The sequence below is a fragment of the Jeotgalibacillus proteolyticus genome (genome assembly GCF_050107735.1).
Taxonomy (GTDB): domain Bacteria; phylum Bacillota; class Bacilli; order Bacillales; family Jeotgalibacillaceae; genus Jeotgalibacillus; species Jeotgalibacillus proteolyticus_A.
The window spans coordinates 1-57,671 of record NZ_JBNILO010000009.1 but is presented as its reverse complement, the minus strand read 5'-3'; the positions used below and the strand labels follow the sequence as shown (position 1 = coordinate 57,671).

At 43.0% G+C, this 57,671-nt stretch carries 58 protein-coding genes, 4 tRNA genes and 1 rRNA gene (1 of these 63 running past the window's edge); 21 read left to right on the top strand and 42 right to left on the bottom strand.

Going from position 1 to position 57,671, the window contains the following annotated elements:
* The 6 genes from ACQCT8_RS14020 to ACQCT8_RS13995 all read right to left on the bottom strand — a co-directional run.
* A protein-coding gene (locus tag ACQCT8_RS14020) for an STAS domain-containing protein (RefSeq protein WP_426872016.1) crosses the window boundary here: on the bottom strand, nt 1-519 show its 5' portion. The gene continues 276 nt to the left of window position 1, outside the view; only the first 519 of its 795 coding nucleotides appear in the window; it begins with the start codon at nt 517-519; its stop codon lies off the left edge, out of view.
* Complete coding sequence (locus ACQCT8_RS14015; RefSeq protein ID WP_426872015.1) at nt 482-1,141, bottom strand: cobalamin B12-binding domain-containing protein; 660 nt, start codon at nt 1,139-1,141, stop codon at nt 482-484. The genes ACQCT8_RS14020 and ACQCT8_RS14015 overlap by 38 nt, the downstream gene beginning before the upstream one ends.
* Complete coding sequence (locus ACQCT8_RS14010) at nt 1,134-1,505, bottom strand: hypothetical protein (protein ID WP_426872014.1); 372 nt, start codon at nt 1,503-1,505, stop codon at nt 1,134-1,136. Before ACQCT8_RS14010 ends, ACQCT8_RS14015 begins: the two co-directional genes overlap by 8 nt.
* A complete protein-coding gene (locus tag ACQCT8_RS14005; protein WP_426872013.1) occupies nt 1,502-1,807 on the bottom strand; it encodes an antibiotic biosynthesis monooxygenase family protein in 306 nt (101 codons plus the stop codon). Before ACQCT8_RS14005 ends, ACQCT8_RS14010 begins: the two co-directional genes overlap by 4 nt.
* Nucleotides 1,808-2,192: 385 nt before the next feature.
* Complete coding sequence (locus tag ACQCT8_RS14000; RefSeq protein WP_426872012.1) at nt 2,193-2,357, bottom strand: CxxH/CxxC protein; 165 nt, start codon at nt 2,355-2,357, stop codon at nt 2,193-2,195.
* Between the two features lie 677 nt (nt 2,358-3,034).
* A complete protein-coding gene (locus ACQCT8_RS13995) occupies nt 3,035-4,255 on the bottom strand; it encodes a S1C family serine protease (protein WP_426872011.1) in 1,221 nt (406 codons plus the stop codon).
* Between the two features lie 162 nt (nt 4,256-4,417).
* Between ACQCT8_RS13995 and ACQCT8_RS13990 the strand changes: the two genes are divergently transcribed.
* On the top strand, nt 4,418-4,879 hold the full coding sequence (locus tag ACQCT8_RS13990; RefSeq protein WP_426872010.1) for an N-acetyltransferase family protein: 462 nt from the start codon (nt 4,418-4,420) through the stop codon (nt 4,877-4,879).
* Nucleotides 4,880-4,967: 88 nt separating this feature from the next.
* On the top strand, nt 4,968-5,930 hold the full coding sequence (locus tag ACQCT8_RS13985; RefSeq protein WP_426872009.1) for a glutaminase: 963 nt from the start codon (nt 4,968-4,970) through the stop codon (nt 5,928-5,930).
* A gap of 47 nt (nt 5,931-5,977) precedes the next feature.
* Here the strand turns inward: ACQCT8_RS13985 and ACQCT8_RS13980 are convergent, their stop codons facing one another.
* The 11 genes from ACQCT8_RS13980 to ACQCT8_RS13930 form a co-directional block, all read right to left on the bottom strand.
* The gene (locus ACQCT8_RS13980; protein WP_426872008.1) at nt 5,978-6,568 is read right to left on the bottom strand and encodes a peroxiredoxin family protein; all 591 of its coding nucleotides are present in this window, start codon (nt 6,566-6,568) and stop codon (nt 5,978-5,980) included.
* Between the two features lie 150 nt (nt 6,569-6,718).
* Nucleotides 6,719-7,513, bottom strand: a complete 795-nt coding sequence (locus tag ACQCT8_RS13975; protein WP_426872007.1) for an MBL fold metallo-hydrolase — start codon at nt 7,511-7,513, stop codon at nt 6,719-6,721.
* Between the two features lie 6 nt (nt 7,514-7,519).
* Nucleotides 7,520-8,365 carry a two-component system regulatory protein YycI gene (locus ACQCT8_RS13970; RefSeq protein ID WP_426872006.1) on the bottom strand — a complete coding sequence of 282 codons (846 nt, stop codon included), beginning with the start codon at nt 8,363-8,365 and terminating at the stop codon, nt 7,520-7,522.
* Entirely contained in the window at nt 8,352-9,680 is a 1,329-nt protein-coding gene (locus ACQCT8_RS13965; RefSeq protein ID WP_426872005.1) for a YycH family regulatory protein, read from the bottom strand. The genes ACQCT8_RS13970 and ACQCT8_RS13965 overlap by 14 nt, the downstream gene beginning before the upstream one ends.
* Nucleotides 9,677-11,554 carry a cell wall metabolism sensor histidine kinase WalK gene (gene walK, locus ACQCT8_RS13960; RefSeq protein ID WP_426872004.1) on the bottom strand — a complete coding sequence of 626 codons (1,878 nt, stop codon included), beginning with the start codon at nt 11,552-11,554 and terminating at the stop codon, nt 9,677-9,679. The genes ACQCT8_RS13965 and walK overlap by 4 nt, the downstream gene beginning before the upstream one ends.
* Nucleotides 11,555-11,559: 5 nt before the next feature.
* The gene (yycF, locus tag ACQCT8_RS13955) at nt 11,560-12,270 is read right to left on the bottom strand and encodes a response regulator YycF (protein WP_426872003.1); all 711 of its coding nucleotides are present in this window, start codon (nt 12,268-12,270) and stop codon (nt 11,560-11,562) included.
* Between the two features lie 512 nt (nt 12,271-12,782).
* A complete protein-coding gene (locus ACQCT8_RS13950) occupies nt 12,783-14,237 on the bottom strand; it encodes a peptidoglycan DD-metalloendopeptidase family protein (protein ID WP_426872002.1) in 1,455 nt (484 codons plus the stop codon).
* Nucleotides 14,238-14,519: 282 nt separating this feature from the next.
* A tRNA-Phe gene (locus tag ACQCT8_RS13945) sits at nt 14,520-14,592 on the bottom strand.
* A gap of 21 nt (nt 14,593-14,613) precedes the next feature.
* Nucleotides 14,614-14,689: transfer RNA gene (locus ACQCT8_RS13940), tRNA-Asp, on the bottom strand.
* A gap of 7 nt (nt 14,690-14,696) precedes the next feature.
* Nucleotides 14,697-14,770: transfer RNA gene (locus ACQCT8_RS13935), tRNA-Met, on the bottom strand.
* Between the two features lie 36 nt (nt 14,771-14,806).
* A tRNA-Glu gene (locus ACQCT8_RS13930) sits at nt 14,807-14,881 on the bottom strand.
* Between the two features lie 228 nt (nt 14,882-15,109).
* Here ACQCT8_RS13930 and ACQCT8_RS13925 point away from each other — a divergent pair.
* The 3 genes from ACQCT8_RS13925 (at nt 15,110) to ACQCT8_RS13915 (ending at nt 18,152) form a co-directional block, all read left to right on the top strand.
* On the top strand, nt 15,110-16,150 hold the full coding sequence (locus tag ACQCT8_RS13925; RefSeq protein WP_426872001.1) for an ion channel: 1,041 nt from the start codon (nt 15,110-15,112) through the stop codon (nt 16,148-16,150).
* 188 nt (nt 16,151-16,338) lie between these two features.
* Entirely contained in the window at nt 16,339-17,169 is an 831-nt protein-coding gene (locus tag ACQCT8_RS13920; protein WP_426872231.1) for a YitT family protein, read from the top strand.
* 149 nt (nt 17,170-17,318) lie between these two features.
* Nucleotides 17,319-18,152 (top strand): STAS domain-containing protein, encoded by an 834-nt coding sequence (locus ACQCT8_RS13915; RefSeq protein WP_426872000.1) that lies wholly within the window; start codon nt 17,319-17,321, stop codon nt 18,150-18,152.
* Between the two features lie 61 nt (nt 18,153-18,213).
* On the opposite strand, the gene ACQCT8_RS13910 is transcribed toward ACQCT8_RS13915, so the two are convergent.
* From ACQCT8_RS13910 to ACQCT8_RS13845, 14 genes are all read right to left on the bottom strand, one after another.
* A complete protein-coding gene (locus tag ACQCT8_RS13910) occupies nt 18,214-19,506 on the bottom strand; it encodes an adenylosuccinate synthase (protein WP_426871999.1) in 1,293 nt (430 codons plus the stop codon).
* A gap of 171 nt (nt 19,507-19,677) precedes the next feature.
* Nucleotides 19,678-21,036 carry a replicative DNA helicase gene (gene dnaB / locus ACQCT8_RS13905; protein ID WP_278242559.1) on the bottom strand — a complete coding sequence of 453 codons (1,359 nt, stop codon included), beginning with the start codon at nt 21,034-21,036 and terminating at the stop codon, nt 19,678-19,680.
* A 117-nt stretch (nt 21,037-21,153) separates the two neighbouring features.
* Nucleotides 21,154-21,603, bottom strand: coding sequence for a 50S ribosomal protein L9 (gene rplI, locus ACQCT8_RS13900; RefSeq protein WP_426871998.1), 450 nt, complete (start codon nt 21,601-21,603; stop codon nt 21,154-21,156).
* Nucleotides 21,600-23,576 (bottom strand): DHH family phosphoesterase, encoded by a 1,977-nt coding sequence (locus ACQCT8_RS13895; protein WP_426871997.1) that lies wholly within the window; start codon nt 23,574-23,576, stop codon nt 21,600-21,602. Before ACQCT8_RS13895 ends, rplI begins: the two co-directional genes overlap by 4 nt.
* A 130-nt stretch (nt 23,577-23,706) precedes the next feature.
* Nucleotides 23,707-24,645 (bottom strand): YybS family protein, encoded by a 939-nt coding sequence (locus tag ACQCT8_RS13890; RefSeq protein ID WP_426871996.1) that lies wholly within the window; start codon nt 24,643-24,645, stop codon nt 23,707-23,709.
* A 178-nt stretch (nt 24,646-24,823) separates the two neighbouring features.
* Complete coding sequence (locus ACQCT8_RS13885; protein ID WP_426871995.1) at nt 24,824-26,818, bottom strand: methyl-accepting chemotaxis protein; 1,995 nt, start codon at nt 26,816-26,818, stop codon at nt 24,824-24,826.
* 182 nt (nt 26,819-27,000) lie between these two features.
* Nucleotides 27,001-27,237 carry a 30S ribosomal protein S18 gene (gene rpsR, locus ACQCT8_RS13880; RefSeq protein ID WP_041054323.1) on the bottom strand — a complete coding sequence of 79 codons (237 nt, stop codon included), beginning with the start codon at nt 27,235-27,237 and terminating at the stop codon, nt 27,001-27,003.
* A 42-nt stretch (nt 27,238-27,279) separates the two neighbouring features.
* Nucleotides 27,280-27,804, bottom strand: a complete 525-nt coding sequence (gene ssb, locus ACQCT8_RS13875) for a single-stranded DNA-binding protein (protein ID WP_278242554.1) — start codon at nt 27,802-27,804, stop codon at nt 27,280-27,282.
* Nucleotides 27,805-27,870: 66 nt separating this feature from the next.
* Nucleotides 27,871-28,164 carry a 30S ribosomal protein S6 gene (rpsF, locus tag ACQCT8_RS13870; protein ID WP_426871994.1) on the bottom strand — a complete coding sequence of 98 codons (294 nt, stop codon included), beginning with the start codon at nt 28,162-28,164 and terminating at the stop codon, nt 27,871-27,873.
* A 149-nt stretch (nt 28,165-28,313) separates the two neighbouring features.
* Nucleotides 28,314-28,952: a DUF1129 family protein gene (locus ACQCT8_RS13865; protein ID WP_426871993.1), complete on the bottom strand. Its 639-nt coding sequence runs from the start codon at nt 28,950-28,952 to the stop codon at nt 28,314-28,316.
* Nucleotides 28,921-29,295 carry a PadR family transcriptional regulator gene (locus ACQCT8_RS13860; protein ID WP_426871992.1) on the bottom strand — a complete coding sequence of 125 codons (375 nt, stop codon included), beginning with the start codon at nt 29,293-29,295 and terminating at the stop codon, nt 28,921-28,923. The genes ACQCT8_RS13865 and ACQCT8_RS13860 overlap by 32 nt, the downstream gene beginning before the upstream one ends.
* A gap of 166 nt (nt 29,296-29,461) precedes the next feature.
* Nucleotides 29,462-30,562 carry a redox-regulated ATPase YchF gene (gene ychF, locus ACQCT8_RS13855; RefSeq protein ID WP_278242550.1) on the bottom strand — a complete coding sequence of 367 codons (1,101 nt, stop codon included), beginning with the start codon at nt 30,560-30,562 and terminating at the stop codon, nt 29,462-29,464.
* Nucleotides 30,563-30,933: 371 nt separating this feature from the next.
* Nucleotides 30,934-31,131: a DUF951 domain-containing protein gene (locus tag ACQCT8_RS13850; RefSeq protein WP_278242549.1), complete on the bottom strand. Its 198-nt coding sequence runs from the start codon at nt 31,129-31,131 to the stop codon at nt 30,934-30,936.
* Between the two features lie 12 nt (nt 31,132-31,143).
* Nucleotides 31,144-32,046: a mechanosensitive ion channel family protein gene (locus tag ACQCT8_RS13845; protein WP_426871991.1), complete on the bottom strand. Its 903-nt coding sequence runs from the start codon at nt 32,044-32,046 to the stop codon at nt 31,144-31,146.
* A gap of 189 nt (nt 32,047-32,235) precedes the next feature.
* Between ACQCT8_RS13845 and yyaC the strand changes: the two genes are divergently transcribed.
* Nucleotides 32,236-32,805 carry a spore protease YyaC gene (gene yyaC / locus ACQCT8_RS13840; RefSeq protein ID WP_426871990.1) on the top strand — a complete coding sequence of 190 codons (570 nt, stop codon included), beginning with the start codon at nt 32,236-32,238 and terminating at the stop codon, nt 32,803-32,805.
* A gap of 7 nt (nt 32,806-32,812) precedes the next feature.
* Here the strand turns inward: yyaC and ACQCT8_RS13835 are convergent, their stop codons facing one another.
* From ACQCT8_RS13835 to rpmH, 11 genes are all read right to left on the bottom strand, one after another.
* Nucleotides 32,813-33,526 carry a DUF554 domain-containing protein gene (locus tag ACQCT8_RS13835; protein ID WP_426871989.1) on the bottom strand — a complete coding sequence of 238 codons (714 nt, stop codon included), beginning with the start codon at nt 33,524-33,526 and terminating at the stop codon, nt 32,813-32,815.
* 86 nt (nt 33,527-33,612) lie between these two features.
* Nucleotides 33,613-34,464, bottom strand: coding sequence for a ParB/RepB/Spo0J family partition protein (locus tag ACQCT8_RS13830; RefSeq protein ID WP_426871988.1), 852 nt, complete (start codon nt 34,462-34,464; stop codon nt 33,613-33,615).
* On the bottom strand, nt 34,457-35,218 hold the full coding sequence (locus ACQCT8_RS13825; protein WP_426871987.1) for a ParA family protein: 762 nt from the start codon (nt 35,216-35,218) through the stop codon (nt 34,457-34,459). The genes ACQCT8_RS13830 and ACQCT8_RS13825 overlap by 8 nt, the downstream gene beginning before the upstream one ends.
* Before the next feature lie 284 nt (nt 35,219-35,502).
* Nucleotides 35,503-36,357, bottom strand: a complete 855-nt coding sequence (noc, locus tag ACQCT8_RS13820) for a nucleoid occlusion protein (RefSeq protein WP_426871986.1) — start codon at nt 36,355-36,357, stop codon at nt 35,503-35,505.
* 79 nt (nt 36,358-36,436) lie between these two features.
* On the bottom strand, nt 36,437-37,150 hold the full coding sequence (rsmG, locus tag ACQCT8_RS13815) for a 16S rRNA (guanine(527)-N(7))-methyltransferase RsmG (RefSeq protein ID WP_426871985.1): 714 nt from the start codon (nt 37,148-37,150) through the stop codon (nt 36,437-36,439).
* A 17-nt stretch (nt 37,151-37,167) separates the two neighbouring features.
* Nucleotides 37,168-39,063, bottom strand: a complete 1,896-nt coding sequence (gene mnmG / locus ACQCT8_RS13810; protein WP_426871984.1) for a tRNA uridine-5-carboxymethylaminomethyl(34) synthesis enzyme MnmG — start codon at nt 39,061-39,063, stop codon at nt 37,168-37,170.
* 30 nt (nt 39,064-39,093) lie between these two features.
* Nucleotides 39,094-40,479 carry a tRNA uridine-5-carboxymethylaminomethyl(34) synthesis GTPase MnmE gene (gene mnmE, locus ACQCT8_RS13805; protein WP_426871983.1) on the bottom strand — a complete coding sequence of 462 codons (1,386 nt, stop codon included), beginning with the start codon at nt 40,477-40,479 and terminating at the stop codon, nt 39,094-39,096.
* 413 nt (nt 40,480-40,892) lie between these two features.
* Nucleotides 40,893-41,540: an RNA-binding cell elongation regulator Jag/EloR gene (jag, locus tag ACQCT8_RS13800; protein ID WP_426871982.1), complete on the bottom strand. Its 648-nt coding sequence runs from the start codon at nt 41,538-41,540 to the stop codon at nt 40,893-40,895.
* Nucleotides 41,541-41,557: 17 nt separating this feature from the next.
* Nucleotides 41,558-42,322, bottom strand: a complete 765-nt coding sequence (spoIIIJ, locus tag ACQCT8_RS13795; protein WP_426871981.1) for a YidC family membrane integrase SpoIIIJ — start codon at nt 42,320-42,322, stop codon at nt 41,558-41,560.
* Nucleotides 42,323-42,379: 57 nt separating this feature from the next.
* Nucleotides 42,380-42,739, bottom strand: a complete 360-nt coding sequence (gene rnpA, locus ACQCT8_RS13790; protein WP_426871980.1) for a ribonuclease P protein component — start codon at nt 42,737-42,739, stop codon at nt 42,380-42,382.
* 71 nt (nt 42,740-42,810) lie between these two features.
* Complete coding sequence (gene rpmH, locus ACQCT8_RS13785) at nt 42,811-42,945, bottom strand: 50S ribosomal protein L34 (RefSeq protein ID WP_084215458.1); 135 nt, start codon at nt 42,943-42,945, stop codon at nt 42,811-42,813.
* A gap of 703 nt (nt 42,946-43,648) precedes the next feature.
* On the opposite strand from rpmH, the gene dnaA reads away from it, so the two are divergent.
* The 15 genes from dnaA to ACQCT8_RS13710 form a co-directional block, all read left to right on the top strand.
* Nucleotides 43,649-44,995: a chromosomal replication initiator protein DnaA gene (gene dnaA, locus ACQCT8_RS13780; RefSeq protein WP_278242535.1), complete on the top strand. Its 1,347-nt coding sequence runs from the start codon at nt 43,649-43,651 to the stop codon at nt 44,993-44,995.
* A 199-nt stretch (nt 44,996-45,194) separates the two neighbouring features.
* Nucleotides 45,195-46,331 (top strand): DNA polymerase III subunit beta, encoded by a 1,137-nt coding sequence (dnaN, locus tag ACQCT8_RS13775; RefSeq protein ID WP_426871979.1) that lies wholly within the window; start codon nt 45,195-45,197, stop codon nt 46,329-46,331.
* A 181-nt stretch (nt 46,332-46,512) separates the two neighbouring features.
* Nucleotides 46,513-46,734, top strand: a complete 222-nt coding sequence (gene yaaA, locus ACQCT8_RS13770; protein ID WP_278242533.1) for a S4 domain-containing protein YaaA — start codon at nt 46,513-46,515, stop codon at nt 46,732-46,734.
* Nucleotides 46,735-46,748: 14 nt separating this feature from the next.
* Nucleotides 46,749-47,876: a DNA replication/repair protein RecF gene (gene recF / locus ACQCT8_RS13765; protein WP_426871978.1), complete on the top strand. Its 1,128-nt coding sequence runs from the start codon at nt 46,749-46,751 to the stop codon at nt 47,874-47,876.
* Between the two features lie 4 nt (nt 47,877-47,880).
* Nucleotides 47,881-48,132, top strand: coding sequence for an extracellular matrix regulator RemB (gene remB, locus ACQCT8_RS13760; RefSeq protein WP_426871977.1), 252 nt, complete (start codon nt 47,881-47,883; stop codon nt 48,130-48,132).
* Nucleotides 48,133-48,197: 65 nt separating this feature from the next.
* Entirely contained in the window at nt 48,198-50,120 is a 1,923-nt protein-coding gene (gene gyrB / locus ACQCT8_RS13755) for a DNA topoisomerase (ATP-hydrolyzing) subunit B (protein ID WP_426872229.1), read from the top strand.
* A gap of 193 nt (nt 50,121-50,313) precedes the next feature.
* The gene (gene gyrA / locus ACQCT8_RS13750) at nt 50,314-52,866 is read left to right on the top strand and encodes a DNA gyrase subunit A (RefSeq protein WP_426871976.1); all 2,553 of its coding nucleotides are present in this window, start codon (nt 50,314-50,316) and stop codon (nt 52,864-52,866) included.
* 94 nt (nt 52,867-52,960) lie between these two features.
* Nucleotides 52,961-54,055: an HD-GYP domain-containing protein gene (locus ACQCT8_RS13745; protein ID WP_426871975.1), complete on the top strand. Its 1,095-nt coding sequence runs from the start codon at nt 52,961-52,963 to the stop codon at nt 54,053-54,055.
* A 303-nt stretch (nt 54,056-54,358) separates the two neighbouring features.
* Nucleotides 54,359-54,886 (top strand): sigma-70 family RNA polymerase sigma factor, encoded by a 528-nt coding sequence (locus ACQCT8_RS13740; protein ID WP_426871974.1) that lies wholly within the window; start codon nt 54,359-54,361, stop codon nt 54,884-54,886.
* A complete protein-coding gene (locus tag ACQCT8_RS13735) occupies nt 54,873-55,172 on the top strand; it encodes a DUF5345 family protein (protein ID WP_426871973.1) in 300 nt (99 codons plus the stop codon). The genes ACQCT8_RS13740 and ACQCT8_RS13735 overlap by 14 nt, the downstream gene beginning before the upstream one ends.
* A complete protein-coding gene (locus ACQCT8_RS13730) occupies nt 55,165-55,395 on the top strand; it encodes a sigmaY antisigma factor component (protein ID WP_426871972.1) in 231 nt (76 codons plus the stop codon). Before ACQCT8_RS13735 ends, ACQCT8_RS13730 begins: the two co-directional genes overlap by 8 nt.
* Nucleotides 55,382-55,573 (top strand): PLD nuclease N-terminal domain-containing protein, encoded by a 192-nt coding sequence (locus ACQCT8_RS13725; RefSeq protein WP_426871971.1) that lies wholly within the window; start codon nt 55,382-55,384, stop codon nt 55,571-55,573. The genes ACQCT8_RS13730 and ACQCT8_RS13725 overlap by 14 nt, the downstream gene beginning before the upstream one ends.
* A 3-nt stretch (nt 55,574-55,576) precedes the next feature.
* Nucleotides 55,577-56,476, top strand: a complete 900-nt coding sequence (locus tag ACQCT8_RS13720) for an ABC transporter ATP-binding protein (RefSeq protein WP_426871970.1) — start codon at nt 55,577-55,579, stop codon at nt 56,474-56,476.
* Nucleotides 56,469-57,245, top strand: coding sequence for an ABC transporter permease (locus ACQCT8_RS13715; protein WP_426871969.1), 777 nt, complete (start codon nt 56,469-56,471; stop codon nt 57,243-57,245). The genes ACQCT8_RS13720 and ACQCT8_RS13715 overlap by 8 nt, the downstream gene beginning before the upstream one ends.
* 317 nt (nt 57,246-57,562) lie before the next feature.
* Nucleotides 57,563-57,671: ribosomal RNA gene (locus tag ACQCT8_RS13710) — 16S ribosomal RNA — on the top strand; the annotation flags it as partial.

Sequence of the window (57,671 nt, the reverse complement as noted above, 5' to 3'; positions counted from 1 at the left end):
AATCTTTTCCTCTGTGATATCGCCAAACAGCGGAATGAGCGACATTTTTTCAGTTAACGGAATAAAAGGCCCGGACAATTCATGAAGTCTTGCTAAAATCTGCTCCAGCTCTTCCCTCTGTTCGTAGAGCTCAAAGTCAGTGGAAGCGAGACGCTGCTGAAGCGCCGCCATTTTTTCCACCAGCAGCTGGTTGGACCCATCCTTTGGGATAAGCAGCATATTGGCATACAGATCATCGTCCCACACCATATGCACCTCGTACAGGGCAAGCGGTGTCTTACGGGATTTAAAGACCAGCTCCATTTGCAGCTCTCTTGTCTGATGATCACTGCTGTATTTCAACAGTTTTTCATAGCTTTCTTCATCGACAATACTTTTAATATTATCTTCCCGTAAATCAAAATGCTCCAGCGCCAGTGTAGAATAGTAGAGAATGTTTCCTTCTTTATCTAATTTTAAAAAAGGGAGCGGAAGCGGTTCGTTAAAATGCTGCATCTTGTTTGCTCGTAGTCTGTTCATTTTTTAGCCAATCTCTCATTTCAATCAAGTCTTTTAAAATCATCGTGTCCTCCGAGCAATACGGACGCAGGTCATATTGATCCGATAAACGTCCGCCTACGATAATGACGGGCGGCTTTGGCAGCTTGCCAAGCTCTGTAATGTATTCGTTCAACTTGGGCAGGTGATAGACAATGGAAACGGAAAGACCGATAACTTCCGGGTTCCAGGCCTCTGCAGACTTTACTACAAATTCCGCTGGCAGATCGGAGCCGAAATATTTTGTTTCCCAGCCGTTCTCCTTAAAGAGACTGTTCACCATTTTTAAGCCGATATAATGCTGTTCTCCTTCTAAACATAAGAACATCGCTCTTCGGCTGTGCTGCTTTTCTTTTCCGAGACGGGCGTGGGCTAGTCTCGATATGATAAAGTCACAGGTCACCGTGGCAAGATGTTCGTCTGCGACAGATATTTCATTGTTTTCCCATAAAAATCCCACATGCTGCATGGCAGGCGTAATAATTTCATGGTACGTATCAAGCAGTGACAGCTGTTTTTGCTGTTCAATCGCTTTCCATGCTTTTGCTGTGTTTCCTTCAAGTAAATAACCGGCAAGCTCTTTAGGAAAAGACAACTTAATCATCTCCTTTGCCAGAATGCCCGGTAAGCGCTGAAATCGCTTGATTTAAAAACGTTTTATAAACGGGCAAAGCCTCTTCTTCCACCTGGGAGGAAGCGCTCAGTACCTCTTTCATAATTTTAAAGTTATCAATTAAATGCTGTTCATTCATGCCGTGTTTAGATAAAATCCCATTCAGCCATACAGCATAATCTATGAAAAAAGCGGCCTGCTTTAATTCATAGGCGGAATGAAGCTGCCTGAAATGATGCACATTGTCTTCATAGCACTTTGTTTTGCCTTGTTCACCGTACCGGTCTATTAATGACGGATAACGTTCATAGATTCTCTCTGTAGCCTGTTCTGCCAATGGTTGAATGGCTCTCATCTTGCCACCACCTTATATTGTGTCACCTTCGGAACAATAGCGGTTAATTCCTCATCCGGATACTTTTTCTCCAGCTCATGAATTCTCTTAAAATCATCGCTTCTGACCCAATTTAAATAGTCTCTTTTTGTATCAAAAAAAAGCTGGACCGTAATCTCTCCTGCTCTTTTATCGTTCTGCAGAAGAAGGAAATCCTTAAAGCCAGGTGCACCATCCACCGATCGCGACCTGTTCTTGTATATTGTAATGACCTGATCTGCTTTTCCTTCCGGTACATCAAATGTTGAAAAAACGGTGTACATTAAACAGACCCCTTTCAAATTAGCATCCGTTTCATAATTTCCACTATCTTATAAGTATACTAGTCAAAACGCAATGAAAACAGCTTATCATGGGGATTATTTATAACATTTTTAACACTTTTTTCATTCCACGTTTTTGTTGTTACAAATAAAGGTAAATTACATAAAAATCTTTTTACTGTGGATAACTAATTTCTAAAAATTAATCCCCTTTCCGTTCTTCATATAAGCCCGTCATTATAGGTTTTTCCGGCATTTTTAAAATAAACCGTTTACTTTTTTCATTAAAGAGGTCTGTTGATAAAAAGTTATTCTTTTATTATAAACAGTTTATCCCCAAAAGTTATACACATATCCACAATTTCTATCCACATGTCGTATGGGATCAAATGTTCTCCACAAGATATGCCGCTTGGTTTCGACAATATTCACAGTTTGTGGACAACCTTTCTATGTTATCCACTGTGCGTAACTCCGGGAACGTCTCTTCTTCATCTACAAAAACATCCAGTGCCAGTTCGACATGTTCTTCACAGCAGTAAATTTTCATTTTAAAAAACTCCTTCATTTTTTTCTTCATTTAGTTTAGCACAAAGTTATTTTCTACATTCTTTTTTCACTTATTTGCTCATGGAAAAAGAGGCGGGGGCGAAAGTGTCTCAACCACTTAGACCGGTTCGCTGTGCTTCAGGCCGACGCTTTCCGCAGGGACGGCGCTGAGCCTTCTCAGGGCCTCGCCCTGTAAAGTCTCAGCTTGCCGTCATCTCCTGCAGGAGTCGCCACCTTCCGCTCCGCTCACCTACTAGTAATAATTATTACCTCGTTTTAATAATTTTAGAGTTTTGCTTTAACCTCTACAGAATTAGCTAAATACATGTGGAAATGAAAATAAAGCTAAAATAATTTCAATAGCGATCCGCATATAAAAATCAGTAGCGTACCAGAAATCATTAATGCAAACCAATTAGGTACCTTTTTCGTATGGTCTAGCATCCAATGCAAAGTAAATTTCTTCAGAATTGCTTAATAAGGAATCAATAAAAAAAGGCACCGCTCATCAAAAATGATGTGCAGTGCCTTTTTCTCTTCATTTAGTTTAGCACAAAGTCATTCTCTACATTCTTTTTTCACTTATTTGCTTATGAAAAAAGCAGGAATCTCAAGGATTCCTGCTCCCGACTTTTATTCGGCTTAGAAATAAGAGTCGTATTTATGTGAACTTACTACTTACAGCTGCGCATCATCTGTAAGCGTAAGAGTAAGATCCTGCATTTCTCCGTCTCGGTATACTTTTACCTGCATTTCATCTCCAACAGATTTCTCTGTATACAGATGCTGACGAAGTTCAATCGTGTTGGTGATTTTCTCGCCATCCATTTCCACGATAACGTCCCGGTCCTGCATTCCTGCTTCAGAGGCTGCAGAATTTGGAATGACCCGCTCAATGACAACGCCTGTTTTCACTTCTTCAGGCAAATTCAGTTCGTCCTGCTGATACACAGAAGGAACATTGGCTAAATCAATCAATGTCACACCCATTGTTGGACGCTGTACTTCACCAGAAGTTTCAAGATCTTCGATGACTGGTACAGCCATTTCAATAGGAATGGCAAGACCAATTCCTTCTACTGATGATTGTGCAATTTTCATGGAGTTGATCCCAATCACCTGTCCCTGTATGTTTACCAGGGCACCGCCGCTGTTTCCTGGATTAATAGCGGCATCGGTTTGAAGAACTTCCGCCTGCCAGTCCGGAGCACCGTCCTGATTTACATCCACAGGAATTGTACGCTCAAGGCCTGAGATAACGCCGGTGGTTACAGAGCCAGAAAATTGAAGGCCTAGCGGATTTCCGATTGCAATCACAGGTTCACCTGGTTTCAGTGAAGCCGAATCGCCAAATTCAGCGACGGTTTCAATCTGTGCACCTTCTACTTCAAGCACTGCAAGGTCGGTCCAGACATCTCCTCCCCGGACTTCAGCTGCAAGCTTTGTGCCGTCTGCGAGCGTCACTTCAACCTGCTCTGCTCCTTCAATCACGTGATAATTTGTAACGATAAAGGCACTGTCACCCTCTTTTTTATAAATAACCCCAGAACCTGTACCCGCTTCGTCAGAGTCTTCCCCTGTCTGGCCGAACATTCCTCCGCCGCCGGATTGAATATTCGTTACTCCGACAACCGCGTCTCCCGCTATGTCCACAGCATCCGTGACGTTGGAATTAACATCATAGGAAATCGACTCGGTTTGAGCAGATTCATTTGATTCTGTTGAATTCAGTATATTGCTGCTTGCAGATTCAGATCCATAATCCCCAATCATCGGAAGCGCCAGCACCACTAGAAGTGCACCGACAATTAAACCGGCAAGACTCGATAAAAAGTACCCTGCCTTGCTTCCCCGCTTTGATTTGGACCTCGTTTCCTGGTGATCATCATAATAGCCCATCTGCATCGCCCTTTCTTTATTCTCTTTTCTATATGGTCTACTATAAAACCTGAAAATGAAAATCAGATGAAAAACAGCTAAAAAATAAAAAAAATAATTAATTTCTTTATACCCGGCTTATGTTATCTTTAGCCTATCCAAAACAAAAAGGGGCCCATTGACATGAAGATCATCCAGACATTCGACAAGCTGCTGATCGCCCGTTTAAATGAAACCGTCCAGTCTCTGCACGCAGAAAGGCTGCCTGAGATCTTTAAAGAATACAGTTTTGATGAAGTGGCACTCGAACTCGATTGCATACTTTCAAAGGGGACGCATGAGATCTATGTGGCAGAAGAACATCAGGAGCCGATTGGCTACGTCTGGTTTGAAATCCGACGAGCTGAGGGAAATGCGTTTAAAAAACCATCCAGCTCTTTATATGTTCACCAATTAGCTGTCGTACATACAAAGCGGGGGGCCGGATATGGCAAAGGGTTAATGGAAAAAGTGGTCGAACGCGCCAAAGTCCACGGGATTCACACGATTGAGCTGGACTACTGGTGTGTAAATGAAGAGGCAAAAAGATTTTATGAACATCAGGGCTTTTCTATTCAACGGGAGGTTGTCCGGAAAGAGATCTGATTGGTTTAGAAACGCCTTCTTTGACAAACCGTCTGAAAAAGAGCCATGATAGGATGAGAACTATTCATATGAAAAGGGGGGCTGACCCATGCGAATGGAAGAAGTGTATGAGCAATTGCAGCTATGGGTTGAGGAAAACCGTTCCCACACCATGCTCGGAGCTACAGCAAAATACATCCCTGCATTAGCGGAGCAGGATCCGGATCAGCTAGGGATCTGCATTATGGATTATGATGGAGACACCTATCTTGCAGGTGAAACGGATGTAACCTTTACGCTGCAAAGTGTATCTAAAATTATCAGCTTTGTGGCGCTGTGTCATTTTAAAGGCATGGACTTTGTTCTGGATAAAGTGGATGTTGAGCCCACGGGAGAATCGTTTAATTCCATCATTCCATTTGAAATTCACCGTCCCGGCAAGCCGTTTAATCCTCTCATTAATGCAGGAGCCATTACGGTTGCCTCCATGCTTCCGGGAGATACATCCGATGAAAAATTTGAACGCTTTATTTTATTTGTAGAAGGCATGATCGGCAGACGGCTCGAGCTTGATGAAGATGTCTACCAGTCGGAGTGGAAGACGGCTCATCGAAATCGCGCGCTTGCTTATTACCTGAAAGAATCAGACTTGCTTGAGCTGGATGTAGAAGAAGCACTGGATATCTATATCCGCCTGTGTTCCATCAATATCGGACTTAAGGATTTATCGAAAATTGGACTGGTCATTGCACACGACGGCTACGATCCTGTAAACAAACAGCAGATATTCAGCAGTGATGTCGCTCGGATCGCCAAGGTACTGATGGTCACATGCGGAATGTACAATTCCTCTGGAAAATTCGCTGCACATGTAGGAATTCCGGCAAAAAGCGGCGTCTCAGGCGGCATTATTGCCTCCGTTCCGCCCAAATGGCATTCTGAAGAAAAAGCGTTTCGAAAAGGCTGTGGAATCGCCGTATTCGGACCGGCGATCGACGCAAATGGCAACAGTGCAGCCGGTACGATGCTGCTGCGCCAGATTTCAACTGAATGGGATTTAAGCATCTTTTAAAAAATGGTCAGCCCTCGTGGAGATGGGCTGACCATTTTTATTTCGTTTTACTTCATCAGGTCCTTCATCATGTCCTGATCCATCGGCCCCATCAGTTTTTTCGTCACCGTACCTTCTTCATCCAGGAGATAGGTGGTCGGGATCGTGAAGGCATAAAAGGTTTCTCCAAGCTGTCCTGATTCATCCAGCAGTACGGGAAAAGTCAGACCGTAATCCTTCTTAAAGCTTTCTACCCGGTCAATTCCATTATCTCTAGTTGTCAAATTCACGGCGAGAATTTCAACATTTTGATTTTGGGCATCTTCTTCATAATACTTTTGCATATGAGGCATTTCCTCAATGCAAGGCGGGCACCAGGTGGCCCAGAAGTTTAAAATCACTTTTTTTCCTTTATAGTCGCTTAACGAGACGTTTTCACCTTCGACCGTCACGGTATCGAAATCCGGTGCTTTCTGTCCCTCTTCAAGCAGTCCATCAGAAGGGGCCACTTCGGCTTTGTCATTTTCAGCAGGCTGCACTTCGTACGTATGCTGCAAGGCCTGCTGTTGTTCTCTTTCTTTTTTATCTTCCATTACATTTATTAATAATATCGTAATAAGCGCTCCAATTAAAAGGAGAGCAAGGATCCGTTTAATCATAGAGGACTCCTTTCCGTTTGAGCTGTTCTCTCCATCATACCCCTTTTACTCAAGCCGCTGTATTCGGTTCTGAGAAGTTTCACAAAGGTTTCGGAAATGACAGCCGGAAAAAGTCACAGCCTTAACTACAAGACTGTGACTCAAAAGCCATCAAATGGCATATAATTCAGTTGGGATTTTGGCATCTGTATCGTACAGCTCAAACTTCTCGCCGACAATATGTCCGCAGCCTTCGAGCGTTTGACTGACACTCATTCGTGCCAGATCCTTCATATTGTTGTCCTTGGACAGGTGGGCCAAATAAATTCGCTTCGTATTATCTTTTACCACATCGCTCATCGCAAGTGCCGCATCTTCATTTGACACATGTCCTACATCGCTTAAAATCCGGCGCTTGATGTTCCACGGATATCGGCACATTCGGAGCATGCCGACATCATGATTGCTTTCAAATACGTATACATCGGCTCCTTCGATGATTTTCTTCATTCGGTCGCTCACATAGCCGGTATCGGTCATCAGTACAAGTTTTTTGCCGTTTTGGTGGAAAACATAAAACATTGGTTCAGCCGCATCATGCGATACACCAAAGGATTCAATATCCAGACTTCCGAAGGATTTAATGGTTTCCATTGGAAAATCGAACTTCTGTCCAGCGTCAATTTTTCCTATTAACGGTTCCATTGCTGACCAGGTTTTTTCATTGGCGTACACGGGAAGCTGATATTTTCTTGCTACAATGCCAAGCCCTTTTATATGATCGCTGTGTTCATGTGTAACAAGCAAGCCGCTTAAATTCTTCATCGAACGGCCGATTTGCTGAAACAGCAGATCCATTTGTTTTCCGCTCAATCCCGCATCAACCAAAAACGAATGATCCTCTGTTTCCACATATACGGCATTTCCTGTACTTCCGCTTGCGAGCACACTCATGTGCATCGTCATCCCGCTTCACTCCACTGTATCTTCGATTTCTTCTAATCTTTCAAATTCCAGACCTTCAAAGTCAATCTCTATTATACTAAAATTTACCGCATTTAGATAATGTACTTCTCTGTCTCCGTCTTCCAGCTCGATTGTTATTTTCCAGGCAGGTGTCAGCACTTGCGTCTCCGAAGCTGCATCCGTCAGCTGAATAATGGAGTAGTAGCCAAGCTCCGACTCCACCACCTCTGAATTCGGTTCAACAGCATTCAATTTGTAATACTCAAGAAACGCTTCTCTTGGACTGATCAGATCCTGCTCATCCGGAAATTTTTCAATCGTGCCCATCATCGTCTGTTCGTAGGATACAGCCTGGTTCTGATCATTCAACTGGATCACCATTCTACCCGTGATGTTATGATAAATCGGCATGCCTTCAAACTCCTGATAATAAATCAGCCGCTGTTCTTCTTCTTCATATCTCCAAAATGAATAATCTTCCCCGCCAATGATGAATTCATCAAGCAGTGCCTCAAGTTCCTCTGGATCAGAGGGATCGGCAATATCTACCGGCTGCTCCAGCTCGGAAGCTAATAGGATTTCATTCCGGACAACCGCACTCTGCTGTTCCAGGCTTTCCACATCGGTCTGGGTAAACTCATAGGCCTTAGCATTTAAGTATGGCTGCGGGTCGGCTTCATCAGAGAGATTAGAAAATGTAATATTGTCCTCCACCAGCCGCTCATCCGCAGACAGAGGAGACCGTATAGATAGTTGACTGTCTTCATATTTGTTTAAGAACAAAATAAACAGAAATACATTCAATACTAAAAACACCATAATAAAAATTGTTTTTGTTTTACTCCAATCCAACTGGGTCCCCCCCGTCTAAAGGAACTCGCTGCCAGCTCCCATCGTATAAATAAAACCACATTGGTTCGAGCGTATAAAGATCTTCTTCCCTCGGCTCGATGGACATAAAGTAACCGACCAGCACGTCCTGAAGCAGAGCGGGGTCATAATCTTCCCGGTCCTCAATGGCTTCAATCACGTTATATCCCGAAGCAACAGAAGCTGTTTGAGTCGTAGAAGGCCCCTGAAGCTGCTGCATTAGAGAGCGGTCGTATTTGTAAATGCGGTTTTCTCCCCACTGCAAATCAATCTGCGCGATGTTTGACTGACCCTTGTCATTAAAAACCGGCAGACCCTGCACATGCATCCGATAGCTGACGCGGTGCGATGCAACATCAAGATTGTATAAATAGTACGTATCCGTCCATCCCTTATGTTCATTTACAAATCGCTGGCTTCTCTGAAGGAGATCCGCTGGACTAGCCGGTACAGCGGATCTGCTGACTGATGGGTTCACATAATTGAAAATATTTACCCCTTCATCAACTTCCATCAGGCTCGTTTGATCAAAATACTGCTTTTTATTGGAGCTGATGGAGTTTAAATCAACATCATTCACATCCTGGAATAGCGCATTACGGAACTGCACTTCTCTCAGCTCATCCATTACATGATTGTATTGCAAAACTTCACTCGAGGCCTGGGGAAGATAATGAACGCGATTGCCTGCTCGATACTCAAAGTATACAGGGTATTCTTCATCAGCCTCGGCGATAATCGCTTCATTTACAGGATCAAAATCCTCTTCGTCCACTTTTGCCTCAAACACCTGCTTGGCATCATAGGAAACAAAGTATACGGTAAACGTTGCGTTTTCCTCCTCAGGCATTTTAACCACTACCCGGTCAAAGGTGGCATCCGGAAGCTGGGATACTTCAAAGTTAAGAACATCCTGGTAGGTCGTAAAAGGAACTTGTGCAGGAAAAATAATTTCAAGACGGTTCGATCCATGAACCACTTCTTCAAACTCCTCTTCATTTAATGAGGTGTTTTCACGCAGGTTAAAAAGCGTCCATTGCTCCATCAGTGCCACAAGCTCGTTCAGTTCATTTAGGCTTGAGGTGCCGCGGATTGTTTCATCACTGTGGACTAAAAAGCGTCCCGGCCTAATCAATTCTCTATTGGTTCGTTCATCTGCAATTGAGATGTCCACCGTGGAGGGGGGATTGTCAATGGGATCAAGCGGCGGCTGATACGACCAGATATTCCACGTCAAAAGACCGCTTAAGATCACAAGAAGCGTCAGCAATATGGATTTAAACAATTCAATATTCATGACCATTCATCCTCATTTGCCGGGTCATATGGAAGCGTGAAGTAAATGGTGGTTCCTCTGCCTTCCACACTTGATGCCCAGATTCTGCCGCCATGTGCTGTAATCATTTCTTTGGCGATCGCAAGTCCAAGACCCGTTCCGCCAAGCTGGCGAGTCCGTGCCTTATCCACTCTGTAAAAGCGCTCAAAAATATTTTTCACATTTTCCCGCGGGATGCCCATTCCCTGGTCAGCGACACTGACAACCAGTTCTTTTTCTTTTTCCTTTTTCTCCACTTTGAACCGGAGCTGTCCGCCATCAGGAGAATACTTCAAGGCGTTGGAAATGATATTATCGAGCACCTGCGTCATTTTGTCTGTATCAATTTCCACATACAGCAATTCATTCGGCAGCTTGGTTTTAAATGTCACATTTTGAGATCTTCCCATTTCAAAACGGTCGATGATCCGCTGAAAGAAATCAATAAAATTAACCCAGTCTTTATTCAAGCGGTAATCCCTGCTATCCATTTTCGATAATTGCAGCAAATCATTCACGAGCCGGATCATACGCTCGGTTTCTGTTTGTGTAACATTTAAAAATTGAGGCGCGATGTCTTTGTCCTCCCACGCTCCTTCAGCAAGCGCTTCAAGATAGCTTCTCATGGTGGTCAGCGGGGTTCTCAGTTCATGGGAAACATTGGCCACAAATTCTCTTCGTTCAGCATCTATTTTTTCCTGCTCGGTAATATCATGCAGCACAGCAATCAATCCGTTAACAAAACCGGTTTCCTTTTGAATGATGGAAAAATTCGCACGAAGCACATACGGACGTCCAGGTGTACTGAAATTCAAAATAACGGAATCCTGCTGGTTAAGAAGGTCATCAAACGTAAATTCTTCCTCCACCCCAAGCACTTCTGTAATCGATTGTGACAGTACTGTTTCACGTGAAACATTCAGCAAACCTGCTGCAGGATCATTAATTAAAATCACACGGCCTCTTCGATCGGTCGCGATAACACCATCTGTCATAAAGGAAAGAACCGAGGAAAGCTTTCTTCGTTCTCCTTCTGTCGTTGCCTGTGCTTCCTGCAGCCTTTTCGTGAGATTATTAAACGTGATGGCAAGCTGGCCAATTTCATCGTAGCCGTATACTTTAACTTTTCTGGAAAAATTCCCTTTTGACATCGCCAGTGCCTGCTTTCTCATTTCTGAGATGGGGCGTGTAATCGTTTGGGCGAGCAGAACACCGAGAACCGCTGTAATAACAAGGGAAATTGCTGTTCCACCTGCTAAAATGCTATTGATGTCATTCATCTGGGCGTACACTTTTTCCACTCTAGACTCAATATAGATGGCCCCGATCACTTCTCCGTTCACATTCGAGATCAAAGGTGATGTCACAACCCATATACGGCCAAGATCCGGATCATTTTGATCAACGAAGGTTTGATTGGGCTTGTCCTCTATGCCTGCCCCGACTCCGTCAAGTGCTTCCTGCACAAGATTACCAGCTGTCAACCTTTGGCCGATAATCGGTTCATTGTTGTCATCAGCCGACCAGGCCCCGATGATACGGCTTCTTGTATCCACCACTCGAACTTCATCAATATCATCAGAATCGAGTCCTCCGAGCAGCACTTCAATTGTATTCGCAAGAGGCCCGTCTTCTTCTGTCCGGTTCCCCTGTATATCTGCATCCAGTTCTTCAATTACGCTGTACTCCAAGGGGCCGAGCCTGTCTATGATCGAGGTGGTGAAATTCTCCACCAGTGTTTCTTCCAGCACACGAACAAAATATACCCCAATAATCTGCATCGCAAGTGCAATCAGCAAAACATAAATTAACACAAACTTCAGATGAATCGACCGAAAAAAACCAACCTTTCTCATTTACATTACTCCTGATCCGGGTTTCTCAAATAATACCCGACTCCGCGACGCGTAACGATCCACGCTGGGTGACTCGGATTATCTTCAATTTTCTCACGCAGACGGCGGACTGTTACATCGACGGTTCTGACATCGCCGTAATAATCATAGCCCCAAACCGTTTGCAATAAATGCTCACGTGTCATGACCTGACCGATATGCTTAGACAGATAGTGAAGCAATTCAAACTCACGGTGTGTTAATTCAATCGTCTCTCCGCGTTTTGAAACAATATAGGCGTCAGGATGAATCGTCAGTGCCCCTACTTCAATCTCATTCGTTTCATTTTCTTCTTCAAGCTGTCCTTTCAGTGCCTGGTGGCGTCTGAGATTCGCTTTTACACGTGCGACAAGCTCTCTGGTACTGAATGGCTTTGTGACATAGTCATCGGCCCCTAATTCAAGACCCAGCACTTTATCAATCTCTGAGTCTTTTGCTGTCAGCATAATAATCGGCATCTCAAACGTTTTGCGGACTTCCCGGCATACTTCCATTCCATCACGGCTTGGCAGCATGATATCAAGCAGGATCAGATCCGGTTTAATTTCATTCACCTTCGCAATCGCTTCATCGCCATCATACGCACAATGCACCTCGTACCCTTCTTTTTTTAAATTAAATTGAAGAATATCTGCAATTGGCTTCTCATCATCGACTACTAATATTTTTTTATCCATATCATCGATCTCCTTTATGTCTCGTCTCTATTACAAAATGGTTACTCATTTATATTTCATCTATCCTATCAAACGCGTGTATAGCTAATGTATCATGTTACACCATATAATTCACTCATTTGAAGAAACCGTTTGAGGAAATGTCACAGAATGACAAGTCTAAATAAAGGAAAGAAACTTCTATTATTGTGTCCGCATAAGCCGCTCCCGCCATAATGGATCATGAATAATCTTACTATTTCCTTGGAAATAATTCAGGCAATAATCCTTTTCTATGAAAAAGAGCTTGGGACAAAAGTGTCTCAAGCTCTACGACCGGTTCACTTCGCTTCAGGCGGACGTTTTCCGCAGGGACGGCGCTGAGCCCTCCTCAAGACCTTGCCTTGCGGGGTCTCAGCTTGCCGTCATATCCTGCAGGAGTCGCCACCTTCCGCTCCGCTCACCTACTACTAGTAAAAATATATCCTCATTTTTTAAATTTTTATGAGTATGTCCCAGCCTCTTTAACTAAACTACTCCAGATAATCCATTGGATTTTGCAGTTCTCCGTTGGAATAGACTTCAAAATGAAGATGAATCCCAGTCGAAAACCCCGTATTTCCCATGATGCCGAGGGATTCACCCTGCTTAACAATTTGACCTTTTTTTACATGCATCTTATCTAAGTGAGCATAAATGGTACGCAGGCCGTTATTATGGTCCACAACTACTTTATTGCCGTAGTCGCCTTCATTTCCAGCTGAAATAACCGTTCCGTTATCAACTGCTTTTATCGTGTAATCATCCGGCTGAGCAATATCAATTCCTTTATGGTGCTTACCCCATCTTGGCCCCTGATGGCTGGATATATATCCTCCATTCGTAGGCCATATAAAAGATCCGGTTCCTTTAGAGGGAATTTCTTTCGTTCCTTCTGCCACAATTTCAGCCACCGGTTTATCCGTTACTTTTTCATCCTTGACGGTTTGTGACTTCTCCTCACCGTCTTCTTCTGTGGTCACAATCGTGAATTCTTTTTTACCATCCCGGCCTTCCTGCTCCACTCTTGTTTCTCCCACGTGCAGATCCTTATCCTTCACGACTTCTCTATCATATGGAATGCTTTCAGTCACACGCTCTGTTAATTGGACATGAACAGATACTCCTTCAATTCGCTTGATCACCTTAAGATCTGTGCCTGGCTTCAGCGGTGTCAGTTGATCAAGATCGGGATTCAGCTCCGTTAGTTTTTCGTCTTCCATATTAAATTTCTCACTAATTTTCTCAGGTGTATCTCCCTTTACAGTTTTATAGGAGGATTCTTTTTTTGTTCCCTTTTTTAATTTTTCTGCTGCCTTTTCTGCAGAGAGGATTTTTTCAGGGGAAACCTCTGCTTTCACTGCCTGGTCAAATCCTTGTAATTGGATATCTGTAACAGCTGATTCACCTGCTTTTAACTCTTCTGCAGCTTCACTCTGATCTTGAATAGAAGCTAGCTCTTTATCAGAAACCGCCGTCTTTTTTATAAGCTCCAGTGCTTTCTTTGCCTCTTGTTCATTTTCCACATGGGCAATCGTTTCTCCATCTACCTTCAATGCTTTAGCCTCTGTTTTAAATATGGCGGTTTCCTCTATCTCGTCCAGTACCTTCTCATTTTTTTCATGCGCCTGAAATACGCGTTCAGGAATAATAGCAAGTTTATCTTCAAGATACACATCGGCAGTTAAACCATGTTCATTTTTTAATTCTTTCTTTTTACTGTCCATCCAGTCGAGGACCGGTTCTTTTTCCGGCACTGCCCCAAGGTAATGATCGCCAGTGTAAACGTGATACATCTTTTCAAGCCCTTGATCTCCTTTTTCCTTCGCTTCAGCTCCATTTATTGTCAGGATGCTGATTAATAAGATTGAGACCATACTGATGGCTCCTAATTTTTTTGAGCCCTTATCTATAGAAGTAAATGATGTGCGCGAATTCTTTGTACTCATGTGGTGCTCCTTCCGCTTTTTAAAAAGTAGTTCGAACCGGAATTTATTACCACTTTCCTGGTTCTTTGTTTTTACACCAACTCAATGTATCACATTGAATGAAGAAAAAACGGCCACCAGAAAAACTGTAAAGGAACTGTAGTAATCAATAGAAATGCTGGAAATAGAGGGAGTTAAACGCATGGAAAGTGCTGCATAAGCAGGTGTTTGAAGGGGATTTTGACAGGTCATTTTATAAATCAACGCAAAAAAAAGATACACCGCGATTGCAGCATATCTTGATGGCTTTGGACGGAATCGAACCGCCGACACATGGATTTTCAGTCCATTGCTCTACCGACTGAGCTACAAAGCCTTGAATCATTAAATTTGTAGATGGCGGTCCCGACCGGGATCGAACCGGCGATCTCCTGCGTGACAGGCAGGCATGTTAACCGCTACACCACGGGACCTTGGTAATTGCGGGGGCAGGATTTGAACCTGCGACCTTCGGGTTATGAGCCCGACGAGCTACCGAACTGCTCCACCCCGCGACAATATGAGCTTATTGTAAGCCTGTGAAATATTAATGGTGACCCGTACGGGATTCGAACCCGTGTTACCGCCGTGAAAGGGCGGTGTCTTAACCGCTTGACCAACGGGCCGTTTGTTACAACTTCTTAACAACGAATCTAAATATACCATAATCGTTTTTATAAAGACAATGTTTTTTTAAAAAACTTTTTTATTTTTAATTTAATGGGAACCCATGCTCCCTGAAGCACACGAATGTTCTTCAAACTAATTGACAGAAATTTGAGTATTTCAAACCATTTATCTCTGCAATCCGATATACTTAAACTTGATATTTGTTTAGAACTGGAGGGATCTGTATGGCCATTCTTTTCCGACTTTGGAAACAGCTATCGGAAATGGATTTTCGGGTGATATCCATTTTGTCTGCTCTTATTATCTTATTCGGCACTGTTTCAGTACATATTATTGAACCGGAAACATTTCCGACATTGTTTGACAGCTTTTGGTGGACCATGACGACGGTTACGACGGTCGGATATGGCGATTTTTTTCCGGTTACCATACCAGGCCGTTTAGTCGGAATCATTCTTTTTATTTTTGGCATCGGCTTGATCGGGGTGCTCATCGGAAAGATCGTCGAAGCAGCGAGCACCTATCAACGCTTGAAAAAGGAGGGACGCCTTGTGTATAAGAAGTCTGGACATTTTATTTACATAGGCTGGTCGAAAAAAACTGAACAGGCAATAAAGGAAATTTTCAATCACGACCCTAAGGCTTCCATTGTCCTGATTGATGATTTACCTGAAACACCGATTGCTAACGATCACATTCATTTTATCAGTGGAGATCCAACGGATGAAGCAACGCTCGTCAAAAGCAATGTATTAGAAGCCAGGCGAGTCGCTATCTTTTCTGATCCTAAAATCCATGAAACGGTTTTACGTGATGGCAAAAGCCTGCTCATTGCTTCTGCTGTAGAAGCTTTAGCTCATCGCCATAACCTGGACATCCAGACGGTTGTAGAGATCAGTGAAGAGAGGCATATCGCCAAGTTTAATCATATTCACGTCGACGACTTTATTTTGTCTGATGACTCTGTTTCTCTTCTGATGGCAAAAGCTACGCTGCAGCCAGGAACCACGACCATTTTCCGACAGCTGTTAAGCAAAAAGTTCGGCAACAATATCCATGTATTAAAATCTAAATCCAGCTGGAAAACGTACAGGGATGCTTCTCAGCGATTGCTCGACGATGGGGCCGTATTAATTGCAGTGAATGAAGACATGGATTTCCGGCAGGCCATTCAGAAAAAACTGCAGGAAGACGATACATTATATGTGATCTGTCACGATTCAACATTTGAAAAACTAAAAGCGATTTACAAGACGGAGGAGTGAGCTTCGTCTTTTTTTTATAAAACAAAAAGAAAAATGGACAAGACCATTCTTCTATCTTGTCTGTTTTCCTATATACTATTAGATACCACTATAAGGAGGAATGTCCATTGGCAAAGAGTCAATACTTTCAAAAGCCTCCCGCTCCTTCTCCCCGGCGAAATCAGCACAAAACACTTTCCTATCAATCTATTTTTAAACGCTCGACTTTTATCATTCTTGGTGCTCTCTTGATGGCGATCGGTTTGGAGCTTTTTCTTGTTCCTAACCAGGTGCTCGATGGAGGCATTGTCGGAATTTCCATTATTCTTTCCTACTTAACAGGGTGGAAACTGGGTGTGTTTATTTTTGTTTTAAATATTCCTTTCTTCTTTATTGGCTACAAACAGATTGGAAAAACGTTTGCCCTCTCCACTTTACTCGGGATCAGCGTGTTATCACTAGGTACATTTTTTCTGCATTCCGTTCCTGTTTTTACGGATGACCTTCTGCTCGCCACCGTATTTGGCGGCATTATTCTTGGGATGGGGGTCGGCGTTGTCATCCGCTACGGAGGCTCTCTGGATGGAACGGAGATTCTGGCTATTCTTTTCAATAAAAACAGTCCGTTTTCCGTTGGAGAAATTATTATGTTCTTTAACTTCTTTATTTTCATCGTGGCAGGCTTTGTATTTGAATGGGACCGTGCCATGTACTCAGCGATGACCTACTTTATTGCGTTTAAAACCATTGATATTGTCATTCAGGGAATCGACGAATCAAAGTCTGCATGGATTATCAGTGATTTTTATGAAGAAATTGGTCAGGCAATCATTGACCGGCTCGGGCGTGGTGTTACGTATCTGAATGGAGAAGGCGCCTATACAGGTGATGGAAAGAAAGTGATCTTTTGCGTCATCACCCGATTGGAAGAAGCAAAATTGAAGGGTATTGTAGAAGATATCGACCCTGCTGCTTTTCTGGCAGTCGGAAGTATTGCAGAGGTTCGAGGCGGACGCTTCAAAAAGAGGGCAATTCATTAGTTTATTCCCTATTATGTTAATTTATTTAAATAAATTCTATTTAAATAAATTAACATAATAACCCTTATATTTTTTGTAGCTTATTTAAATCCTTAAGAAGTATACTATGAAGTAGATAGATATGATAAAACACAGAGGAGACAGTATAGATGAGTAAGCTCACCAATGTGGCAGACTATTTTGCCAACCATGCAACAGTGCTTGCTGAAGAACTAGTAGAGTTTAGCTTGAAACAAGTAGCGGTCACGATCCCTGATGTGCTGATTAAGCAAGCCAGAGTGATGCAGCAATCTTTTTTCATTTTTTTTGCCGAAGCAATTTTAGAAGAAAACCAAAACATCATGCTGGAAAAATTCAAAGCTTGGAATAAAGAGTACGGTGAAAATCAACAAATCATCTATGACCAAGTATCAAGCCTGGTGAAACCCTTTGCTGAAAATCGTTTGTATTTCAGTAAGAAAGTGACAGCAATCTGTTTCATGCATGATCTTTCCGCAGAAGAAACGCTTGAAGTCATAAACCGCCTCCATTACCTTCTTGATACACGATTAGCCCTGTCCATATTAGAATACGAACGGTATAAAAATGAAATCAGCCGGCAAAATAGAAAAGAAATTATCGAGCTGGCAGCGCCTGTTGTCCCGCTCCAGCATGACATTGCCATTCTGCCGCTCGTCGGCTCAATTGACCAGGAACGGGCCGAGCATATTATGACAAAAGCAGTGCCTAAAATCAGTTCTCTGAACATCGACTGTTTAATCATTGATTTTTCAGGGATTCATAAAATCGACACAGAGGTTGCTGCGCATATCTTTTCGATTACGAGTGTCCTAGATTTGCTTGGCATTCAAGTCAATATAACAGGATTAAGACCTGAATTAGCTCAGAGTATTGTCTTAAGCGGGATCTCATTTTCCGGACTTAACACTTATTCTACCGTAAAACAGGCAATAGACACCTGGACAAATGCAGTGAAATTATAAAAAAAACAGCCTGAGACTAAGTGTCTCAGGCTGTTTTGGTTATGTCCCAACCGCTTTTTGCTTATTGCAGGCGCCAAACGCTTTTAATCACGTTGGTTTGCGTGCGGTCAGGTCCTACTGAAAAGATGGATAGCGGAATGCCTGTTAATTGGGAAACACGCTCTAAATAGTGGCGTGCATTGTCAGGCAGCTCGTCTAACGAGCGGACACCTGTAATGTCTTCTTCCCAGCCTGGCAGTTCTTCGTAGATTGGCTCACATTTCGCCAGTGTACGGAGGTTGGCAGGATATTCTGTAATTATATCGTCCCCTAAACGGTAAGCCGTACAAATTTTCAATGTTGGAATTCCAGTTAATACATCAATGGAATTAATGGAAAGATCCGTTAATCCACTGACTCGGCGTGCATGACGCACCACAACACTGTCAAACCAGCCGACACGGCGCGGACGTCCGGTCGTTGTACCGTATTCGCGGCCTACTTCACGGATTTGATTGCCGATCTCATCGTTCAGCTCTGTTGGAAACGGTCCATCTCCTACACGCGTAGTATAGGCTTTTGAAACGCCAACAACATGACTGATCTTGGTTGGGCCTACTCCAGAACCGATTGTTACTCCGCCTGCTACAGGATTGGATGAGGTCACATAAGGATATGTACCCTGATCGATATCAAGCATGACTCCCTGCGCCCCTTCAAACAGGACACGGCGTGCTTCATCTAATGCGTCATTTAATACAACAGATGTATCACAGACGTATTTAGCTACTTGCTGGCCATATTCATAGTACTCTTCAAAGATGTCTTCAAGCTTGAAGCCCTCTACTTCGTAAAAACGTTCAAGCATACGGTTTTTTTCTTCAAGATTGTGCGTTAATTTTTCTTCAAATGCTTCACGGTCTAAAAGATCCGCCATACGAATTCCCATGCGGGCTGCTTTATCCATGTAAGCCGGTCCGATTCCTTTTTTCGTCGTGCCGATTTTGTTGGCACCTTTACGCTCTTCTTCCACTTCATCCTGCTTTAAGTGATAAGGCAAAATCACATGTGCCCGGTTGCTGATGCGTAGATTGTCTGTTGAAACACCGCGGTCATGTAGATATTTCAACTCCGTCACAAGAGCTTTTGGATCAACGACCATTCCGTTGCCGATCACAGAAATCTTATCCTTATAAAAAATACCTGATGGGATTAAATGAAGCTTGTACGTTTCCCCGCCAAATTTAATCGTATGTCCTGCATTGTTACCACCCTGGTAACGCGCAATTACTTCTGCATGCTCTGAGAGAAAGTCCGTAATCTTTCCTTTCCCTTCATCTCCCCATTGTGTACCTACTACGACGACTGAAGACATGAAATGCACCTCCGATAGGCTGCTTGCACCCTTTTTTTCAAACAAGATCAGTGTACCAATCTCTCATCGCCGCGTCAATAAAAAGACGAACAATAATGAATAATTGGTTCTATATATTCGTGTAATTTGCTTTCAAGTGGTGCTTTAAACCGTTAAAGGGGCCTGGCCCCTTTACGCTGGTAAACCGGAATCATCCAGCCTTCGTTCAAGGTTGACGAATTTGTTGTATTCCTTGATAAAAGCAAGAGAAACTGTGCCGACGGGGCCGTTACGCTGCTTGGCTATGATGATTTCAATGGTGTTTTGATTTTCACTTTCTTTATCATAGTAGTCATCACGATAAAGGAAAGCAACGATATCCGCATCCTGCTCAATACTTCCTGATTCACGAAGGTCGGACATCATAGGGCGTTTGTCCTGACGTGTTTCGACTCCACGCGAAAGCTGAGATAGTGCGATTACCGGCACTTCAAGTTCCCTGGCCAATCCTTTTAAGGAACGGGAGATTTCAGAAACCTCCTGCTGACGATTTTCACCAGGCTTGCCGTTTCCGTGAATTAACTGCATATAGTCAATCAAAATCATGCCCAGTCCGTGCTCTTGTTTTAAGCGGCGGCATTTCGCACGAATATCCTGCACCCGGACGCCTGGTGTATCGTCGATGTATATTCCTGCATTCGACAGAGATCCCATCGCCATGGTGAGCTTGCGCCAGTCTTCATCTGTAAGCGCGCCTGTCCGCAGGTTTTGTGCGTTAATATTCCCTTCTGCACAAAGCATACGCATAACAAGCTGTTCAGCACCCATCTCAAGGCTGAAGATCGCGACGTTTTCTCCCGTTTTAGTCGCGACATTTTGCGCAATATTCAGTGCAAAGGCGGTTTTACCTACAGATGGACGCGCTGCTACGATAATTAAATCATTGCGCTGAAAACCGGCTGTCATGCGGTCAAGTTCGTTAAAGCCCGTAGCAATTCCTGTGACATCGCCTTTTTGACTGTTAAGGATCTCAATATTGTCATAGGTTCTGACGAGTACGTCCTTCATGGAATGAAACGCACTCGTATTTTTCCGGTTCGCGACTTCCATAATGCTGCGTTCAGCTTCCCCGAGAAGATTTTCCACTTCATCTTCTCTTGCGTAGCCGTCCTGGGCGATGGTGGTTGCTGTACGGATCAGGCGTCTCAGGAGTGATTTTTCTTCCACTATGCGGGCGTAGTATTCGAGGTTCGCTGCTGTCGGTACAGAAGCTGCCACATCGCTTAAATAGGAAACTCCTCCTACATCTTCAAGCTCTTTTGCAGCAGATAGCTCCTCAGTTACGGTGATTAAATCGATGGCTTTTCCCTTATCACTTAAACTCATCATCACTTCAAAGATTTTCTGATGCGAGCTTCTGTAAAAATCCTCGGGCATTAAGATTTCTGCAGCAGAAATCAGCACCTGAGGCTCAAGAAAAATAGCTCCAATGACGGCTTGCTCTGCTTCTATATTTTGAGGCGGAATGCGATCCGCATATTGTTCATTCATCTTTTTCTGTCCCCTCCCTCTTTTTTAAAAAGGGTTTTGATCAAAAAAAATGTGATCAGACCTGATCACATTTTTTTCTTAGTATAGCATGAATTCGACCTTTTTCGTGAGGTCTCCTTATTTTTCCTCTGCCACATGCACTTTCAGTGTGGCAGTCACATCGTTATGCACTTTAACCGGAACATTGGTGAAGCCAAGTGCGCGAATAGCATCATTCATTTCAATTTTACGTTTGTCAATTTTGATTTGATGACGCTTTTTAAGCTCTTCTGCTATTTGTTTTGAGGTAATCGAACCAAATAAACGGCCGCCTTCACCCGATTTTGCTGTCAGTTCAACCGTCAGCTTTTCAAGTGTTTCTTTCAGTTCTTCAGCCTGTTGAAGCTCTTCTTCCTGAGCCTTTTCCTGTTTCTTTTTCTGGGCATCAAGCTGGTTCACCGTGCCTGCATTTGCTTCAACAGCAAGTTTGTTTTTAAGCAGATAGTTATGTGCGTAGCCATCTGCCACGTTTTTCACTTCGCCTTTTTTCCCTTTTCCTTTTACATCCTTCAAGAAAATGACTTTCATTCTTCAGAACTCCCTTCAATATGTTCGTTAATGGCCGTTTTTAATTGCTCAACGGCTTCATCAATGGTGGTGTCATACAGCTGTGTCGCTGCATTGGTTAAATGTCCTCCGCCTTCAAGCCGCTCCATGATCAGCTGTACGTTCACTGTACCGAGCGATCTGGCGGAGATGCCAACCACATTTTCTTCTCTCATCGCTACTACAAACGATGCCGCTACATCCTCCATTGACAGCAGCGTATCCGCTGCCTGCGCAATGATGACAGAGTCGTGGACCCGATCTTCTTCTCCTGTGGCAATAGCCATGCCATGCTTGAAGAACTCGACGGTTTCCACTAACTTGGCCCGCTCTACATAGGTAGTCACATCTTCTCTTAAAAATTGCTGCACGAGTACCGTATCTGCTCCAAGCGTTCTTAGATAAGAGGCTGCATCAAATGTTCTTGATCCTGTCCGGAGGGTAAAGCTTTTAGTATCAACGATAATTCCGGCAAGCAGTGCCGTGGCCTCAAGCATCGTGATCTTCTCATGCTTCGGCTGATAATCAAGCAGCTCCGTAACTAGCTCTGCGGTGGAGGAAGCGTATGGCTCCATATAAACCAGCAGAGGATTTTGTATAAACTCTTCTCCGCGTCTATGATGGTCAATGACGACCACTTTCTCCACTTTATTCAGCAGCCGTTCTTCAATAACCAGACTTGGCTTATGTGTGTCCACAATAACAAGAAGCGTATCTTCTGTTGCCATTTCAAGCGCTTCTTCGGGAGTGATCATATGGGAAAAGAGATCGGGTTTTCCTTTGATCTCATCCATTAACCGTTTCACCCCGCTGTCGATTTGTGAAAAATCTACAGCTACATAGCCCTCACGATCATTCATTTGAGCAATTTTCCGAATGCCGATAGAGGCCCCGATCGCGTCCATATCGGGTCGTTTATGTCCCATCACAATGACCTGGTCGCTTCCAAGAATCAGTTCACGAAGCGCGTGAGAAATTACGCGTGCTCTCACCCGGGTGCGCTTTTCCATCGGGTTGGTTTTTCCCCCGAAGAATTTAACCTTGCCATTTTGCTGCTTAATGGCCACCTGGTCGCCTCCCCTTCCAAGTGCAAGGTCAAGGCTTGATTGCGCCTGAAGTCCAAGCTCAGGCAAGCTCTCGGCGCCGGAGCCTATTCCAATGCTCAAGGTTAACGGCACATTTTGTTTTGACGTCATTTCACGGATTGAATCTAAAATCGTGAATTTTTCCTGCTCAAGCTCACGCAAAATGTTTTCGTTCATCACTGCGATAAAACGATCTGAGGAAATTCTTTTCACGTAGATATGATGCTCGTTGGCCCAGGTGTTCAGCAGAGTGGTAACAGAGTTGTTGATATTGCTGCGGGCCGAATCGTCCATCCCCTGTGTCAGCTCATCATAGTTGTCCAGGAAAATAACAGCCAAAACGGTCCGGTCTGCTTCAAACTGCTCTTCGACCTGGGATTGCTCAGTAACATCAAAAAAGTAGAGCAGCTTCTCATCCTGCTTGTGAACGACACGAAAAATACGCCCGCTCCAGGAGACCGTTTCTTCCGTATTCCCTTCCCTTTTAATGACAGGAATCAAAACATCTGCCACATCATATAATGAACGGCCGATCATAGGTCCATCCTCAATAAAGGAAGAGAGATAGGGGTTTGCCCACTCCACATAAAAGTCATCGTTAAATAAAAGAATTCCTACAGGCATTTCCATCAGCGCTTCTTCTCCTACCCTCTTAATGCGGTAGGACAGGGTTGAAATATATTGCTCGGTGTCTTCAAAAAAGCGTTTCTCATAGGAAAATGAGAACCATAGCAGAGGGGCAATCACAAGAAGCCCGATAAATGTAATCCACCAGTTGAAAAAGGCAAATGCCACTACTAAAAGTACTAATGAAACCGAAAGCCCGATTAACAATCTTCGCATTACCCGATGTTGAAAATAAGTTGGCATGCTTTCAGCTCCCAAAACGGATGATTCCGTTTAAATGATTTTATCAAGCTGTACGGGAAATGTACGCTTGATTTTCCTAATTATTGATATAATTATAGGCATAATTCCGCAATATGCAAACTTTTTGCCGTTATTTCCCGTTTGATCTCAAACGCTCACGCAGGTCAAAACCTAAATCAATGATACCTAGTATCCGGGTGAACGGATTCAGCATCATGCCAATTATCGTAAACAGAATCAGCCGTCCTTTTCCCCAGCCTTTTAAATGACCCCAAAAGTGAATAAAGGAGAGGCCCTGCACCAGCATGATCAGCTCAAGTCCTGCCTGCAGATTGAGCAGAGCAAAGGCAAACGTCGTTCCCTCATCAGGCGCACTTACCAACGCGAGTATTAAAACGATTAAATAATACCATATCACACTTTTAGGAAAAGATAGTTCATGAAAAGGGTTAAAACGCGGGACCTTGACAGAAAATCTTTTTGCAAGCGGAAAGTTTATAAGCAGAATGAGCCATGTCCAAACTGCTACAGTGGCGACAATCCAGGTTGGCATCAGCAGTTCAAGCGTTCCTATATAGCCCGTCCACTGCTCTGACAAATCTGCCACATCGACGCCCGCTGCCTCGCTTTGAGAAATAAATTCCTGGAAGAACTCATTCAAGGCGTTAAACAAATCATCAATTAAATTGATTCCCAATAAAAGAATAGAGCCTACATAAAACAAAAGCACGTGAAATATAAAAATCAGGGTAGATGAAATAAAAATAAGTAATTTACTTTTATTTTCTTTAATCATCCATCCCATCAGCACACCTGCTGTACTGAACGCAAAGGCGAAAGGAATCGCAGCAGCCGTGCCGACAATTGCAGATGCACCAATTCCTGCAGCAATCATCAACAGGGACGATTTAAAGGAATACTTTGAGCTGTAAATAATATATGGAAAAACCAATACTAACTGGATAATGGAACCTAAAGGAGGCACATAAACCGTCACTGAAAGGAGCACTGCAAAAATCGCTGTCAGTACAGCCCCTTCTTTTATCCTTCTGGCGTGTGAATCATTCATTGGGTCACCTCAGTCTTTTTCCCTGTACACGTTCATTAAAACCGTATCAAGCTAATTCTACCTGTCATCCTCCGCCCATTCAACTATTTAAAAGGATGTCTACACAGTTGTCATATTTTACGGTGAGTAAAGATGAAAAAGACCCTCTTAACAAATGCTGTTAAAAGAGCCTCTTCCTTTATTCTACATGGAAGCGATTGACCGCATCCTTCAATTCCTCACTAAGTTCACTTAGACGTTCAGCTGATGCTGTAACGGTTTGAATGGCTCTTGTCTGTTCATCCGTTGAGGCTGCCACCTGCTCGCAGGAAGCTGCTGTTTCCTCGGCCATAGCGGCCATTTCCTGTATGACCCTGCTTACCGCATCTTTACTGTGTGCAACTTCCTTAATTTCTTCATAAATTGTGAGAATGGAGGCTTCCATACTGCTCATTACATGTGACATCTGGTTAAACATTTCATGGGTTTGTTCAACTACTTCCGATTGATCGGAGAATGTTTCTTTTGTCCGTCCCATTTCAGATACAGCGTGAGTTGAGCTCTCCTGGATAGCCACAATAGTCTGTTTTACTTCATTTGTTGCAGAGGCCGATTGCTCGGCAAGCTTTCTTACTTCTTCTGCCACAACCGCAAATCCTTTTCCATGTTCTCCGGCTCTTGCAGCCTCAATGGATGCATTCAGCGCCAGCAGATTCGTTTGAGAAGAAATGTCTGTAATGGTAGCCATGACTTTTTCAATCGACTGCACTTTTACCTCGAGCCCTTGTATAACGGTTTCCATTGATTGAATAAATGCTGCAGATGTTCCATGGTACTCCTGTAATTTTTTCATTTGGCTGATGCCTTTTTGATTCATTTCCCCTGCTTCTTGAGCTGTCACGGTCATGTGTTCAGCCTGCCCTGAAATCGTATTGATTTGGCTGCCAAGTCCGGCTGACTGCTTATTTGCTTCGTCTGCTTCCACAGCAGATTGCGCTGCTCCTTCAGCAATATCCGATACAGCCCCCGCAACCTGTTCTCCTGATGCATTGGTTTCTTCTGCAACTGCACTCAGCCCTTCTGCAGAATTTCTTACGTCTTCCACCGATCCTTTGACTACTTTTATAATGCCGCTCATTGAATCCACCATGGAATTAAATTCATTCGACAGTTCACCAAGCTCATCACCTGTTGTTACTTGAGCCCGCCCGGTCAGATCACCTTTTGCCACTCGGCTGACGGTCTCCCGCAATTGCAGGATCGGCTTTGTAAACCGACCCGCAATAAACCACATGACAAAACCGGAAAGGACCAGCGTGATCAGTCCCAGCAAGGCAAGCATAAGGATCACGGTTTGTGATTCTTTCTGGATGGTTTCCTGATCAAATGCAACTCCGATCAGCCATCCTGTATCTTCTGCTCTCGTGTATACTAACATTTTCTCAGAACCATTTAACTCATATGTAATAGAACCGCTGCTCTCCTGGCTATTATAAATTTCCTGGATAAATTCAAAATCCATTAGACTTTCTCCTTCAAGAGAAGGGTGAATAAGCGCAATTCCTTCGGATGATAAAACAAATGGATATCCTTCATAACTAATTTGAGACTGAGCCATTTTCTCTGAAAGGCTTGCCAATGTTATATCAACACCTACAACCCCAAGTACTTCCTCATTCGAAACCATTGCCGTTGAAGCTGTAATGATATACGTTCTGGTCGCTTCATCCAAATAAGGCTCACTCCATTGAACCACCTGTTGATTCTCCATCGCATTGCTATACCAATCGCGCGTTCTGGCATCAAAATCCGCAGGCAAGTCTGCATCAGGTTCGATCAACAGCTGTCCATCATTTCCTGCGGCATAAATTTGACTCGACTCATTATACAGGCCCAAATAATCCTGCATCAGGTCCTCCAATTCCGTTTCCCCTTCCTCTTCACCACGGGCAAAGTTCAAGGCCGTTTCAGTAGCTGCAATCTGACCAATGCTTCTGCCATATTGCCCTAAAAAGGTGTTCGTGGAATTGTTCAGCTCCTTTGCAATTCCCTCAGCTTGTTCCAATACATCCTTCTGTGTTCTTTCATGAAGCTGCCATCCGGTCACCCCTAAAAGAAAGACAAAGGAGATGAACAAAACAAATGTGGTCACGACCAGCAGTTTTGTTTTTATTGATTTAACGATTCGATTCATATGGATCCCCCGATCTGCGTTGTAATCGTATATACAAGTTGATCGGTTATTTTCATAAAATATTGATCTTTATTAGTAAAAAATCGTTAATCATAGCTATTTTTTTTTAATTTACGACACAAATAAACTACACGGCAAAAAAACCGTCAGATCCTAAAGGGATCCGACGGTTTTTTTACTGCTTATTCACCTGTTACGAATGGTAGTAATGCCATTGTACGTGAACGTTTTACTGCGATTGTCAGCATACGCTGATATTTCGCTCTTGTTCCAGTTACACGACGTGGTAAAATTTTTCCACGCTCAGAAATAAACTTTCTTAGAAGATCTACGTCTTTGTAGTCGATGCTTGTGATGTTGTTAGAAGTAAAGTAACACACCTTTTTACGACGACGTCCGCCTCTGCGTCCTCCTGCCATGAGATTCCCCTCCTTCTTTTTATGGTTTTATACGATTACATCCTAGAATGGCAAATCATCATCTGAAATGTCGATCGGCTGACCATCATTTGAGAATGGATCCTTGTCCACCCGGGTGTAATTTTGGTTGTTCTGATTATTATCACGAGGTTGATTCTGACCGAAGTTATTATTATTTTGGTTTCCCTGGTTACCGCGATAACCCTGGTCTCCTCCATAATTTCCACCAGACTGTCCGCCAGATGCATTTTTCGGTTCAAGGAACTGTACGCTTTCTGCAACAATTTCTGTTACATACACACGCTTTCCTTCTTGGTTATCATAGCTTCGTGTCTGCACACGACCGTCGACACCGGCAAGGCTGCCCTTTTTTAAAAAGTTCGCAACGTTTTCCGCTGGACGACGCCAAACAACACAATTGATAAAATCCGCTTCACGATCTCCCTGCTGGTTCGAAAATGGACGATTTACAGCGAGTGTAAAGGTTGCAACTGCCACACCGCTTGGCGTGTAGCGCAAATCTGGATCCTTCGTTAATCGACCCACTAGCACGACTCGATTCATCATCAGAATCAACTCCTTTTTCCCCGATCAGGCAAAAGCCCTCTCATTGGATAGCTTTTATCGTTACGATTAGTTATCTTCGTCTAGACGAACTGTCATGTGGCGAACGATATCTTCACTGATTTTAGCCAATCGGTCAAATTCATTGATTGCTTCTGAACCAGAAGTCAATGTGACGATATGGTAAATTCCTTCACGATATTCGTTGATTTCGTAAGCTAAACGACGCTTACCCCACTCTTTTGATTCGATGATTTCCGCTCCGTTAGAAGTCAGGATATTCGCAAAACGCTCATTTACAGCTTTCTTTTGCTCATCGTCCACGTTTGGGCGGATAATGTACGTAATTTCGTACTTTCTCATCGGTTTCACCTCCTTATGGTCTGTGCGGCTTCCCAATGCTGGGATGCAAGGAATAATAATTATATTACTCACAATGTAGAAGTATATCATATTGTGAGAGGAAAGACAATGCATTTTCCAAATTTCCTTTTTCTTTTCGACACACTTGGTTACTTGAATTTCTTTAATAGAACGTGTACGAGCAAAAGACCCGCAAAAACAGATCCATACAGGAAGAATGAACCTTCGATTTTTAAGGTGGCTGGCACGAAATAGATAATAGCAATGGGTACCAGCCAGGTAAATCCGATGGTGATCGCCCATATCATATTTTCCATGCGTGATTTCTCAGTTGAAAACAGACTCTTTTTCAGGAGGGTAAGCACGGTTCCGGGCAGGAGGAGCATCACCAGGACAACTGCAGCAATATGTGAAACTGCGATTGAGGGCTGAAGCTCGGGCCATAAAAGCTGGGCTGCACCAAGCAAACCGAACAGCCACATGCCGCCAAAGGAAAGTACGGATCCATAAAGAGCTGCTTTTTCTTTGATGGATGCCTTGGGCAGCGCATCGACCAGCTTTTTGCAATACTCCTCCGGATGAATGCCAAACACCTCCACGGCTCTTTTCCCTCTGGCCTGCGCATCTATTAAATGCTCGAGCAGTTCAAGCAGCAGTTCTTCTCCAGCCCGCTGATCCACATTGCTGCCTCTGACATACAGCATAATGTCCTTATAGAACGCTTCATTTTGAGCTGTCAGTTCTTTTCTCCGTTTATTATTTAGCTCGATGAATGCGGTGGTGGTCATCGTCACTTCTGCCCCCTTTGTTTAACACAATTTGGCTGACGGAATCGGATAGGACGATCCACTCCTGTTTAAAGTGCTTCAGGGCCTGTTTTCCTTTGTCAGTCAAAGAATAATATTTTCTGTTCGGACCGTTTGCTGATTTTACAAAGGTCCCTTCGATCAGGCCTTCTTTTTGTAATCGGAGCAGAACAGGGTAAATGGAGCCCTCACTCACGGCTTGAAGCCCCTGATCTGTTAATCGCAGGTATAATTCGTAGCCGTATGTAGGTCTTTCTTCGATTACAGCAAGGATGCATCCTTCAAGGACCCCTTTAAGCATCTGGCTTTTATTCAGTTTGATCATCTCCTGTTAGTATATTGTTATGCAAGTTACCAAGCGGAATCAAGTAGCTTGCTTTGCAAGTTACTGACAGTTTATCAAATGCTGGTTTTATTGTCCACTGCATTTTGGTTTTCTTTTCCATAAAAAAGCCAGTGCTCAACTAAATGAGCCCCTGGCCTTTTGTGTTCTACACGTTAAAGCGGAAGTGGATAACATCTCCGTCTTTTACGATGTATTCTTTTCCTTCCAAACGGACTTTTCCAGCTTCTTTTGCTGCTGTCATGGAGCCTGTTTGAATTAGATCTTCATAGGAAACGGTTTCGGCACGGATAAATCCACGCTCAAAATCAGTGTGAATCACGCCTGCACATTGAGGTGCCTTCATGCCGTGGCGGAATGTCCATGCCCGCACTTCCTGAACACCTGCTGTAAAATACGTCGCAAGGCCAAGAAGATTGTACGTAGCCCGGATTAATTGATCCAGACCCGATTCTTCAATGCCAAGCTCCTGAAGAAACATGGCTTTTTCATCATCATCAAGCTCTGCAATTTCTTCTTCAATTTTAGCACACACCACAATGACTTCCGCATTGTCCTTGGCTGCAAATTCGCGAACCTTTTGTACGTATTCGTTGCCTGAAGGATCTGCGATTTCATCTTCTCCGACATTTGATACATAAAGCATCGGTTTGCTTGTTAAAAGGTGAAGATGGCGGGCGATCCGCTGCTGATCTTCAGTAAACTCAACAGTACGGGCAGGTTTGTTTTCTTCTAACGCTTCCTTTACGAGTTCGAGTACGGTTAACTCTGCAAGGGAATCTTTATCTTTCTGCTTTGCCATTTTTCCAACGCGCGCAATTCTTTTGTCAACGGCTTCAAGATCCGCCAGAATTAATTCAAGATTGATGACGTCTATATCATCGATTGGATCCACTTTTCCTGATACATGTGTGATGTTGTCATCTGCAAAACAGCGGACAACCTGTACAATTGCATCCACTTCCCGAATATGAGATAAAAACTTGTTGCCAAGCCCTTCTCCTTTACTCGCTCCTTTTACGATGCCTGCTATGTCCGTAAACTCAAAGGCTGTTGGAACGGTTTTTTTCGGATCCACAAGTTCTGTTAATTTAGTCAAACGGGAATCCGGCACTTCCACAATTCCCACATTAGGGTCAATGGTGCAAAACGGATAATTGGCAGACTCTGCCCCCGCTTTTGTAATGGCATTAAATAAGGTTGATTTACCAACGTTCGGCAGCCCAACGATTCCGGCTGTAAGAGCCATATATCTTCACTCCTCAATTTCATCTTCTATTTTAACGTCCAAAGACATTCAGATTACTAGTTAAACCTCACACAATTATAGAGTTTGGGTGAATAAAAAACAAGTACGTCCCCTTTCCTTACAGTTTCTGATGCATAGTTAAAGAGCCTGGGACAAATGTGTCTCAAGCTCTACAACCGGTTCACTTCTCTACAGGCGGACACTTTCCGCAGGGACGGCGCTTGAGCCCTCTTCAGGCGTTGCTTTGGGAGTCTCAAGCAACCGTCATGTCCTGCAGGGAGTCGCCACCTTCCGCTCCGTTCACCTACTACTATTACTAGATAGATCCTCTATTTTAAACTTATTTGAGTTTTGTCCCAATCTCCAGAAATTTATTCTTCATGCTTTACGAGTACTTTTTTAATTTTTCTTGAAAATTCTTTACGAGGGATCATCACACTGTGGGAGCAGCCTTCACATTTTATGCGGATGTCCATCCCCATGCGGATAATTTTCCACCTGTTCGTACCGCACGGGTGCTGTTTTTTCATTTCCACCACATCATTCAGGCCGTAATCTTTTTCCTCCAACTCATGTTCCTCCTATTCACCTTGTACTTGATTTTTAGATACTGCCTTTTGCGCTGCTTCCTCCCGCGAGTACATAACCATGCGGGGAAATGGAATTTCAATGCCTAGTTTGTCCAGATGATTTTTAATATCCTTACGCAAAGCTCTTGCCACAAAGAAGTGCTGCATAGGCTTTGTTTCGGCAATCACCCGCATCACGACCTCTGAAGCTCCCAGCGTCTGGATGCCCAGCAGCTCAGGCTTCAATATTATTTCTTCATATTTTCCTTCCAAAGAATCGAGGAACGTCATCAGTTCTTTTTCCGCCCGTTCAATATCTTCTTCATACGCAATACTGACATCCACTACAGCAACACTGTTGTGAATCGAAAAGTTTACGACTTCAATTACACTGCCGTTCGGAAAAATATGCAATTCGCCTGTCCAGCTTTTAATTTTCGTTGTCCGAAGACCGATTTCTTCGACAATTCCTTCTGCCTGCCCAATTCTCACGTAATCTCCAACTGAAAATTGATCTTCAAAGATAATGAAGAACCCGGTGATAATATCACGCACCAAATTCTGCGCGCCAAAGCCGACTGCCAATCCTAATATCCCTGCTCCGGCAATTAACCCTGTGACGTCAATATTGATAGCAGACAATACAGCTAGAATCGCCACAAAATAAACTACATATGAAACAACATTTTGAAGCAATTTAAGAAGTGTTTTTTCCCTTCTTTCAGACACATGGAGCGGCGCTTTTGAACGCACCTTAAAGATGTTCAAAATCAGTGTTTTTGCCAGTCTTACAACAATTCCGGCCACTAAAATAATGAAAATAATTTTTAATAGCGTTAGACCAAGAGATACCCAGATTTGTTCATCAGAGACATAGTTTGAAAAATCCTGCCAAAATGAATTCAATGAGTTCACGCGTTGCACATCCTCTTTAAAGTACAAAACTTTTATCTATCTTAACAAGTCCCGGTTCAAATGAGAAATAATAACACATTTTGTTCTTTAAAAAGAACGAGTTGTATTATATAATGAACGAAAAGGTATTTTATTATCTGAAATTGGCAATACTTGTGACTCATATCCTCTGGTGAAGGAGCTAGTTTAATGACCACTCAACCAAGTTCACTGCCGTTGTTCCCGCCTGCCTATAGAAGCCATATGGATGAACCGTTAACGGCTCATCATCTATCAAAAGAGCTGGTGCTTCGTTATCCTGTTCAGGGAGACCCTATCGTTTTTGTTTGTATCGGAACGGACCGATCTACAGGAGATGCATTGGGACCGCTTATTGGCACTCTTCTTGAAAAAAGAAGGCTTCCCGGCTTTTATGTCTATGGGACACTGAAAGAACCTGTTCATGCATTGAATTTAGAAAAAACCATGAACATGATTCACGAAAACCATCCCGGATCTTTTATCGTCGGTATTGACGCTTGTCTCGGGCAGATGAAAAGTGTCGGTTTTATCGAAATAAACAATGGACCCGTCAGACCCGGAGCAGGTGTTCAAAAAAAACTTCCCGACGTTGGAGACATCCATCTTGTCGGAATTGTAAACGTTGGAGGATTTATGGAGCTGACCATGCTGCAAAATACCCGTTTGTATCTTGTGACGGAAATGGCCAATATTATGACGGATGCCATTCACTATTCCAACATTTTATATCGAAAATAAACCGGTTTTATACGAATAACTGATAAGCGTACTGAATCGTTACAGCAAGGGCTGCTAGTAAAATGCCCGGCAGCAGATTTGCCACCTTTATGTTTGTTAACCCGATTAAGTTTAAGCCAATCGCAAAAATCATGATTCCGCCGGTTGCCGTCATTTCTGAGATAAAGCTCTCCATCAGGACTTCCGGCACAAACCGATCAATCTGTGTGGCAAATAAAGCAATGGAGCCCTGATAAAGAATGACGGGGATTGCTGAAAACAGAACACCGATTCCGAGCGTGGAAGCAAGGATGACTGAAGTAAAGCCGTCTATGATCGATTTGGTATACAGCACCTGGTGATCGCCGCGTATGCCGCTGTCAAGAGCCCCAATGACGGCCATAGCTCCGATCACAAAAATCAGGGTTGCTGTAACAAAGCCCTGTGAGATACTTGTATCACCCTTTGATCCAACCCGAGCTTCAATCCAGCGTCCAACCGCGTTTAACTTTTCATCAAGTGCAATCCACTCCCCAGCGATTGCACCAAAGACCAGGCTGATAATGACAATTAAATAATTATTGCTTTGAAACCCCATTTGAAGTCCCAGCACCACAACAGCCAGTCCAATAGCGGACATGACGGTTGTTTTGATATGCTCCGGAATTCGATGGAGCAATTTCCCCAGGAGCGTGCCAAGGACGATCAGCAGACCATTCACCAGTGTTCCTAACAAAACCATCCGTATTCCTCATCTCTATTACTACTTTTTTTCTATGTAAGAGAACACGACCCGTGAGTACCTGCTTCTCACCGAGTCGTGTTTTTTTATGCTTCCTGATTTTCATTTAAAAGAGACAGTATTCTTTCAAGATCATCGTCCGTCATAAATTCGATTTCAATCTTGCCTTTGTTTTTGCTTTTTTTAATGGCGACACTGGTGCCGAATCGTTCCCGCAGAATGCCTTCATGCTCACGATAAAAAGGGATCTGCTTTTTGGGCTTTTTCTTTGTTTCACGTGGAACATCGTTCATTTTTTGAATCAGCTGCTCCAATGTACGCACCGTCATCTTCTCTTTGATGACTTTTTCCGTCAGCTCCTCCAGCTGGTTTTTTTTCTTTAAACCAAGGAGTGCACGGCCATGTCCCATCGACAGCTCACCTTCTGATATATGGTCCTGTACAGCTTCAGGAAGTGTCAGCAGCCGAACGTGGTTGGCAATATGAGGACGGCTTTTCCCCAGTGTTTTTGCCAGCTGATCCTGTGTGATGGAAAGCTTATTCATTAACGTTTCATATGCATTTGCCTCTTCAATCGGAGTTAGATCCTCCCGCTGAAGATTTTCAAGCATAGCAAGCTCCATCATTTGCTGGTCAGTCAGGTCCCGCACTACAGCGGGAATATGATGCAGTCCCGCTTCTTTAGAAGCCCTGAATCTCCGTTCCCCTACAACAATTTCAAAGCCCTTAATGCTTTTCCGAACAATGATCGGCTGCAGGATGCCATGCTGCTGAATGGACTTCTTCAGTTCTTCAATGGACTCCTTTTGAAAGATCTTTCTGGGCTGATAAGGATTTGGCCGGATGTCTTTTAGTGACAGCTGCTGTACCTGCTCATCCCCCACTGACGACATATCTTTAAATAGTGCATGTACGCCCTTTCCTAAACCTTTAGCCATTCTTTATCACTTCCTTTGCAAGATCAAGATACACTTCTGCTCCTCTTGATTTCGGATCATACAAAATGACTGGCAGACCATGGCTTGGCGCTTCACTTAAACGTACATTTCTGGGAATAATGGTGCGATACACTTTGTCCTGAAAGTATTTTTTCACTTCCTCAATGACCTGAATGCCAAGATTTGTTCTTGCATCAAGCATTGTCAGCAGTACTCCATCAATGAGCAGCTGGTGATTTAAATGCTTTTGCACAAGGCGTATCGTACTGAGAAGCTGACTTAACCCTTCTAAGGCGTAATACTCACACTGAACAGGAATGACTAACGCGTCTGAAGCCGTTAACGCATTTATGGTCAAAAGACCGAGGGACGGGGGACAATCGATAATAATATAATCATAATTCGGCTGTATTTCCCGCAGCGATTTTTGAAGGCGCACCTCTCTTGATATCGTGGAAACCAGTTCAATCTCGGCTCCGGCAAGAGAAATGGTTGCAGGAATCGCATGGAGATTTTCAACCGTTGTTTCCTTAATAATCGGACGAATATCCACATCATCTACTAAAATATCATATATACATTGATCGACTTCTCCTTTGTCGATTCCAACACCACTCGTCGCATTTCCCTGAGGGTCTACATCTACCAGTAAAACCTTTTTTCCCAGATATGCAAGACAAGCACTTAAATTAACAGAAGTCGTCGTTTTACCAACTCCCCCTTTTTGATTTGTAATCGCAATGATTCTACCCATAAGACTTTCACCTATCCTTATAATGCCGGGAACTCTGGATGCAAAACGTCAAGTCTTTCAACCTCTAAAGCAACCTTTTCCTGCCTTCCGGGCAATCTTATCTTTATTTTAACAGACTTTTTAAATTAATTGGTAGTTTTCAAATAAAATGAAATCAACATCCACCGGTAAAAAAGAGCAGTGTAATAAAGTAAAGCACAAAAGGGGCCAGGCCCCTTTTGTGCTTTACTGCATTAAAAAAGCGAAAAAAGATCCTCAGATCGTTTTTCGCTTTTTGAACGTTTCTATTTTTTCTTTTTAGGAAGCTTAATCGTGATTTGATAATAATCATCAAACTCTTGTTCTTCTGAGTCGAGTTTCATGCCGGAGTCAGAGATCATATTGAGTGACTGACGAATGGTGTTTACCGCGATGCGGACGTCTTTGTTGAAGGCCTTTTTTTTAGGCTTTGGTTTTTTGTCCGGACTTTCAAGCAGCTTTTGCACCCGGGCTTCGGTCTGTTTTACGTTCAGCTGCAGCTCCACGATTTCATCTAAAAGTTTTACTTGCATCTCTTCATCTTTTAATGGAATCAGCGCACGTGCATGTCGTTCCGTAATCAGCTTCTGAGTAAGAATATGCTGCACTTGTTCAGGAAGCTTTAATAAACGAAGCTTATTGGCCACCGTTGATTGTCCTTTTCCTAAACGCTGTGCAAGAGCTTCCTGTGTAAGGTGGTGGAGGTCTAAAAGTTTTTGATAGGCCATTGCCTCTTCCACGGGTGAGAGCTCTTCGCGCTGTAAATTTTCGATCAGGGCAACAGAAGCTGTTTCGGTATCGCTCATATTTTTTACAATAGCCGGTACCTTTTCCCACCCAAGCGATTTCATGGCGCGCCATCTGCGTTCCCCGGCAATAATTTCAAACTGGCCGTCTCCGCTTTCCCGAATAACGATTGGCTGGATAATGCCATGTGTATGAATGGTTCTGGCAAGCTCTTCTATTTTTTCATCATCAAAGATCGTTCTCGGCTGAAAACGGTTCGGTTGTATTTGATGGATTTCTATTTGCCTAACTTCTTCTTTTTGTTCCAAGGCTTCGGGAGAAACAGGTTCTTCCTTATCACCAAGGCCAAAGATCCGTGAAAACGGAGTCTTCATCAAGACACACCACCTTTATGAAACTCGCAATCTCTGCTCATGTACCCTGTTTCATATGCTATACAGGGGAACCGATCTTTTACAGCGGGGACTTATTTGGGGTCCCTGGCTTTCTCGGATACTTTTTAGGGGTTGAAGCTGATTTTTCAACGATAATGATAGAACGCTCACTGGATTCTATAGGAAGCTCAAACGAATGAACGTCAATGCTTCCTCCGCCCAGTACGCTGATCGCTTTTTTGGCATCCTTCAATTCATCAGAAGCATTTGCTGCCTTCATGGCTGCAAAGGTGCCGCCCGGCTTAGCGAGAGGCAGACAAAGCTCAGATAATACCGAAAGCCTTGCCACTGCTCTTGCCGTAACAAGATCATACGTTTCCCGGTATGATTTGTTTTGCCCGAACGTCTCCGCACGATCATGATGAAACTGAACATGATCTAATTCAAGCTCGCTTGCTAAATGATTTAAAAATGTGATTCGTTTATTTAAAGAATCAACGATGGATACCTTTAAATGTGGAAAGCAAATTTTTAGTGGAATACTCGGAAATCCAGCTCCCGCTCCTACATCACAAATAGAAAGGGGCTGGGTTAAATCTACGAAAAAACTCGCTGTAATTGAATCATAGAAATGTTTTAAATAAACTTCTTTACGGTCTGTGATTGCCGTAAGATTCATTTTTTCATTCCATTCAACGAGGATTTCATAGTAACGGTCAAACTGATGAAGCTGCTTATTGGATAGGATGATTCCTTTATCCTTCAGCAGCTGCTGAAATTGCTCCTGGTTCATGTGTTTTCTCCTTTAGGTTATTCCCCGGATACTTTCGCAATCCGTCCCTGCTCAATATAAACAAGCAGGATTGAAATATCTGCCGGGTTTACCCCTGAGATTCGAGAGGCCTGTGCAATCGAAAGCGGTCGAACATCGCGAAGTTTTTGTCTTGCTTCACTTGCAATGCCTGAGATCGCATCGTAATCTATGCCGTCTGGTATCTTTTTGTTTTCCATCTTCTTTAATTTATCGACTTGCTGCAATGATTTTTCAATATATCCCTCATATTTGATTTGAATTTCGACCTGTTCTTCAACATCAAATGGAAGCTCATTGTCAGCAGGAATGATCGCCTTAATATGATTGTACGTGATTTCCGGACGTCTTAAAAGGTCTGATCCTTTAATTCCATCTTTCAATAAGCTGCTTCCGATAGATTCCAGCAGCGTTTGTACATGCTCATTTGGCTTAATAATCACTGCTTGCAGACGCTTGATTTCACCTTGAATCATTTCTTTTTTCGACACAAATTTTTCAAAGCTTTCATCTGACACAAGACCAATTTCACGGCCGACATCCTTCAGCCGAAGATCTGCATTGTCATGACGCAGCAATAATCGATACTCTGCTCTTGATGTAAGCAGTCTGTAAGGTTCATTCGTGCCTTTAGTGACTAGATCGTCAATCAGCACACCGATATAAGCATCTGAACGGCTCAGGATGACTTCTTCTTTGTTAAAGGCACGTCTCGCAGCGTTAATCCCTGCCATCAGTCCTTGTCCTGCTGCTTCTTCATAGCCTGAAGTACCGTTAATTTGGCCGGCTGTGTATAGATTTTTAATTTTTTTTGTTTCAAGTGTAGGCCAAAGCTGAGTCGGAACAATCGCATCGTACTCAATCGCATAGCCTGAGCGCATCATCTGTGCATTTTCAAGTCCTGGTATGGAAGTAAGAATTTGCTGCTGTACATCTTCCGGGAGGCTTGTAGAAAGCCCCTGCACATATACTTCTTTTGTATTGCGTCCTTCTGGCTCAAGGAAAATCTGATGGCGCGGTTTATCATTAAACCGGACCACTTTATCCTCAATAGACGGACAATAACGGGGACCAGTTCCTTTTATCATACCTGAATACATCGCAGAACGGTGTAAATTTTCGTCAATAATTGTGTGTGTTTCCTCATTTGTATACGTTAACCAGCAAGGAAGCTGATCGGTAATATATTCAGTCGTTTCATAACTGAATGCACGGGGAACATCATCTCCCGGCTGTATTTCAGTCTTAGAATACTCAATCGTCTGACTGTTTACCCTCGGCGGCGTACCTGTTTTAAAACGGACAATATCAAAGCCAAGTGAACGTAAATGATCGGCAAGACCAATGGAAGGCTGCTGATTATTCGGTCCGCTTGAATATTTTAAATCACCGACAATTACCTCGCCGCGCAGGAAGGTTCCAGCTGTGATAATAGTCGTTTTTGCGCGATAGGTGGCACCTGTTTTTGAAATAACACCGGTGCACTCCCCATCTTCTATAATTAACTCCTCAACCATCGCTTGCAATAGCGTGATATTCGGCTCATTTTCAATCGTTTCTTTCATGTCCTGCTGGTAAAGTACTTTGTCAGCCTGTGCACGCAGCGCGCGAACAGCCGGTCCTTTACCGGTATTCAGCATCCGCATCTGGATGTGGGTTTTATCGATCGTGCGTCCCATCTGACCGCCAAGCGCGTCGATTTCTCTTACAACGATTCCTTTTGCCGGCCCTCCTACTGAAGGATTGCACGGCATAAACGCGACCATATCCAGATTAATTGTTAACATTAACGTTTTGGCTCCCATGCGTGCAGCAGCAAGTCCAGCTTCTACTCCAGCATGACCGGCTCCTACGACAATTACATCAAAAGAACCTGCCTCAAATTTTTTCACCATAACGATGAACGCTCCTCCTTTAAATACGTTTTATTTCCCAAGGCAGAATTGTGAAAACAACTGATCAATTAAACTTTCCTGAACGGTATCTCCGATTATTTCTCCTAGTGTTTCCCATGTCCTGCGCAAATCTATTTGGACCATATCGACAGGCGTACCCATTTCAGCACCCTGGATGGCTTCATTGATTGCAGCGAGCGCCTGATGGAGCAATGCAATATGCCGGTTGTTGGACACATAGGTTCCGTCTCCAGCTTCTAAAGACCCTGCGAAAAATAAAGACGCAATGGCTTCTTCCAGCTCGTCTACCCCCTGTTCCTTTAAAAGAGAGGTTGTAACTATAGGGTGATGAGCGGCCAACTGGGCTGCTTCGTCCATATCCACTTTCTGCGAAAGATCTGTTTTGTTGACAATTACAATGACATCCATGCCTTTAACTGCTTCAAACAGTCTGCGGTCTTCTTCTGATAATGCCTCTCCGTAATTTAATACCAGCAAAATCAAATCGGCTTCCTTCAGCACTTTTCGGGAACGTTCTACCCCAATTCGCTCTACAATATCTTCTGTCTCCCGAATTCCTGCTGTATCGACAAGCTTTAACGGCACACCGCGGACATTGACGTATTCTTCAATGACATCCCGTGTGGTTCCGGGCACATCCGTCACAATCGCTTTATTTTCATGAACAAGACTATTTAATAAGGAAGACTTTCCGACATTTGGGCGGCCGATAATGACCGTGGAAAGACCTTCCCGAAGGATTTTCCCTTGCTCTGATGTTTGAAGCAGGCGCTCAATCTGTCCTTTAACGTACGTGGACTTTTCCATCATCATAGATAGGGTCATTTCTTCAACATCATCATACTCAGGGTAATCAATATTCACTTCCACCTGAGCAAGGATTTCTAAAATCTCCTGGCGCAGCGACTGAACCAGCTTAGAGAGCTTTCCTTCCATCTGCCCCATCGCCACTGACATCGCGCGGTCTGTTTTGGCTCGAATCATGTCCATAACGGCTTCTGCCTGGGACAAATCAATTCGTCCATTTAAAAACGCCCGCTTTGTAAATTCGCCCGGCTCAGCGATCCTTGCACCTTGACGGAGGATTAACTGAAGCACCTGATTGACCGACACCAGCCCTCCATGGCAGTTGATCTCAATAACATCTTCCCGTGTAAATGTCTTGGGGCCTTTCATAACAGAAACCATTACTTCCTCAAGAGTTGTTTGAGTAGCCGGATCCACTATGTGCCCATAATGAATAGTATGGGAAGGAACAGCCTGCAGCTGTTTGCCTCCCATACCTTTAAATACACGATCTGCAATAGAAAACGCTTCGTCTCCGCTTAAACGGACAATGGCAATCGCTCCTTCGCCCATCGGAGTTGAGATCGCTGCAATTGTGTCAAACTCCATTTCATTCACCTCAATTCAGGACTGCTGTTTAATAGAATTGGTCCATTAAACGCAGTCGAAATCTGATCCTGTTTATGTTCTATATAACAGCGTGACCTACTTACGCTAATATGGCATCCTTTAAATTATTAGAATAGCACACTTTGCCCTAATTAAAAAGAAAATGGAATGATTTTATCCACAGCCACAGCATGCCAGGAAAAACTATTTTTCCTTTATCCACATGTGGGCAACTTTTTGTGTTTTCTTCCGGTCTCTTTAAATGTCATTATCTCTAAATAAGGGCATACTTGTGAGAGAGTGAATTTTTTAACTAAATGATAAATAAAGTAAAAATATTTATAATTAAATTAAATTATTTCCACTTTATCCCTTAAATTAAATGAATAACGAGTCTATAAAAAAAGAACCCTCTATTTAAAAACAGAGGATTCTTTTTTATTTTTCTTCGCTTGTATCATCAAATATCTGTGGGGTTCTGCACCTTCTGAATTCGTTTCAATATCACGTCTTCCAGTAAGCGCATTATGAATGATTTTTCTTTCATAAGATGGCATCGGTTCAAGCTTTACGGATCTGCCTGTCCGAACAGCCTGATCTGCCATTTTTTTCGCTAATTGCTCCAGTGTTTCCTGTCTGCGCTGGCGATAATTTTCTGCATCCAGCATGATGGTTAAAAATTGGTCGGAATGCTGATTGGCAACGAGTTGAGCAAGGTATTGAAGGGAATTAAGTGTTTGACCTCTTTTGCCTATTAAAAGGGCAACCTTTTCACTTTGTAATTCAAAAACAACTAATTTACCTTTTTTTTGAATTTTCGTCACTACTTCAAGACCCATATGGGCGGTTACATTTTTAATATACCGTTCCACTTCTTCAATGGCATCAACCCGTTTTTTAACAAGTACTTTTGCAGGTCTTGATCCAATCCATCCTAAAAACCCTTTTTTGCCTTCATCGATCACGGTAACTTCCGAATTTTCCTTGGAAATCTTTAATTCCGCAAGGGCGGCAGCGACCGCTTCCTCCACTGTTGCACCCGTCATCGTGATTTGAGTCACTTCATGGCTCCCCCTGTCTATTGAACAGATTGGTCTACTTTTTTGCTGCCCGTTCCATTAATAATTAACGTTTGAACAATCATAAAGATATTACCAACAACCCAGTAAAGCGATAATGCAGATGGGAATGTAATCGCAAATACCACAATCATAACAGGCATTAAATAAAGCATCATTTGCATTTGAGGATTCATACCTGCCGGATTTCCAGCCATCATGATCTTCTGCTGCAAGTACGTCGTCACACCTGCTACAAGCGGAAGAATAAAGAATGGATCTCTTTCGCCCAGGTCAAACCATAGGAAATTGTGATTCGAGATTTCTGTCGTTCGCACAATGGCATGATAAAAAGCGATAAGAATCGGCATTTGTATTAAAAGTGGAAAACACCCTGCCAATGGATTTACGCCATTTTTCTGGAACATTGCCATGGTTTCCTGCTGAAGCTTTTGTTGAGTTTGAGCATCCTTAGAAGAATACTTTTCTTTCAACTTCAACATTTCAGGCTGAATTTCCTGCATTTTTTTCGTGTTTTTTGTTTGTTTAATCATAAGCGGCAAAAGCGCGAATCGAATAATTAACGTCACCAGTACGATCCCAAGGCCGTAGTTATCTCCAGACCATTGCGCGATCGCTGTAATGAGCCATGACAATGGATAAACAAAATAGCTGTTCCATATTCCTTCACTATCGGTTGTAATCGGCTGATCGATCTCCATACAACCTGTTAAAAGAGCTGTTAACCCCACAATCATGAAAAGGGGCAGTAATCGTTTTTTCACCCAGATGTTCCTCCCTATTCTAATAGTAATGTGCATACCACACGTAATTGTATCACGTTATTTATCTGAATTCACTTTCTTTTGAAGAACCTTTGACTTTCCCATCACGTGAATCAAGCTGCTTTTTGTCTGATGAAAAGTAAAGTCGGCAGCGGGTTTTCTTGCAATAACAATATAATCGGCATCAGGCCGAAGCTCAGGGGAGAGCTCTAAAAATGCTTGTCTAATGTACCGCTTAATGCGGTTTCGTACCACAGCATTTCCTACCTTTTTACTGACAGATAAGCCGAGTCGAAAAGAGGTTTGATCCTTTTTCTGCAAATAATACAAAACAAACTGCCGATTTGCCGTGGAAGATCCATGGCGAAATACTTGCTGGAATTCCGGATTTTTTTTGATTCGCTGCTCTTTTTTCATTTTAGCACCCACATATCGTTAATTTTGCACCGGTATAAGTGAAAAAAGACCACTGAGTGGAATCAGTGGTCTTAAGCAGACAATACTTTTCTTCCACGTTGACGGCGACGAGCTAGAACCTTGCGGCCATTTTTTGTGCTCATGCGTGCGCGGAATCCGTGTACTTTACTTCTTTTACGCTTATTTGGTTGGAACGTACGTTTCATGTATAAGACACCTCCTAATTGGTCACTCGAGGCAACCAAGCTACAGACATTCTAAATAATTATATAGATTTCACATATCAAATGTCAATGTTCATTTCATACAACCTCTATATCATAGCAGAGTCAAACCTTTACTTCAATAGTGAAATTACTTTTCGAAAAAATTCTGCTTAATTATTTTTTCCTCTCTGCCATCATTCTTCACAATTTTCTCCTCCAGGATCGCAAACAACCTTAATGGAAAACATCGTTCTTTTTCTTTCGCTATGCATTACGTTAAAATTCGACTCTTTCTTGTAAGCCTGTGTACAACTGTGGATATTTTTTTCGACACGTTTTTCTTTATCCACAGTACCTATCGACATGTTTTTCACACATTCAACCCTTGTGGACAAGATCAATCACAGTGTGCAGCGCGCTGTGGATAAATAATCACAACCCTTGCAAGGCAAAGGATTTTCTGCTATTATAAGTGTGTTTTCACTCTTGATAAGTTGTCTGCATAAAAAACATTATCCACAATTGTGGATAGGCTGTGGATAGTTTACTCAACATGCATGGAGAATCTTGTCCACAGGCTTTGGATTATGTCGATAAATATACAAAACGCTTTTTTACCCTATTCATCAGAATGAATATATATAAGGGGCCTTCGAAAAAGTAACTTTTCTAGAAAAATAATTAAGTAAGGAGGGTCTGCTACTTGGAAAATATTACGGATCTTTGGAACCGGGCCTTAGAGCATATCGAAAAAAAAATCAGCAAACCAAGCTATGAAACCTGGTTAAAATCGACAAAGGCCTTTTCATTAAAACGCGATACACTTACGATTACGGCTCCAAATGAATTTGCAAGAGACTGGCTGGAAGGCCATTACTCTCAATTAATATCAGGTGTACTGAAGGATGTGACAGGGGAAGAGCTAATTGTAAAATTCATTATTCCCCAAAATCAGAATCAGGATGATTTTAATTTTGCGATTCAGCCCAAAAAGCCTGTGAAAGATGATGATCAGCAGGAGTGGTCGCAGAGCATGCTGAATCCAAAGTATACATTTGATACGTTTGTGATCGGTTCCGGCAACCGCTTTGCACACGCAGCTTCTTTGGCTGTAGCTGAAGCGCCGGCAAAGGCCTATAATCCGCTGTTTATTTATGGGGGAGTAGGGCTTGGAAAAACACATTTGATGCACGCAATTGGCCACTATGTGCTTGAGCATAACTCCTCTGCAAAAGTGGTTTATTTGTCTTCTGAAAAATTTACAAATGAATTTATTAACTCGATCCGGGACAATAAAGCTGTCGATTTTCGCAATAAATATCGAAACGTGGACGTTTTGTTAATTGATGATATTCAATTTCTTGCTGGAAAAGAACAAACGCAAGAGGAATTTTTTCATACTTTTAATACATTACATGAAGAAAGCAAGCAAATTGTTATTTCAAGTGACCGTCCGCCAAAAGAAATTCCGACGCTTGAAGACCGGCTGCGCTCCCGATTTGAATGGGGATTAATCACAGATATTACACCGCCTGATTTAGAAACAAGAATCGCAATTCTTCGAAAGAAAGCACGAGCGGAAGGATTGGATATTCCAAATGAAGCTATGCTGTATATTGCTAATCAGATTGATTCAAATATTCGCGAACTCGAAGGAGCACTGATCCGGGTTGTCGCTTATTCTTCATTAGTAAGTAAAGATATAAATGCTGATTTAGCTGCTGAAGCATTAAAGGATATCATGCCAAGCTCGAAGCCAAAGGTCATCACTATTTTAGATATTCAAAAAGTTGTTGGGGACCACTTCAGTATTAAACTGGAGGACTTTAAAGCGAAGAAAAGAACGAAGACCGTTGCATTTCCGAGGCAAATCGCCATGTATCTCTCCAGAGAGATGACAGATTTCTCCCTGCCTAAGATTGGGGAAGAGTTCGGCGGACGTGATCATACGACCGTTATACATGCCCATGAAAAAATCTCAAAATTGCTCGATCACGATGTGTCCTTAAAGCAGGAAGTAAAGGATATAAAATCAACTCTTCAAAAATAAATGCTGCAAGCTGTGGGTAAATGTGGACAAAGAGCGCACGTTTAAGAACATGTTTTCCACATGGGGAAAAGTCGCTATTGTAAGTCATCAACAGGCTTATCCACATATCCACAGCACCTACTAGTATTACTATTATTTTAAAAGAATTAATAACTATATATATAAAGCACGAGACTACTAACTTTTGGAGGCATTGAAAATGAAATTTCAAATTCAACGCGATCGTTTAGTGAACGGCGTAAACGATGTAATGAAGGCTGTATCTTCGAGAACAACGATTCCGATTTTAACGGGACTAAAAATTGTCGCTCACGAGGAAGGGGTCACCCTGACAGGCAGTGATTCTGATATTTCGATTGAATCATTTATTCCAAGAGAAGAAGACGGCAAAGAAATTGTACAGGTCCAGCAAACTGGCGGAATCGTCCTTCAAGCGAAATTTTTTGAAAGCATCGTAAAAAAACTGCCGATGGATACCGTTGAAATTGACGTGCATTCTCACCTTCAAACCGTTATCCGTTCCGGTAAATCAGAATTTAATTTAAACGGGCTGGATGTTAATGAATATCCGCATCTGCCGCAAATCGAAGAAGATCACGTGCTAAAAATTCCGACAAACCTATTAAAAACCATGATTCGACAAACCGTTTTCGCAGTGTCCACCTCAGAAACACGCCCTATCTTGACAGGTGTAAACTGGCATATTCAAGATGGGCTGTTAAACTGCGTCGCAACAGACAGTCACAGGCTGGCCATGCGGAAAGCGCCGATCAGCGGAGGAAACGGAAATGAAAGCAAAGCGGTTATTCCAGGGAAGAGCTTAAATGAGTTAAACAAAATCCTTGAGGACACGTCAGATGAACTTGAAATCGTCATTACAGAAAACCAGGTGCTGTTCAGAGCAAAGCATGTTCTATTCTTTTCACGTCTGCTTGAAGGAAACTATCCTGATACGTCCCGGCTTGTTCCGGCTGAGAGCAAAACCTCGCTGACCATCGGCGGAAAGGAATTTTTGCAGGCAATCGACCGGGCTTCTTTGCTCGCAAGGGAAGAAAGAAATAATGTTGTCCGCCTGTCAATTGGCGAAGATGGCAGAGTCGAAATTTCGTCTAATACTCCTGAAATCGGAAAAGTAGTGGAGGAAGTTCAAAGCGAAGCAACCGATGGGGAAGAGTTAAACATTTCCTTCAGCGCAAAATATATGATGGATGCACTGAAAGTGTTTGAAGGAGCTGAAACAAATATTCAGTTCACAGGCGCGATGAGACCGTTTGTTTTACGGCCTACTTCAGATGACACCATCCTTCAGTTGATCACTCCTGTACGCACGTACTAGGGGAAAAAATACACGTGAATTTTATCCAAATGCCTATTGTTTCAAAGGGAAACAATAGGCATTTGGTTGTTTTATTGAAGCATTCTTCAGGAAAAAGGCGTTTAGGTGAATTTTTCTTTGTTTTCCGCCTTCATATTGGGTAAAATAAGATATTAGAGAATATTAGAAGGTAGTGAGCGAAATGAAAGAAACGATCACGATCAGTACGGAGTATATTACGCTTGGCCAATTTTTAAAATTAGCCGATGTTATACAAAGCGGCGGAATGGCAAAATGGTTTTTAAGCGAGCATGAAGTTTATATAAATCAGGAGCTTGACCAGAGAAGAGGGAGAAAGCTGCGTGACGGAGATGAAGTGCAGATCCCGGATGTAGGCTCTTATGTGGTGAAGTCTAACGATTAGAAGGATGTTAAAACATGTATATTGAGCAGCTTGAGCTATCCCACTATCGCAATTACGATACATTGACGGTGGAATTTGATAATAACGTCAATGTGATCCTGGGAGAAAACGCTCAGGGAAAAACAAACGTCATGGAATCCATTTACGTTCTTGCGATGGCTAAATCTCACAGGACTTCTAATGATAAAGATTTAATACAATGGGACTCAGATTATGCTAAAATAAAAGGTAGAGTGATGAAGCATCATGGCTCTCTTCCCATGGAATTAACAGTGACAAAAAAAGGGAAAAAAGCCAGGTTGAATCATCTTGAGCAATCGAAATTAAGCCATTATATTGGCCATATGAATGTTGTTATGTTCGCGCCCGAAGATCTCCACTTAGTAAAAGGGAGCCCTCAAGTAAGGCGTCGTTTTATTGATATGGAGATCGGACAAATTTCAGCCGTTTACCTGCATGACAGCTCTCTCTATCAAAAAATTCTCCAGCAGCGAAACCATTATTTAAAACAGCTCCAGACAAGAAAACAGCGGGATCAGACCATGCTCGATGTTCTGACAGACCAATTTATTGAAATGGCAGTCAAAATTATTCAGCGCCGTTTTCAATTTATTGATCTTCTGCAGCAGTGGGCCCAGCCGATTCATTCCGGCATATCGAGAGGGATCGAAACGCTCGAAGTCGTGTACAAGCCTTCTGTTCAGGTGACAAATGAAGACAGCAGGGAAGGCATTGAGTCTGTGATCAGGAAAAAGTTTGATGAGCTTCGCGAAAGAGAGATTGACAGAGGCGTTACACTGATTGGCCCTCACAGGGATGATCTGCAGTTTCTGGTCAACGGCCATGATGTTCAGACATTTGGCTCCCAGGGACAGCAGCGTACAACGGCGTTATCCATTAAACTGGCTGAAATAGAACTTATTCGTGCAGAGATTGGGGAATACCCGATTTTGCTGCTGGATGATGTTTTATCCGAACTGGACGACTATCGTCAGTCTCATCTGCTTAACACCATACAGGGAAAGGTTCAAACCTTCGTTACAACCACAAGCGTAGAGGGGATTGATCACCAAACCTTGCGGGAAGCCACAACGTTTATTGTGGAAAATGGCAGCATAAGCAGAAAAACAGAGGAGGGCTGATCCTATGTATGTTCATATAGGAGGCGAGTCGATGGTAAGAATGCATGACATCGTGGCAATAATGGATATAGAGTCTGTAAAATCCTCTCTTATCATGGAAGAATTCATGAAAGAGAACGATAATGGCATCGTCGATCTATGCGAATCAAACTGTAAATCCATTGTAGTTACTGATTTCAGAGTTTACCTGTCTCCCTTGTCCTCAAGCACACTTAAAAAAAGATCAGAAAAAATGGTCAAGCCAATTTTTAAATAAATTCGAAGAAAATTGCAACGTGAGAGAAAGTGTAGGTGAACCGTGTGGCAACAGATAACACACAAATGCAACCGCAGGCTTATGATGAGAATCAGATTCAGGTACTCGAAGGTCTTGAAGCGGTAAGAAAAAGACCGGGAATGTATATTGGTTCAACAGCAGCAAGAGGTCTTCATCATCTTGTATGGGAAATTGTCGACAATAGCATCGATGAAGCGCTCGCTGGACACTGTGATGAAATTAAAATCAGTATCGAAAAAGACAACGCAATCGTTGTAGAAGACAATGGCCGGGGAATTCCAGTCGGGATGCATGAAAAAATGGGCCGTCCCGCAGTTGAAGTCATTATGACTGTTCTTCATGCCGGCGGTAAATTTGGCGGCGGAGGATACAAAGTTTCCGGCGGATTGCACGGAGTAGGTGCATCCGTTGTAAACGCCCTGTCTGAAAAACTGGAAGTCTTTGTTCACCGCGACGGCAAAGTCTACAACCAGGAATATCGAAAAGGGGTCCCGAGCTACGACCTGAAAGTGGTCGGTGAAACCGATCGCACCGGTACGATTACCCGTTTTAAATCAGATCCTGAAATTTTCACAGAAACTACAGAGTACGACTATGACACGCTTGCCAACCGGGTTCGGGAGCTTGCCTTTTTAAACCGCGGACTGGCACTTGTGATTACAGACGAGCGGGTAACAGAAGAAGATGGCTCTCCACTGACAAAACGATTCCATTACGAAGGCGGAATCAAGTCCTATGTATCCCATTTAAACCGTTCGAAAGAAGTTATTCACGAAGAACCGGTGTTTGTTGAAGGGGAGCGTGACGGAATTTCAATCGAAATCGCGCTTCAATACAACCAGGGGTATGCAGGCAATATTTATTCATTTGCCAACAATATCAGCACCCATGAAGGCGGAACGCATGAATCAGGATTTAAAACTGCCCTGACACGTGTGATTAACAGCTATGCATCCCGGAACAATCTGATGAAGGATGCAGACAGCAACCTGTCTGGGGAAGATGTTCGAGAAGGCTTGACTGCAATTGTATCAATCAAGCATCCGGACCCTCAATTTGAAGGACAAACGAAAACAAAGCTCGGGAATTCTGAAGCCCGTACGATTACGGATAACTTATTCTCGGAGCATTTTGATAAATTTCTAATGGAAAACCCGGTCGTGGCAAGACAAATTGTAGATAAAGGCCTTATGGCAGCCCGCGCCCGTCTCGCAGCCAAAAAAGCCCGGGAATTAACACGGCGCAAAGGTGCACTTGAAGTGTCCAGTCTTCCGGGTAAACTGGCAGATTGCTCTTCAAGAGATCCTCAAATCAGCGAACTGTACGTGGTGGAGGGGGACTCAGCCGGAGGATCTGCCAAGCAGGGCCGGGATCGTCATTTCCAGGCCATTCTGCCGCTTCGCGGAAAGATTATCAACGTTGAAAAAGCCCGTCTTGATAAAATTCTTTCCAACAATGAAATCCGCGCGATCATCACAGCGCTTGGAACAGGCATTGGAGAAGATTTTGATCTAGCCAAAGCGCGTTATCATAAAGTGGTTATTATGACCGATGCGGATGTGGATGGAGCGCATATTCGAACGCTGCTGCTGACATTTTTGTACCGCTATATGCGAAACATCATTGAAGCGGGATACATCTACATCGCACAGCCGCCGCTATATAAAATTACGCAGGGAAAATCAATTCAATATGCATACACAGAGCGTGAAATGAATAACGTTGTGGCAGAACTTTCGCCTACACCAAAGCCTGGCCTTCAGCGTTACAAAGGACTCGGAGAAATGAACCCCGAGCAGCTTTGGGAGACGACGATGAATCCTGAATCAAGATCTATGCTGCAGGTAAGCCTCAAGGATGCCATCGAAGCAGATGAGACGTTTGAGATCCTGATGGGTGATAAAGTTGAACCGAGACGCCAGTTCATTGAAGACAACGCGATGTATGTTAAAAACTTGGACGTATAAGACTGGGGCAGTGATTACTGCCGTCCTTTCTTCGCGTTTAAACTATAGTCAGATCATGTTTAGCAGGCGTCAGCTCCTCGAGTCATCAACCTCTCCGTCCCGGTGAACCTACACTGTTCACTAGGCCGGAGTGTCTTATGATTGCCTGAGCTGAAGACGCCTTCCGCTTTTAAATAAGGAGGTTTCCCATATTATGGCTGAGACGCCGAGCTCAAATGTTCACGAAATTAATATTAGTCAGGAAATGCGTACATCTTTTTTGGATTATGCGATGAGCGTAATTGTTGCGCGTGCCCTTCCTGACGCAAGAGATGGGTTAAAGCCGGTTCACCGTCGTATTTTATATGCGATGAATGATCTGGGGATGACTTCTGATAAAGCCTATAAGAAATCCGCACGTATCGTCGGTGAAGTAATTGGTAAGTATCACCCTCACGGAGATTCCGCAGTTTACGATACGATGGTGCGTATGGCGCAGGATTTCAGTTATCGATATATGCTGGTTCAGGGACATGGTAATTTTGGTTCTGTAGATGGTGACGCAGCAGCAGCTATGCGTTACACGGAAGCGAGAATGTCAAAAATATCCATGGAATTGATTCGCGACATAAACAAAGACACGATTGATTACCGCGATAACTATGATGGCTCAGAACGGGAGCCTGTTGTTTTACCGTCCCGTTTTCCTAATTTGCTTGTTAATGGTTCAAGCGGAATTGCTGTTGGGATGGCTACGAATATTCCTCCTCATCAGCTGGGGGAGGTCATTGACGGACTTCTTGCGTTTACGCAGCATCCAGAAATCACAATCGGAGAACTCATGGAGCACATCCCAGGTCCGGATTTCCCGACTGGCGGTCTCATTTTGGGACGCAGCGGAATCCGACGTGCCTATGAAACAGGACGGGGTTCAGTCGTTCAGCGTGCAAAAGTGGAAATTGAGCAAAAAGCAAACGGACGTGAAACGATCCTCGTTCACGAGCTTCCCTATCAGGTAAATAAAGCGAGACTAATTGAAAAAATCGCAGAATTGGTCCGCGATAAAAAAATAGATGGCATTACCGATCTGCGTGATGAATCTGACCGGAACGGAATGCGGATAGTCATTGAAGTCCGCCGCGATGCCAATGCCAATGTTCTGCTGAACAATCTGTATAAGCAAACTGCCCTTCAAACAAGCTTTGGAATTAATATGCTGGCACTTGTTGATGGTCAGCCGAAGGTGCTGAATTTAAAAGAAGCGCTGCACTATTACCTGGAGCATCAAAAGGTCGTTATACGCCGCAGAACTGAGTTTGAGCTTCGAAAAGCAGAAGCACGTGCTCATATTTTAGAAGGACTCCGCATTGCACTTGATCATATTGATGAGATCATTACACTTATTCGTGGATCTCAGACGGCAGATGCAGCAAAAGAAGGCTTGATGGAGCAATTTGATTTGTCGGAAAAACAAGCTCAGGCTATTTTGGATATGCGTCTTCAGCGTTTAACCGGTCTGGAGCGCGACAAGATAGAAGAAGAATATCAGGCACTCGTTCAATTAATTGCAGATTTAAAAGCAGTTTTAAACAGTGACGAGCGTGTACTTGAAATTATCCGTGAAGAACTCACAGAGATTAAAGAACGCTTTAATGATAAGCGCCGGACTGAAATTACAACCGGTGGAGCTGAGATGATAGAGGACGAGGATTTAATTCCGCGTGAAAACCTAATCGTCACTCTCACGCATAACGGCTATATTAAACGTCTTCCAGCTTCTACCTATCGCAGCCAGAAACGGGGCGGACGCGGGATACAGGGAATGGGAACCAATGAAAATGACTTTGTCGAACATCTTTTAACAACGTCAACGCATGATACCATTCTGTTTTTCTCCAATAAAGGGAAAGTATACCGTACAAAAGGATATGAAATTCCGGAATACAGCAGAACGGCAAAAGGACTGCCAATTATCAATTTACTAGGAATTGATAAGGATGAAGATATTAACGCGATGATCAGAGTAGAAGAATTTAAAGAAGACTCGTTCTTCTTCTTCACGACCAAGTATGGTATTTCTAAGCGTACGCCTGTATCTGATTTCGCGAATATCAGAACAAATGGATTAATCGCCATTAATTTAAAAGAGGGCGACGATCTTATTTCGGTTAAACTGACCGATGGAAATAAGGAAATCATTATCGGTACGCAAAATGGACTGCTGATCCGATTCCCAGAATCCGACGTCCGGTCAATGGGGCGTACGGCTACAGGTGTCCGGGGTATTCGTCTCAAAGGTGAGGATATCGTCGTTGGAATGGAAATTCTCGAACCGGATAATGAAATTCTTGTTGTAACGGAAAATGGGTACGGAAAAAGGACAACAGAGAAGGATTATCGTGTTCAATCACGTGGCGGAAAAGGGATCAAGACCTGCAACATCACGGATAAAAACGGTAAACTCATTGCAGTAAAAGCGGTAACGGGTGAAGAAGATGTCATGATCATCACGGTTCAAGGCGTCCTGATCCGAATGGATGTCAGCGGCATTTCTCAAACAGGCCGCAGTACGCAAGGGGTTAAATTGATTCGTCTCGGTGACCAGGAATCAGTTGCGACTGTCACCCGAATTGAAAAAGAAGAAGAAATAGAAGAAGAGATAGAAGAAATGCTTGAAACATCTGCGCCTGCAGATCCTGTGGAAACAGAAGAAACGGATATTACAGCCGACTATTCCTCAGACTCAGACGAAGATTCAGAAGAGTAAATAGTAAAGAAAACAGGAAAAATACTTCCTGTTTTCTTTTTTTTATGTGGTAAAATGATAATAAAGAACTAGGTATAATGACGGGGTGAGCAGAATGAAGGTAAAAGTGGAGGATTTACACGAAGGCTGTATTATTGCTGAGAACATTATGGGTTTAACAAATTATCCTATAATGAAGTCGAATACGTCTATTACGGCGCTGCATATAGAGGTCTTGCAGGCCTTTCAAATTGACTATGTAGCTGTCAAAACGAAGAAAGACGATGGCAGTCTGTTTGGAGCAGAGGCGCTTGATGAAGCCTCTATCAATGAAGAAAGACAAGAACGTACTTCTATCGCACGTCCACGCACTGAATTTGAACGTGAATATCAAGATGCGGTCATGTTTTATAAGAATGAATTTTCCAATTGGCAGTCCGGAAGCAAAGTGGATATTGTCAAACTCAAGCAAGCCATTCTGCCTGTAATTACAAGCTCCCGAATAGATCAGTACGTTCACCGTCTTCATGAGTTGTGTGAAGCGAAAGAATATATCGCACATCACTCTATTGCTGTTGGTGTCCTTTGTCATCTGATTGGACGCAAAATGGGGTATGATGATGGTTTATGCACGCAGCTGTCGCTTGCGGGTGTACTTGCAGATGCCGGTATGGCTAAAATGCCTATGTCTATTCTTCAAAAATCAACCGGTCTTGAGCGGGATGAAGCCATTGAGATCCGAAAGCACTCCATTTTCAGCTATCAATATATTATGGATACACCCTTTTTGAAAAAAGAAATGAAAAAGGCCATTTACCAGCACCATGAACGATTAGATGGCAGCGGGTATCCAATTGGAGAGAAAGGGCAGGCGATCAGCATGTTTTCTCAAATCATTGCACTTGCCGACATGTACCATGCAATGACTTCAGAACGGCTGTACAAAAAAAGGCAGTCTCCATTTAAAACTCTTGAAATTATAACGGAAGACAGCTTCGGCAAGTTTGATATCGTTGTAGTAAAAGCACTGCAGGACATCATAGGGAATCTCACTCCTGGAACAAAGGTTCAATTATCAGACGGCCAGCATGCAGAAGTTGTTTATACACCCCCAACTGATGTAACAAGACCAGTGGTTAAAAGAATGGCAGCAGAAGAAATACTCGACCTTTCAAAGCAAAGAGCGCTATTTATTGAGCGCATCCTGTGATAACAGAAGCTTTAGAGACTATCTATGGCACATAATTTTACTGCGAGAGCCTGGGACAACGTGTCTCAGGCTCTTTGACCGGTTCGCTGCGCTTCAATCGAATGCATTACGAAGTAAAAAGGATGAGAATTCTCAGCTCTCTAACCAACCGCCATCTCCTCCAAGAGTCGACACATTCCGCTCACCTCTTTAAGAAATTCAGATCCCCCTAATTTTATTTTCTTCGGCATTTAAATTAAAAATGAACAAACCTCATATCTTAAGCGTATAAGAAGTAAGATTGCAAAAAAGAAGGTGAAACCTGTGAAGGAAAGGGATTTGGAACGAATCCAGCAAGCAATAGCCGGGAATGATGAAGCCCTTGCGATGCTTTTGCAAGAACATTATCAATTTTTATTTTTATATTTAGTAAAGTTAACCCTTTATCCTTCAGAAGCAGAGGATTTAACACAGGATACGATCGTCAGGTGCATTGAACGGTTCGATCAATATAATCCCAAAAAAGCAGCATTTACTACATGGATGATCCAAATAGGCACAAACTTATGGCTGGACAGAAAAAGAAAAAAGAAGCGGGAGAAGACTTATCTAAATAAACAGCAGCTTTCGTGGAAGCTGGGTCAAAAAAAGAGTGATGAATCGCTCGTCATTACGGAAGCACTAAAAAAGTTAAAAGATACCCACCGCATTCCTGTTATTTTAAAACACTATTACGGTTACAGCTATGAAGAAATTGCTGTTATTTGCCGTGTACCTATTGGGACGGTGAAGTCGAGATTAAACAATGGGTTAAGAAAACTGAGAGAGGAGCTTGGAGATGGAACAGAATAAACGCTTAGAACATTCTATTAAAGAAGGTCTTCGGCCATTAGATGAGGTAGAAACCCAGGTTCCTTCTGTAGATTCAATGAAAATGCTGGTTCATCAAACAAAGAAAAGGATGAGAATGGAACTGTATTTATTTATGACCATTGCTCTTTTTCTTGCATTGTTTACGGTTGTATTCCTCATGAATTCACCGGCATTATATCTAATGGTTCACTTTCTTATACTTATGCTCGTGAGTGCTTGCGGAGTCATTTATTTTTACAAGGAAAAGGTGCATCGCCATGAATGATCTTAAAGAGGTTCCGATAGTTTTTTTTATTTTATTAGCCATTATCTTGCTTGCCCAAAGCATCTATTTGTTTATTGATGCAAGAAAAAGGGGGCATGCCAGGTGGTTTTGGGGATTGTGGGGAATGATTCAGACGCCGATGCCCATCCTGATTTATTTGCTTTGGTCAAGAGTGGTGACACCGGCGATTCAGCGAAGGAGGGAAAGGAATGGAGAATTTTAACTTAGCGGTGATTGCTCCGCTGCTTATTATCAGTCTTCTATTAGCTATTATCGCACTGGTTGATGTAATCAAGCGGCCATCAACAAACGGACCTAAAATACTTTGGGTGCTCTGTATAGTATTAATCAGTACCATTGGCCCCATCCTCTATTTTATCTTTGGCAGAAAGGAGACGTAACCATTGATCACTCTTCATAAAGTTACAAAGAAATTTGGACAGGTAAAAGCAGTAACCGATGTCAGCTTTTCGTTACAAACAGGAAAGACAACAGCCCTTGTCGGTCCGAATGGTGCTGGGAAAACCTCCCTGTTAAATATGCTAAGCGGTCTAGCTGTTCCAGACAGCGGAAGCATTCACTACGATACGGCAAAAAAAGATCCAAGAACAGAGTTGGGTTTTCTTCCCCAATACCCCGCATTCCATGACTGGATGACAGCGGAAGAGTTTTTGCAATTTGCAGCGAGATTAGGGAAAAAGTCAAACAAAGAATCACGCATAAGGTCTTCAGAATTATTGGAGCTTGTAGGACTTGCAGATGCCTCCCGTAAAAAAATTGGCGGTTTTTCAGGCGGCATGAAACAACGGCTCGGTATCGCGCAGGCCCTGGTGCACGAGCCGAAGCTTTTGTTGCTGGATGAACCTGTATCAGCACTTGATCCAATTGGACGTAAAGAGATTATGATTCTTTTAAACGAATTAAAAGAAAGGATGACAATTCTTTATTCTACTCATGTTCTCCATGATGCCCAGCTGCTTTGCGATAACGTGCTCATGATGAACAAAGGCAAAATGATCCTGTTCGATTCTCTTCACCACATTTATCAGCAATTTGACAAACCACGAATGGTTATCACATTTGAACATTCTTTTATGCCATGGGTGGCAGACCTGCGGCAGCGTTACTCAAAATGGGAGATTCAAATAAAGGGAAACGAAGTAGAAGTGATGGGATCGAATCTTGGTGATCTCAGAAGAAGTCTGTTAGATGAAATCGGCAGAAGCAACCTTCCAGTGCGGTCCATTACATTCGGCACCTCTACATTAGAAGAGGTGTTCCATGAGGTGATGCATCATGAATGAGTTTTACATCCTGTTTAAAAAAGAATTAACTGAAATGTGGAGAAGCTATAAATTTTTGTGGATGCCCATATTATTTCTATCTCTTGGCATTATGCAGCCTTTAACCAGTTACTATCTTGAGGATCTATTAAAAAAATTTGGCGGTATTCCTGATGCAGCTCTTATTGACTTTCCCATCCCTTCATCCACTCAAGTATTCATTGATACTTTTTCACAATTCTCGCAAGTCGGCATCTTGCTGATCACGCTGTCTCTAATGGGAATGTTTGCGAACGAGAGAAATAAGGGAATCGCTCAGATGATTTTAACCAAGCCGGTCTCCTACACAAATTACTTTTTATCAAAATGGGCTGCAGCGATCCTCTTAATCACCACTTCTTATATTATTGGAGTCATAGCAGCCCTATATTACATCCACTTATTATTTGAGCCATTGCCTTTTAAAAATGTACTTGCTTCCTCAGGATATTATTTAATCTGGCTCATCTTTGTTCTTACCGTTGTCCTTTTCTTCAGTTCTATATTAAAAAAAACCGGTGCAGTGGGTGCAGTAAGTATTCTGCTCCTTATGATTCTGACGATTTTACCCTCCGTTTTTAAACAGCTATTAAAATGGAGCCCAGGCAATCTGCCAGTTTATGCTCACAAGGCTATTCAAGGAGATTCTCTTGCAGGGACTATCCCCACCCTCATGATTGCGTTTCTGCTTATTTCAGGAATGGGGGCAGCGGCGGTCTTTTATATGAAGAAAACAGAATGGATGAAGTAACAAAGTACCGGTCGGTGCCTGCTGTCACTCTGTTTATCAGTTCCCTTTTAAACAATTAATCTTTTTTTGAAAATGGGGGTTGCTATTAAATGGAGTGCATGGTATATTTATATGCGTCGCTTTGAGGCGCACTAATTTAACAGCTTAAGTAAAATAAAAAAAGTTGTTGACATCATATTGAGATAAATGTTATGATAGATTGGTCGCTTGAGAGAGCAACACACAAACGAAACACCTTGAACCTTGAAAACTAAACAACCAAAAACGTCAACGTTAGTACAAGATTTACAAGAAACATTATGAGCTTTATCAAACACTTTACGGAGAGTTTGATCCTGGCTCAGGACGAACGCTGGCGGCGTGCCTAATACATGCAAGTCGAGCGGATTTTCTGGAGCTTGCTCCAGAAAGTTAGCGGCGGACGGG

Bases quoted from the DNA above. Each gene is read 5' to 3' on its own strand.
- ACQCT8_RS14015 (WP_426872015.1), bottom strand. From the start codon at position 1,141: ATGATTAAGTTGTCTTTTCCTAAAGAGCTTGCCGGTTATTTACTTGAA.
- ACQCT8_RS14010 (WP_426872014.1), bottom strand. From the start codon at position 1,505: ATGAGAGCCATTCAACCATTGGCAGAACAGGCTACAGAGAGAATCTAT.
- ACQCT8_RS14005 (WP_426872013.1), bottom strand. From the start codon at position 1,807: ATGTACACCGTTTTTTCAACATTTGATGTACCGGAAGGAAAAGCAGAT.
- ACQCT8_RS14000 (WP_426872012.1), bottom strand. From the start codon at position 2,357: ATGAAAATTTACTGCTGTGAAGAACATGTCGAACTGGCACTGGATGTT.
- ACQCT8_RS13995 (WP_426872011.1), bottom strand. From the start codon at position 4,255: ATGGGCTATTATGATGATCACCAGGAAACGAGGTCCAAATCAAAGCGG.
- ACQCT8_RS13990 (WP_426872010.1), top strand. From the start codon at position 4,418: ATGAAGATCATCCAGACATTCGACAAGCTGCTGATCGCCCGTTTAAAT.
- ACQCT8_RS13985 (WP_426872009.1), top strand. From the start codon at position 4,968: ATGCGAATGGAAGAAGTGTATGAGCAATTGCAGCTATGGGTTGAGGAA.
- ACQCT8_RS13980 (WP_426872008.1), bottom strand. From the start codon at position 6,568: ATGATTAAACGGATCCTTGCTCTCCTTTTAATTGGAGCGCTTATTACG.
- ACQCT8_RS13975 (WP_426872007.1), bottom strand. From the start codon at position 7,513: ATGACGATGCACATGAGTGTGCTCGCAAGCGGAAGTACAGGAAATGCC.
- ACQCT8_RS13965 (WP_426872005.1), bottom strand. From the start codon at position 9,680: ATGAATATTGAATTGTTTAAATCCATATTGCTGACGCTTCTTGTGATC.
- walK (WP_426872004.1), bottom strand. From the start codon at position 11,554: ATGAGAAAGGTTGGTTTTTTTCGGTCGATTCATCTGAAGTTTGTGTTA.
- yycF (WP_426872003.1), bottom strand. From the start codon at position 12,270: ATGGATAAAAAAATATTAGTAGTCGATGATGAGAAGCCAATTGCAGAT.
- ACQCT8_RS13950 (WP_426872002.1), bottom strand. From the start codon at position 14,237: ATGAGTACAAAGAATTCGCGCACATCATTTACTTCTATAGATAAGGGC.
- ACQCT8_RS13925 (WP_426872001.1), top strand. From the start codon at position 15,110: ATGGCCATTCTTTTCCGACTTTGGAAACAGCTATCGGAAATGGATTTT.
- ACQCT8_RS13915 (WP_426872000.1), top strand. From the start codon at position 17,319: ATGAGTAAGCTCACCAATGTGGCAGACTATTTTGCCAACCATGCAACA.
- ACQCT8_RS13910 (WP_426871999.1), bottom strand. From the start codon at position 19,506: ATGTCTTCAGTCGTCGTAGTAGGTACACAATGGGGAGATGAAGGGAAA.
- dnaB (WP_278242559.1), bottom strand. From the start codon at position 21,036: ATGAATGAACAATATGCGGATCGCATTCCGCCTCAAAATATAGAAGCA.
- rplI (WP_426871998.1), bottom strand. From the start codon at position 21,603: ATGAAAGTCATTTTCTTGAAGGATGTAAAAGGAAAAGGGAAAAAAGGC.
- ACQCT8_RS13895 (WP_426871997.1), bottom strand. From the start codon at position 23,576: ATGCCAACTTATTTTCAACATCGGGTAATGCGAAGATTGTTAATCGGG.
- ACQCT8_RS13890 (WP_426871996.1), bottom strand. From the start codon at position 24,645: ATGAATGATTCACACGCCAGAAGGATAAAAGAAGGGGCTGTACTGACA.
- ACQCT8_RS13885 (WP_426871995.1), bottom strand. From the start codon at position 26,818: ATGAATCGAATCGTTAAATCAATAAAAACAAAACTGCTGGTCGTGACC.
- rpsR (WP_041054323.1), bottom strand. From the start codon at position 27,237: ATGGCAGGAGGACGCAGAGGCGGACGTCGTCGTAAAAAGGTGTGTTAC.
- ssb (WP_278242554.1), bottom strand. From the start codon at position 27,804: ATGATGAATCGAGTCGTGCTAGTGGGTCGATTAACGAAGGATCCAGAT.
- rpsF (WP_426871994.1), bottom strand. From the start codon at position 28,164: ATGAGAAAGTACGAAATTACGTACATTATCCGCCCAAACGTGGACGAT.
- ACQCT8_RS13865 (WP_426871993.1), bottom strand. From the start codon at position 28,952: ATGACCACCACCGCATTCATCGAGCTAAATAATAAACGGAGAAAAGAA.
- ACQCT8_RS13860 (WP_426871992.1), bottom strand. From the start codon at position 29,295: ATGATCAAACTGAATAAAAGCCAGATGCTTAAAGGGGTCCTTGAAGGA.
- ychF (WP_278242550.1), bottom strand. From the start codon at position 30,562: ATGGCTCTTACAGCCGGAATCGTTGGGCTGCCGAACGTTGGTAAATCA.
- yyaC (WP_426871990.1), top strand. From the start codon at position 32,236: ATGACCACTCAACCAAGTTCACTGCCGTTGTTCCCGCCTGCCTATAGA.
- ACQCT8_RS13835 (WP_426871989.1), bottom strand. From the start codon at position 33,526: ATGGTTTTGTTAGGAACACTGGTGAATGGTCTGCTGATCGTCCTTGGC.
- ACQCT8_RS13830 (WP_426871988.1), bottom strand. From the start codon at position 34,464: ATGGCTAAAGGTTTAGGAAAGGGCGTACATGCACTATTTAAAGATATG.
- ACQCT8_RS13825 (WP_426871987.1), bottom strand. From the start codon at position 35,218: ATGGGTAGAATCATTGCGATTACAAATCAAAAAGGGGGAGTTGGTAAA.
- noc (WP_426871986.1), bottom strand. From the start codon at position 36,357: ATGAAGACTCCGTTTTCACGGATCTTTGGCCTTGGTGATAAGGAAGAA.
- rsmG (WP_426871985.1), bottom strand. From the start codon at position 37,150: ATGAACCAGGAGCAATTTCAGCAGCTGCTGAAGGATAAAGGAATCATC.
- mnmG (WP_426871984.1), bottom strand. From the start codon at position 39,063: ATGGTGAAAAAATTTGAGGCAGGTTCTTTTGATGTAATTGTCGTAGGA.
- mnmE (WP_426871983.1), bottom strand. From the start codon at position 40,479: ATGGAGTTTGACACAATTGCAGCGATCTCAACTCCGATGGGCGAAGGA.
- rnpA (WP_426871980.1), bottom strand. From the start codon at position 42,739: ATGAAAAAAGAGCAGCGAATCAAAAAAAATCCGGAATTCCAGCAAGTA.
- rpmH (WP_084215458.1), bottom strand. From the start codon at position 42,945: ATGAAACGTACGTTCCAACCAAATAAGCGTAAAAGAAGTAAAGTACAC.
- dnaN (WP_426871979.1), top strand. From the start codon at position 45,195: ATGAAATTTCAAATTCAACGCGATCGTTTAGTGAACGGCGTAAACGAT.
- yaaA (WP_278242533.1), top strand. From the start codon at position 46,513: ATGAAAGAAACGATCACGATCAGTACGGAGTATATTACGCTTGGCCAA.
- recF (WP_426871978.1), top strand. From the start codon at position 46,749: ATGTATATTGAGCAGCTTGAGCTATCCCACTATCGCAATTACGATACA.
- remB (WP_426871977.1), top strand. From the start codon at position 47,881: ATGTATGTTCATATAGGAGGCGAGTCGATGGTAAGAATGCATGACATC.
- gyrB (WP_426872229.1), top strand. From the start codon at position 48,198: ATGCAACCGCAGGCTTATGATGAGAATCAGATTCAGGTACTCGAAGGT.
- gyrA (WP_426871976.1), top strand. From the start codon at position 50,314: ATGGCTGAGACGCCGAGCTCAAATGTTCACGAAATTAATATTAGTCAG.
- ACQCT8_RS13745 (WP_426871975.1), top strand. From the start codon at position 52,961: ATGAAGGTAAAAGTGGAGGATTTACACGAAGGCTGTATTATTGCTGAG.
- ACQCT8_RS13735 (WP_426871973.1), top strand. From the start codon at position 54,873: ATGGAACAGAATAAACGCTTAGAACATTCTATTAAAGAAGGTCTTCGG.
- ACQCT8_RS13730 (WP_426871972.1), top strand. From the start codon at position 55,165: ATGAATGATCTTAAAGAGGTTCCGATAGTTTTTTTTATTTTATTAGCC.
- ACQCT8_RS13725 (WP_426871971.1), top strand. From the start codon at position 55,382: ATGGAGAATTTTAACTTAGCGGTGATTGCTCCGCTGCTTATTATCAGT.
- ACQCT8_RS13715 (WP_426871969.1), top strand. From the start codon at position 56,469: ATGAATGAGTTTTACATCCTGTTTAAAAAAGAATTAACTGAAATGTGG.